Raw genomic sequence first — 56833 nt, 5'->3', positions numbered from 1 at the left:
AAGCTTGCCCGCGCGGGCCTGCGCGAGCCGAACAAGCCGATCGGCTGCTACCTCTTCTCCGGCCCCACCGGCGTCGGCAAGACGGAAGTCGCCAAGCAGCTCGCATCGTCGCTCGGCGTGGAACTCCTGCGCTTCGACATGTCGGAATACATGGAGCGGCACACGGTCTCGCGTCTGCTCGGTGCACCTCCCGGCTATGTCGGCTTCGACCAGGGCGGTCTCCTGACCGATGGCGTCGATCAGCATCCGCATTGCGTGCTGCTGCTCGACGAGATCGAGAAGGCGCATCCGGACCTCTACAACATCCTGTTGCAGGTCATGGATCACGGCTCGCTGACCGACCATAACGGCAAGAAGATCGACTTCCGCAACGTTATCCTGATCATGACGACCAATGCGGGCGCGTCCGACATGGCCAAGGCCGCCATTGGCTTCGGCTCGTCGAAGCGCGAGGGCGAGGACATGGAGGCGATCAACCGCCTGTTCACGCCGGAATTCCGCAACCGTCTCGATGCGATCATCCCGTTCGGCTCGCTGCCGACGCCGGTCATCCATCAGGTCGTGCAGAAGTTCGTCATGCAGCTGGAAACCCAGCTTGCCGAGCGCAACGTCACCTTCGATCTCCAGCAGGAGGCAATCGCCTGGCTGGCCGAGAAGGGCTACGACGAGAAGATGGGTGCCCGTCCGTTGGCGCGTGTCATCCAGGAGAACATCAAGAAGAAGCTGGCCGACGAAATCCTCTTCGGCAAGCTCAAGAAGGGCGGCGTCGTGCGCGTCTCCGTCGGTGTGAAGGAAGACGGCTCGAAGGGCCTGATTCTCGACGCCGTGCCGGAGACGGCGCGGATCAAGCCAAAGGCCGAGGTCGAGGAGGCTGCCGCCAAGAAGGCCAAGCCCCGCAAGCCCAAGGAAACCGTCGCCGCGGAGGCCGCGCCCGCCAAGGCTCGCTCTTCGAAGAAGGTGGTGGAGGCCAAGGCAGAGGAACCGAAGGACGAGCCGCCGCGCAAGTCGTCCGGCGCCGTTCCGAAGGTGCCGCGCAAGAAATAACGGTTTGATGAAACGAATGGGCCGGGCAGGCGACTGCCCGGCCTATATTGTTGAGGACGTGGCGCAAACCGTCGCTCCGCCGCAAACCCTTCCTCCGCCATGGTCGGGCTTGCCCCGATCATCCAGCGCTACGGGGCGGGTGTGGATCCTCGGGTCGGAGGCCAGAGATGACAGCAGTGGGCGAAGTGAGCTTGCCAACTCATGGGGCCGGGACAAAAATCCGTACGGCCTTGCTTTGCTACAAGAGAATTGAATGACCGCCCCGCCCGAACCCCAATCCCAAATCCACTGGTTCCTCCTCGGCATGCGCGGCATCTTCAGCCTGCCGGCAATCATCCTGATGCTGTCCTTCGTCGGTTTCGCGGCTTTTACCGCGGAAGCGAAGATCCCGGTCGACCAGGTGATGTTCATGACCGGCATGGTCTGGGCGCTGCCGGCAAAAGTGATTCTCGTCGGCTCCATGCTGTCGGGTGCGCATATCGCCACGGCCTTTCTCGCGGTGACGCTTTCGTCGGTGCGGATGATGCCGATGGTGGCGGCGCTCATTCCGGAAATCCGCACCAGCCGCACGCCGACCTGGCTGTTGCTGATCATCTCGCATTTCGTCGCCATCACCGCCTGGGTCTTTGCGATGGAGAAGGTAAGGGACGTGCCGCGTGGGGGCCGCGTCGCCTTCTTCGCCGGCTTTGGCGTAACATTGACGCTCACCAATATCGTGCTCGTCGGTCTCGTCTATGGTGCGGTCTCGGAATTTCCGCCGATCGTTTCCGGCTGTCTCTTCTTCCTGACGCCGGTCTACTTTCTGACCTCGATCTGGATTTCAGCGCGTCACCGGGTGATCTACTGGGCACTCGGCATCGGCCTGGCGCTCGGTTACGTCTTCGCGGTCGTCGCGCCGGAATATGATATCCTCCTGACCGGCGTCATCGGGGGGACCGCGGCCTGGTGGGGCGAAAGGGCGCTGCGCCGCCGGGAGGCCGCGCGATGAGTTTCGATGGTCTTTGGCCTTATATCTACATCGCCGTTGCCGGCTGGCTGGCGACGGACCTCTGGCGCTGGGCGGGTGTCATCGCCGGCAATCGCATCGATGAGCGGTCCGAGGTCCTGAACTGGGTGAGGGCGGTGGCGACGGCGCTGGTGGCGGCGGTCATCGCCAAGCTGATCTTCTTCCCGACCGGCACGCTGGAGGCTTCGCCTCTCTGGCTGCGCCTCGGGGCTGTCGTGTTCGGCGGTCTCTGCTTCTTCTTCGGCGGCCGATTCAGGCAGATCGCCGGCATCGCCGCGGCCATCGCTTTCCTTGCCGCAGGGCTGGCGCTGCTCGGCGTTTGAAACGGAGCGCGCCGTCCGCGCGCTCCGTCTCCAGCTTTCGTGGTGTTTCTTACCGCGCCAATGCCCTGCGCAGCTTTTCCGCATTGGCGGCAAGCACGCTCTGGTCTTCCATCGTGCCGGAATGCGGCTTCAGCGGCAGGCCCTCGACGCGCGGGATGACATGGAAATGCAGGTGGTAGACGGTCTGGCCGGCGGCCGGTTCGTTGAACTGCATGACGGTGACGCCATCAGCCTCGAAAGCCTCCTTGGCGGCGGCCGCCACCTTCTGCACCACCGGCAGCAGGCGCGACAGCGTCTGGGGGGCCGCGTCGAGGATGTTACGCGACGGCGTCTTGGGAATGACGAGCGTATGCCCGTTTGCCTGCGGCATCACATCCATGAAGGCGACGGCGTCGTCATCCTCGTAGACGCGATGCGAGGGGATCTCGCCGCGCAGGATCTTTGCGAAGATGTTGTTCGTGTCGTAGGCGGTCATGCTCGTCTCCGATGTGCTCAGTCGTTGTCGTCTTGGCCGCCGCTGCGGCGGAAGGGGCCGTGTTCGGCAAGATAGTCGCCCGTCGCCTCGACGTCGCGGCGCTCGCGCTCGAGATAATCGGCGACGGCGCGCCGAAGGCCGGGATGGGTGATGTAGTGAGCCGAATGGGTGGTGACGGGCAGATAGCCGCGCGCCAGCTTGTGCTCGCCCTGCGCGCCGGCCTCGACCCGCGCCAGACCCTTCTCGATCGCGAAATCGATGGCCTGATGATAGCAGACCTCGAAATGCAGGAAAGGGTGGTCCTCGACGCAGCCCCAGTGCCGGCCGAAGAGCGTGTCGCCACCGATGAAATTGATCGCGCCGGCGATGTAGCGGCCGTCGCGCCTGGCCATGACGAGCAGGATATCGTCTGCCATGCGTTCGCCGATCAGGCTATAGAACTGGCGGTTGAGATAGGGCCGGCCCCATTTGCGGCTGCCGGTGTCCATATAGAAGGCGAAGAACTGGTCCCAGATTTTTTCGGTCAGGTCCCTTCCGGTCAGCCAGTCGATCTCGATGCCGTTTTCCACCGCCGCCCGTCGCTCCTTCTTCAGCGCCTTGCGCTTGCGGGAGGCGAGCGTTTCCAGGAAGTCGGCATGCGAGCCGTAGCCCTCATTGAGAAAATGGAACTGCTGGTCGGTACGGTGGAGGTAGCCCGCGGCCTCGAAAACCGGCATTTCCCCTTCCGAGACAAAGGTGACATGGGCGGAGGAGACGCCGTGGCGTTTCGACAGTTCCTTCAACCCTTCGGCAAGGGCGGACTGGCTGGCGATGACCGGCCGGTCGGTCCGGTGCAGCAGCCGCGGGCCGGTCGCGGGCGTGAAGGGAATGGCGGCCTGCAGTTTCGGATAATAGCGCCCGCCGGCGCGCTCCAGCGCATCGGCCCAGCCATGGTCGAAGACATATTCTCCCTGGCTGTGGTTCTTCAGATAGACGGGCAGGGCGCCGAGAAGGCCGCCGTCGTCGTTCTCCAGCAGGAGATGCTGGCCGAGCCAGCCGGTCTCTGCCGTCGCGCAGCCCGACTGTTCCAGCGCGGAGAGGAATGCGTGGCTGACAAAGGGGTTGTACGGCACCGAAGCGTCGCCCCTGGAGGCGCCGGAAAGGCGCCCCCAGTCGTCCGCCGCAATGTCGGCGAAGCTCGTTTCGACGCGGATTCGCACCGTCCCGCTCATCCTATGCCGTCAAGGCCTCGCGCGGATCGAAACCCTCGAAGGTCATCTGGTCCGCGTTGAGTGCCGTAATCGTGCGCGCTTCGTCGTCGCGCACCGTCCAGGTGATGACCTGCCGGCCGAGGTCGCGCTGCCGGCTGATGAAGGCGTTCGGCAGGTGGCCGTAGTGGTAGGAGATGAAATCGAGCCCGAGCTGCATGGCTTCCTCATGCACGGCGAAATTCTCCGGCCGGGCGCCTTCCGCCGTCAGGCCGACGGGGCGGCTGGTGCCGATCGCCGTCAAATCCTTCAAAAGCCAGTGATCGAAGCTCATCAGCGCGACGGGCCCGTCATAGTCTTCGATCGTGTCGAGCACGGCCATTGCGAAACCGTCATCGTCACCTTCGCGTCCCTTCAGCTCCAGGACGAGCGGCACACGGCCCTCCACGAGGTCGAGCAGCCGGCGCAGCGTCGGCACGCCGTCTTCCGTGCCGCCGACCTTCAGCAGGCCGAGTTCGGCGGCGGTGCGCTGGCGCACGTCCCCCTCGATGCCGCACAGCCGCTTCAGGTCGTCGTCATGGAAGACGACGGGTACGGCATCGGCGGCATATTGCAGGTCGCATTCGATGGCGAAGCCGGCATCGGCCGCGCGCGCGAAGGCAGAAAGCGTGTTTTCCCAGACCTTGCGGTTGAGATCGTGATAGCCGCGATGGGCAATCGGCCGCTCGGTCAGCCAGGGGAATTTCTGCATCAGGCGATTTCCATGATGGCGTCGATCTCGACGGCCGCATTGAGGGGAAGTGCCGCCATGCCGACGGCGGCGCGGGCATGTTTGCCGGCATCGCCAAGAGCTGCGACGAGGAAGTTCGATGCGCCGTTGATGACGAGGTGCTGCTCGACGAAATCCGGCGCGGAGGCGACGAAGCCGTTGATCTTGATGATGCGCTTGATGCGCGAGAGGTCCCCGAGGGCGGCCTTGGCCTGGGCGAGAAGGCCGAGTGCGCACAGTTCCGCTGCCTTCTGGCCGCCGGCGACATCAACGTTCCGGCCGAGATGTCCGGTGACGGCGAGCTTGCCGTCCAGCATCGGCAGCTGGCCGGAAATGTGGAGCACGTTGCCGCTGATGACGAAGGGCACGTAGTTGGCGGCCGGTGCTGCCGCCACGGGAATGTCGTAGCCCAGTTCCTTGACGCGGTTTTCGATTTCAGCGGACATTCCGGTCTCCGTTTCTTGTCGCCGGTCCATAGATAGGATCGGCTGGTGGCGGCTGTGAGGGGCATTGCGGCGCAGATCGTCGCAATGGAGGAAATGAAGTTGGCAAGAGGTGGATATTGCCTCGCTTTTGCCGGAAGAGTTCATATAACATCGCGACCGACTTCAACAGGAGGAAACGGATGTTTCGTTCAGCCTTTGTCGCGGCCCTGACGGCCGGGGCATGCTTCGCCGGCAGCGGCGTCTCGAGCGCCTTTGCCACGCCGGCGACCGGGCTTGCGCCGCACCGCGCCGTCTATGACCTCAAACTGAAGGATGCGACCGAGCGCTCCGGCATCGCCGGCATGTATGGCCGCATGGTCTATGAGTTCAACGGCAGTCCGTGCGACGGCTATACGGTCAGCTTCCGCTTCGTCACGCAGGTCAATACCGGCGAGGAGACGCGCCTCACGGACCAGCAGACGACGACCTACGAGGACCTGAAGACCGGCAGCTTCCGCTTCCTCACCCGCTCCTTCACCGACGAGAAGCTGGACAAGGAGGTGCGCGGCACGGCGCGCGAGGACAAGAAGGGCGTCAGCGTCGATCTGACTGCGCCGGACACGAGACAGGTGGAGCTTGCCGCAAGCCGCTTCCCGACCGAGCACATGCTCGACGTCATCGATCGGGCCAAGAAGGGCGAGCGTTTCTTCGAAGCGCGCCTCTTCGATGGCTCGGATGCGGGCGACAAGACGCTGATGACGACCGCCGTCGTCGGCAAGAAGGAAAAGCCCAAGGCGGGTGATCCGGACGCCGACAAGGCCGGTTCCTTCTCCAAGGAGGCCTTCTGGCCGGTCTCCATCGCCTACTACAACGACACGAGCGAAGGCGATGCGTTGCCGGTCTACCGCATGTCCTTCAAGCTCTACGAGAATGGAATCACCCGCGATCTCACCATGGACTACGGCGAGTTCGTGTTGAGCGGGAAGCTTGCCAAGCTGGAGATGTTCAAGCAGCAGGAATGCAAGTAGGCGGTTTTGGCTTGCCGGTCACCCTTACCCTCTCCCCGCAGGCAGGGAGAGGGAATGTGCCAAACGAGCGATATTGATTGGGAAAACCGGCGCAGCCTATCCCTTCGCCCTGCTTGCGGGGAGAAGGTGGCTGGCAGGCCGATGAGGGGCGAAACTGCACAGGAGATGCTTTTTTACCCTGCGGCCCTTGATTTGCCGGCAAACTGCGGTTAAAGGGCCGCTCATTCCACACGTAAGGCATGGGATCGTCCGGGAGAAATCCGGACCGTTCCGCCCGGTGGCGCTTCCCAAGGAAGTGCTGTTCGCCTTGCGGAGGTTCAACCGGAAAAGGATAACTAGGCATGGCATTGCCCGATTTTTCTATGCGCCAGCTTCTGGAAGCTGGTATTCACTTCGGCCACCAGACGCACCGCTGGAACCCGAAGATGAAGCCGTACATCTTCGGCGACCGTAACAACGTTCACATCATCGACCTGGCACAGACCGTTCCGCTGCTGTCGCGCGCCCTTCAGGTCGTGTCCGACACCGTTGCCGGTGGTGGCCGCGTTCTGTTCGTCGGCACCAAGCGCCAGGCTTCGGACATCATCGCCGATGCAGCCAAGCGTTCGGCCCAGTACTACGTCAACGCCCGCTGGCTCGGCGGCATGCTGACGAACTGGAAGACGATCTCCAACTCGATCCAGCGCCTGCGCAAGCTCGACGAGATCCTGTCCTCGGAAGGCTCCGGCTATTCCAAGAAGGAGCGCCTGACCCTCGAGCGCGAACGCGAGAAGCTTGAAAAGGCCCTCGGCGGTATCCGCGACATGGGCGGCACGCCGGACCTGATGTTCATCATCGACACCAACAAGGAGTCGATCGCGATCCAGGAAGCCAAGCGTCTCGGCATCCCGGTCGTCGCCATCATCGACTCGAACTGCGATCCGGACCCGATCGATTTCCCGATCCCCGGCAACGACGACGCCTCGCGCGCCATCGCCCTCTACTGCGACCTGATCGCGCGCGCCGCCATCGACGGCATCGCACGCCAGCAGGGCGCTTCGGGCCGCGACCTCGGTGCTTCCGCTGAAGTTCCGGTCGAGCCGGCTCTCGAAGCCGAAGCATAAGGCAAAGGTCGGAGCGGTGTCTTTCGCTCCCGCTTTTCTAGATGACCGAGGCCAGAGAGACGATCCCTGGCCTCGGCTTGTTTGAAGACCCTGTCTGCCACGATCCCCAAGGATCGTTTTGCGGCGACAGGCCAGAGGTGATCTTCATCACCCTGTCACACTTCCGGGTACATTCGTTCCCAAAACCTTGAGTTCGCCGAGGTTTTCCGGCGACACGCAACAAGAACCGACAAGAGGCTCACAATGGCTGAAATCACCGCTGCACTGGTGAAGGAACTGCGCGAAAAGTCCGGCGCAGGCATGATGGACTGCAAGAAGGCGCTGGCTGAAAACAACGGCGACATCGAAGCAGCAATCGACTGGCTGCGCGCCAAGGGCATCGCCAAGGCCGACAAGAAGTCCGGCCGCACCGCGGCTGAAGGCCTGATCGGTATCGCCAGCGCCGGCACGAAGGCTGTTGTCGTCGAAATCAACTCCGAAACCGACTTCGTTGCCCGCAACGATGCCTTCCAGTCCATGGTTCGCGGCGTTGCCGACGTAGCCCTGACGACCGACGGCACCGTTGAAGCCGTTGGTGCCGCCACCTATCCGGCAACCGGCAAGTCGGTCACCGACACGATCAAGGACGCTGTCGCCACCATCGGCGAAAACATGAACCTGCGCCGCTCGGTCCTGTTGTCGGTCGAAGACGGCGTCGTCGCGACCTACATCCACAACGCTGCTGCCGACCGTCTCGGCAAGCTCGGCGTTCTCGTGGCGCTGAAGTCGACCGGCGACAAGGAAGCCCTGAACGCCATCGGCCGCCAGGTCGCCATGCACGTCGCTGCAACGGCTCCGCTCGCCATCCGTGCCGAGGAAGTCGACGCCGCTGTCGCCGAGCGCGAACGCAACGTCTTCATCGAGCAGTCGCGCGCTTCCGGCAAGCCGGACGCGATCATCGAGAAGATGGTCGAAGGCCGCATGCGCAAGTTCTTCGAAGAAGTCGCCCTCTTGTCGCAGGCCTTCGTCATGAACCCCGACCTCACGGTCGGCGCTGCCGTCAAGGAAGCTGAAAAGACCGTCGGCGCGCCGATCGAAGTCGTCGGCATGGCCCGCCTGCTGCTCGGCGAAGGCGTCGAAAAGGAAGAAACCGACTTCGCCGCAGAAGTCGCAGCCGTCGCCAAGGGCTGATTTTCTTAATCCCGTTAGGGAAAAGAACAGGGCGCCGCGTGACAACGCGGCGCCCTTCGTGTATCCGGCTTGCCGAAATGCCTGCCCCGAAATTCTCAAGCGGCGATGGCTGCCCTCAAGCGGGACCGCCCTCGGTTCTGCCCGGCTGCCGGTTCGGGAGAGCAGGCGCACGAGTTCAGGAGCGACCATGACGGCCAAGCCAATCTACAAACGTGTTCTGTTGAAAGCCTCCGGCGAGGCGCTGATGGGCTCGCAGGGCTTCGGCATCGATGTCGCGGTGGCCGATCGCATCGCCTCGGATATTGCCGAGGCGCGGGCGCTCGGCGTCGAGGTCGGCGTCGTGGTCGGCGGCGGCAACATCTTCCGCGGCGTTGCCGTTGCCTCCAAGGGGGGCGACCGCGTTACCGGCGACCACATGGGCATGCTGGCGACCGTGATCAACGCGCTGGCGCTGGCCACTTCGCTGCGCAAGCTCGACATCGACACCGTCGTTCTCTCGGCCATCGCGATGCCAGAGATCTGTGAAAGCTTCTCCCAGCGCGCGACGCTCCATCATCTCTCGCTCGGCCGGGTGGTGATTTTTGCCGGCGGCACGGGCAACCCGTTCTTCACGACTGATTCGGCCGCGGCACTGCGTGCTGCCGAAATGGGTGCCGAAGCGATCTTCAAGGGCACGCAGGTCGACGGCATCTATTCTGCAGACCCGAAGAAGGACCCGACCGCCACGCGCTTCGACCGCCTGACCCACAGCGAAGTGCTCGAAAAGGGCCTTGCCGTCATGGACGTCGCCGCGGTTGCCCTGGCGCGTGAAAACTCCATCCCGATCATCGTCTTCTCCATCCATGAGAAGGGCGGTTTTGCCGAAATATTGACCGGCGGCGGACGCGGGACCATCGTAACCGACAACTGATTCTTGAGGCGCGCACGCGGACCGCGTGCAGCCGCTCTATGAAAACGGGAGTATCCGATGAGTGAAGGTATTGACCTGAAGGAACTGAAGCGCCGCATGGATGGCGCGATTTCGGCCTTCAAGAACGACATCGCGTCGCTGCGCACCGGCCGCGCCTCGGCCAACGTGCTCGATCCGGTGCAGGTCGAGGCCTATGGTTCGCGCGTGCCGCTGAACCAGGTCGCCAACATCTCCGTTCCGGAGCCGCGCATGCTGTCGGTTTCCGTCTGGGACAAGGGCATGGTCGGCGCCGTCGAGCGCGGCATCCGCGAATCGAATCTCGGCCTTAACCCGATTATCGACGGCCAGAACTTGCGTATTCCGCTGCCGGAGCTCAACGAGGAGCGCCGCAAGTCGCTCGTCAAGGTTGCGCATGACTATGCCGAAAAGGCCAAGGTAGCGGTCCGCCATGTGCGCCGCGACGGCATGGACGATCTCAAGAAAGCCGAAAAGGATGGCGATATCGGGCAGGACCTGTCCCGCAGCCAGTCCGAAAAGGTGCAGAAGATGACGGACGACACGATTTTGGACGTCGATCGCTTGCTTGCCGAGAAGGAAAAGGAAATCATGCAGGTTTAAGGCGTTCGCCACCTGCATTTGTTTTCCTTTTCCGGATTGCCCATGAACCAACTTTCGCCCAGCACCGCGCCGGCACACGTCGCCATCATCATGGATGGCAACGGACGCTGGGCGAGTGCACGCGGCCTGCCGCGCGCCATGGGGCACCGCAAGGGTGTCGAAGCGGTGCGCGAGGCCGTGCGCACGGCCGCCGAATGCGGCGTGCGCTATCTCACGCTCTTTGCCTTCTCCTCGGAAAACTGGAGCCGGCCGGAGAGCGAGATCACCGATCTGATGGGGTTGCTGAAGACCTTCATCCGGCGTGACCTTGCGATTCTCCACCGCGAGAACGTGCGCATCCGCGTCATCGGCGACAAGTCGAACCTGTCGAGCGATATTCTGCCGCTGCTGCTGGAGGCAGAAGAGACGACTCGGGAAAATTCTGGCATCACGCTGGTCATCGCCTTCAACTACGGTTCGCGTGACGAGATCGCGCGCGCCGTCAGAAAACTTTCCGAAGAGGTTGCCGCGGGCCGGCTCGATCCGGCTGCGATCACGCAGGAGCGCATCGGCGCATCGCTTGATACTGCCGGCATTCCCGACCCCGACCTCATCATCCGCACCAGCGGCGAGGAGCGGCTTTCCAATTTCCTGCTTTGGCAGGCGGCTTATGCGGAACTGATGTTCATTCCCGAATTCTGGCCCGATTTTTCGCGCGACACCTTCGTCGCCGCGCTGTCGCGCTATGCCATGCGCGAGCGCCGCTTCGGCGGTCTGCAGGCGGCAAAGACGCTTGCGGTGGGTTCGTGATGCACAGTGAACTGCGCCTGCGCATTCTCTCCGGCGTTGTTCTGGCAGTCGTCGTGCTGGCTGCGACCTGGCTTGGCGGCCTTGCCTTCCGTCTGCTCGCTTCGGCCATCGCGCTGCTCGTCTACTATGAATGGTCGACGATCACCCGCATGTCGGAAACGGATTTCCGCGCCAATGCCTTCGGCTGGCTGTCGACGGTTCTCGTCGCGGCGCTGGTGCTCTTCGGCTTTGACGAGCTTGCGCTGCCCGTGCTGATTGCCGCCACACTGGTCGGCATCGTCTATGCGGTTGCGCTGAAGGGCAGCGGCTGGCTTGCCGGCGGCATTGTCTATTCCGGCCTGACGGTGATCTCGCTCGCTGCCATTCGCGGCGACACCGCCCATGGCTTTGCCGCCATGCTGTTCATTTTCGCCGTCGTCTGGGCGACGGACATCCTCGCCTACTTCGTCGGCCGGGCGATCGGCGGGCCAAAGCTCGCTCCGCCCATCTCGCCCGGGAAGACCTGGTCGGGGGCGATCGGCGGGGCGATTTCGGCGGTTGTTGCCGGCACGCTCGTGCATATGGTCTTTTTCCCGCTGAATGGCCTGTGGGTACCGGCCATTGCGCTCGTGCTCTCGGTGTTCAGCCAGATCGGCGACCTTTTCGAATCCTTCATCAAGCGCCGCTTCGGCGTGAAGGATTCCAGCCGCCTCATTCCGGGACATGGCGGCGTCATGGACCGGGTGGACGGCCTTGTTTTTGCCTGCTTCGCCGCGTTCCTCATTGCGCTTGGCGATGCGATCGTTTCGGGCACCGTCAACACGCCGGCCGGCGTGTTCCTTTTCGGCCCGTAGCGGCGACACAGACTGGGGATTGGGACCATGGACATGCTGGCTGGCTCCGTTGGATTCGTGACGGGCTATATCCTTCCCTTTCTGATCGTACTGACCCTCATCGTTTTTGTGCACGAGATGGGTCATTATCTCGCCGGCCGCTGGTCCGGTATCGGCATTACCGCCTTTTCCGTCGGGTTCGGCCCGGAACTTCTCGGTTTCACCGATCGCCACGGCACACGCTGGAAGCTCTCCGCCATTCCGCTCGGCGGCTATGTAAAATTCCTCGGCGATGACGACCCGGCGTCCATTCCGGATTACAATGCCGTCGCCGCACTGCCGGATGATGTGCGCAAGCGCACCTTCCTCGGCGCTGCGCTCTGGAAGAGGGCCGTCACGGTCGCCGCCGGCCCCATCGCCAATTTCATTCTCGCCATCGCCATTTTCGCCGTGATGTTCTCCATCTATGGCCGGCAGATCGCCGATCCGATCGTGGCCGAAGTCCGGCCGGACAGCGCCGCCCAGGAGGCCGGCGTGCGCCCGGGCGACCTGCTTGTCGCGCTCGACGGCAATCCGGTGGCGACCTTCGACGACGTGCGCCGCTATGTCAGCGTGCGTCCGGAACTGACGATCAAGGTGACGGTACGCCGCGATGGCCAGGATCTCGACCTGCCCATGGTGCCCAAGCGTACCGAGATCACCGACCAGTTCGGCAACAAGATCGAGCTTGGCCTGATCGGCATCGTGACCAACCAGGAAAGCGGCAATTTCCGTGTCGTCGAATACGGCCCGGTCGAGGCCGTGGGGCAGGGCGTGCTGCAAAGCTGGCACATCGTGACGGGCACGTTCGACTATCTCTCCAATCTCGTCATGGGGCGCATGAAGGCCGATCAGCTCGGTGGACCTATCCGCGTGGCGCAGGCTTCAGGCCAGATGGCGACGCTCGGTGTTGCCGCCCTGCTTCAGCTTGCCGCGGTTCTGTCTGTTTCCATTGGACTTTTGAACCTGATGCCGGTTCCGGTACTTGATGGCGGCCATCTGATGTTCTATGCGGTGGAGGCTATCCGGGGCAGGCCAGTCGGGCCCGGGGCGCAGGAGATCGCATTTCGCATCGGCATGGCGCTGGTGTTGATGCTGATGGTCTTTGCGACCTGGAACGATATTTCCATGCTTCTCGGCTAAGGTTTGCCGGTCTTCCGGCAGGAATCAAAAGGGGAGCCGCTTTCGCTGAGGCAGTCGTGCTAACGCTCTGTTTACCGTAATGAAACGGATGTAGTGACCTTCGGGCCACGGTTGGAATTGAAGTAAACAGAAATTAACGCGTGCGCTTGCTTGTATGGCAAAAGCGGTTAAAACGGCAAACGTGACCGGAATCGGGCGTACGCGCCTGCCGGGACGTTGAAACGAAGGTAAGTAGTGAAGATGAAAGCTGGTTCAAACTTTTTGAACGCCGTGTCGGCCGTTGCATTGTCGGCCAGTATGGTTGTCACGGGCGGCTCTTTTGCCACGCTTGTCTCCGCCTCCGTCGCGGAAGCGGCCGTTATCCGCAGCATCCAGGTGCGTGGCGCCAGCCGCGTGAGCGCCGATACGGTCAAGGCGAACATCACCATCACGCCCGGCAAGAATTTCTCCAATGCCGATATCGACGCCTCCGTGCGCCGCCTTTTTGCGACCGGCTATTTCTCGGATGTGAAGGTTTCGGTTTCCGGCAGCACGCTCGTCGTCACCGTCGATGAAAACCAGCTGATCAACCAGGTCGTCATCAACGGCAACCGCAAGATCAAGGACGAGAAGCTCGCGCCGGTTCTGCGTTCGCAGTCGCTCGGCCCGTACAGCGAAACCGCCATCGAGGCCGACAAGCAGGCCATCCGTGATGCCTATGCTTCGATCGGTCGTTCCGACGCTACCGTCACGACGCAGGTCTATCCGCTCGGCAATGGCCGCGTGAACGTTGCTTTCGTCGTCGATGAAGGTGACCGCACGAAGATCTCGCAGATCAATTTCGTCGGCAACCAGGCCTACAGCAACAGCCGCCTGCAGGCCGTCGTCGTCACCAAGAAGTCGAACTTCCTGTCGTTCCTGACCCGCAAGGACGTTTACAGCGAAGACAAGCTGCGCGCCGACGAAGAGGCGCTGCGCCAGTTCTACTTCAACAACGGTTATGCCGACTTCCGCGTCGTCTCGTCGGAAGCCGTTCTCGATGAAGCCTCCAACGAATATGTCGTGACCTTCACGGTCGAGGAAGGCCAGCGCTACGACTTCGGTGAAATCAACGTTGAATCGACCGTTGACGGCATCGATGGCGAAGAGCTGAAGGGCCTCGTCGAATCGCGCCCGGGCAAGACCTATCGCGCTCGCGACGTACAGGACTCGATGTCCGAGATTTCCAAGCGCGTCGCGGCCAACGGTTATCCGTTTGCCCGCGTGACCCCGCGCGGCAACCGCGACCTCGGCAACGGCACGATCGCCGTCGATTACCTCGTCGATCAGGGCGAGCGCGCCTATGTCGAGCGTATCGAGATCCGTGGCAACACCCGTACGCGTGACTACGTCATCCGCCGCGAGTTCGATATCGGTGAAGGCGATGCCTTCAACCAGGAAGTCATCACGCGCGCCAAGCGCCGTCTTGAGGCGCTCGGCTACTTCTCGACCGTCAACATCACCACGGCGCCGGGCAGCTCGGCCGACCGCGTTGTGCTCGTCGTCGACGTTCAGGACCAGTCGACCGGCTCGTTCGGTATTGGCGCCGGTTACGAGACGGGCAACAAGGGTGGCTTCAAGCTGGAAGCTTCGATCGAGGAAAAGAACTTCCTCGGCCGCGGCCAGTATATCCGCGTGGCTGCCGGTGGCGGCGAGAATTCGCGCGACTACAACTTGTCGTTCACCGAACCCTACTTCCTCGGTTATCGCCTTGCTGCCGGCTTCGATGTCTTCAAGAACGAGGACGACAGTGAAGATTACTACAGTGTCGATACGCAGGGCTTTACCCTGCGTGTGACAGCTCCGATCACGGAAGACCTGTCGACGTCGCTGCGCTACAACTACACCAAGCTCGACTACAAGTCGGGCGACCTCGACGAGCTGTCGTCGCCGTATCAGCATGTTGTGGTCAACGGTCCGTGGGTTCGTTCTTCGGTCTCGCACAGCCTGACCTACGACACGATCGACGATCGCACACTGCCGCGCGACGGTATCTTCGCCCAGATCACGCAGGAATTTGCCGGTCTCGGTGGCGATTCGGATTTCTACAAGATCTCGGGTAAGGCTCGTTACTTCCACACGCTGCTCGAAGACGCCGATGTCATCGGCTCCATCGCGGTCAGCGGTGGCCATATGTGGGGCCGCAACGACGTGAAGGTCTTCGACCAGTTCACGCTGTCGGCGAACGACCTGCGCGGCTTCGAATCGAGCGGCATTGGCCCGCGTGCGACCTCGACGGGCGATGCGCTCGGCGGAACGACCTACTTCACGGCGTCCGCAGAAGCCTCCTTCCCGCTGCCGTTCATCTCCCGTGACTCGGGCTTCCGCGGCGCTGTCTTCGTTGATGCCGGCACGCTTTACGGCAATGACGTCAAGACCGTTGCGGCCGACAGGGTCCGTGGTGACGACATGAGCCTGCGCGCTTCCGTCGGTGCCTCGATCATCTGGGCTTCGCCGTTCGGCCCGCTGCGTGTCGACTACGCGGTTCCGGTCAAGAAGGAATCCTTCGACGAGGTGCAGCGCTTCAAGTTCGGCATCGCGACCCAGTTCTGAGGTAAGCAGTCCAGAACTGCGAGAAGACGGACGTTCTGGAGTCATGCCTATGGAGCATAACTGGTTCTTTCCGCCCCATGACGGCATTCGTCTGGGTGACCTTGCCACAAGGCTTGGGGCGGAACTCGCCGATCCTGCGCAGGCCGACCGCGTCGTGCGCAACGTTTCGCCCGTCAATCGGGCGAAAGAAGGCGATCTCTGTTACATTCTTTCCCGCAAGTTCCGCGCCGAGCTCGAGACCTGCGAGGCGAGCGCGATCCTGTGCGACCGCGCTCTCGTGTCGCTCGTTCCCCCAAAGACCGCGGTGCTGATTTCAGCCCGTCCGCACACCGCCTTTGCCCGCGCCGGCGAAATCCTGCACCCTTCGGCCATGCGCCCGGAAGCGATGACCTCGGCGCCCGTCGGCGTCGCCCAGGGCGCCTATGTCGATCCGCAAGCGCGGCTTGAGGACAATGTGTCGGTGGAACCGATGGCCGTGGTCGGCAGGGACGCGGAGATCGGCGAAGGCAGCCGCATCGGACCGGGGGCGATCATCGGTGCAGGCGTGCGCATCGGCCGCGACTGCACGATCGCCGCGGGCGTTACGATCCAGTGTGCGCTGATCGGCAACAATGTCATCATTCATCCCGGCGCGCGTATTGGCCAGGACGGTTTCGGTTATGCTCCCGGTCTCAAGCCCGGCATGATCAAGATCGTTCAGATCGGCCGCGTGATCATCCAGGACCATGTGGAGATCGGCGCGAACACGACGATCGACCGCGGCACGATGGACGATACCGTCATCGGCGAGGGGACCAAGATCGACAACCAGGTCCAGGTTGGCCACAACGTGCGCATCGGCCGGCATTGCGGCATCGTCAGTGGCGTGGGCATCGCCGGCAGCACGCGCATCGGTGACGGCGTGATGATCGGCGGCGCAGCCGGCATCAACGGTCATATTACCATTGGCGACGGCGTGCAGATTGCTGCCATGAGCGGTGTCGTCGCCGATATTCCAGCCGGCGAGAAATACGGCGGCATTCCCGCGCGCCCGATGCGCGATTTCCTGCGCGACATGGCGGAGATCGCCATGCGTTCCAGCACTCGAGTCCAGAAAAAGGGGGGCAACGATGAGTGAAGAAACCAAGGCAACGCTCGGCGTGGCTGATCTGCGTGAGATCCTGACGCTGCTTCCTCATCGTTATCCGTTCCTGCTCGTCGACAAGATCGTCGACATCGATGGCGACGATTCTGCTGTCGGCATCAAGAATGTTACGGTCAACGAGCCGCAGTTCATGGGCCATTTTCCCGACCACCCGATCATGCCGGGCGTTCTGCTCATCGAGGGCATGGCACAGACCGCCGGTGCGATCTGCGCCCGCAAGACGCGCTCTGGCTCCAACCTCGTCTATTTCATGACGATCGACAATGCCCGCTTCCGCAAGCCGGTCGTGCCCGGCGATCGCGTCGAGTTCCATGTCGTCAAGCAGAAGCAGCGCGGCAATATCTGGAAGTTTCACTGCGATGCAAAAGTTGATGGGCAACTCGTCGCGGAAGCTGATATCGGCGCGATGATCGTCAAGAAGGAAGACGCCTGATCATGATTGCCGCCAGCGCGAAGATCCACCCGCTCTCCGTCATCGAGGACGGAGCGGTCATCGGTGAGAACGTCGTCGTGGGACCCTTTTGCCATGTGGGGCCCAAGGTCGTTCTCGGCGATGGTGTCGAACTTCTGACGCATGCGGTGGTGACGGGGCGCACGCATATCGGCCGCGGCACGCGCATCTTCGCCAATGCCGTCATAGGTGGCGATCCGCAGAGCGTGAATCACGACGGCGCCGAGACAACCCTCTCGGTCGGCGAGATGTGCGTCATCCGTGAAGGTGTGACGATGAACACCGGCACGACGGAAGGCGGCGGCAAGACCGTCGTCGGCAACCACAACCTGTTTCTTGCCAATTCGCATGTCGCGCATGATTGTCAGCTCGGCGATCACATCATCCTGTCGAACAATGTCATGCTCGCCGGCCACGTGACCGTCGAGGACCGGGTGATCCTGGGTGGCGGTTCGGCGGTGCACCAGTTCACCCGTATCGGCCGGCAGGCCTTCATCGGGGGGCTTTCGGCGGTTGCCTATGACGTGATCCCCTATGGCATGCTGAACGGCAACCCGGGCATCCTCGGCGGCCTCAACGTCGTCGGCATGAGCCGCTCCGGTATGGAGAAAGCGACGATCCATGAGGTTCGCCGCGCCTTCAAGCAGATTTTCGAGGGCGAGGGGTCGATCCGCGCCAATGCGGCGGCGATCCGTGCGGACTATGCCGATAGCGTGCCTGTCATGCACATTCTCGATTTCATCGCTGTCGAAAGCGACCGCGCGCTGTCTTCCCCGAACCGCGGCAAGGGCTGAGCGGCGTGGCGGACAGCCGGCCCCTCGTGCGCGACCGGCTGGCCATCATCGCCGGCGGCGGCCTGCTGCCGCGCTATGTCGCGGATGCGGCCCGCGCCCGTGGCGAGGATCCCTTTGTCCTGGCGCTTCGCGACGAATCCAGCCCGGACTGGACCGGCTTCGACCATCAGGTCATTTCCATTGGCAACTATGCCGGTATTGGCGCCGCCTTTCGGGCGAAGGGCATCGGCCGCGCCGTGCTGTCGGGTTCCGTCCGCCGTCGACCGGAATGGCGTGACATCCATGCGCCGTTGAAAGCGCTCGCCGCCGTCCCGTCCATCATCCGAACCCTGCTGAAGGGGGGGGATGATGCGGTGCTGAAGATGGTCATCCGGTTGATCGAAGCGGAGGGGGTGCGGGTCGTCGGCGCGCACGAAATCGTGCCTGATCTGCTCGGCAGCGAAGGCCCGCTCGGCACCGTCACGCCGGATGCGGCCGCCGAAGCCGACATTGCCGCCGCGGCCGCCGCGGCGCTGGCGCTCGGTCGCCTCGATGTGGGGCAGGGCGCCGTCGCGCTTGGCGGGCGCGTGGTGGCGCTCGAGGGCGCGGAGGGTACGGATGCGATGCTGGAGCGCGTGGCAAGCCTGCGTGCCGCCGGACGCATCTCCACGCGCCGCAAGGGCGTTCTCGTCAAACTGTGCAAGCCCGAGCAGGACCTGCGCGCCGACCTGCCGTCCATAGGCATGGAAACGTTGCACCGCGCCCGCGCCGCCGGCCTTGCCGGGATCGCCGTGGAGGCTGGGCGCTCGCTTGTGCTGGAACGTGCGGCGCTTGTTGCCGAAGCAGATGCGCACGGTCTGTTCGTGACGGGCATCATACCCGAGAGGGCGGAGGCACGGCGATGACGGAAAGCCCTCTGAAAATCGGCGTCATTGCCGGCGAGGTTTCCGGTGATCTTCTCGGTGGCGATCTGATCGCGGCGCTACGGGCCATGTATGCCGGTCCGGTGACGCTGGTCGGGGTCGGTGGCGAAGCGCTGGAGCGACAAGGTCTCAAATCCCTGTTCGATTTCTCCGAACTCTCCATCATGGGCATTTCGCAGGTGTTGAAGCGGCTGCCGTCGCTTATCCGCCGCATTCGCCAGACGGCCGATGCGTTGGTCGCCGCACGGCCGGATGTGCTTCTCATCATCGACAGCCCGGACTTCACCCATCGCGTGGCGCGCCGCGTGCGCAAGGCGCTGCCGGACCTGCCGGTCGTGAATTATGTCTGCCCGAGTGTCTGGGCCTGGAAGCAAGAGCGCGCACCGCGCATGCGCGCCTATGTCGACCATGTCCTCGCGCTTCTGCCGTTCGAGCCTTCCGTGATGGAGCGGCTCGGCGGCCCTGCGACCACCTATGTCGGCCACCGGTTGGTCAGCGATCCCGACATCCAGCAGGTTCGTGCCGCACGGCTTGCCCGTGGCGAACGCGCGCCGGGCGAGTGCGCGTGCCTGCTGCTTCCCGGTTCACGCGGCACGGAAATCACCCGTCTGCTGCCGGTCTTTGGCGAAGCGGTGCAGGAAATTATCGGGCGCAACCCCGGCACGCGCTTCCTTCTGCCGACCGTGCCGCGGCAGGAGGCGCTGGTGCGGAAACTGACGGCGGACTGGCCGGTGCAGCCGCAGATCACCGTTTCGACCGCGGAGAAGTGGCAGGCCTTCATCGAAGCCGATGCGGCGATCGCGGCCTCCGGCACCGTCATCCTCGAACTGGCGCTCGCGCGCGTGCCTGTCGTCTCGACCTATCGTTTCGACTGGCTCGCCAACCTCTTCCTCGGCAAGGTGAAGATCTGGACGGCGGCGATCCCCAACATCATTGCCGACTACACCGTCGTGCCGGAATATCTGAACGACATGGTGCGCCCCGGCAGTCTGACCCGCTGGGTCGAGCGGCTTTCGACCGATACGGCCCAGCGCAGCGCCATGCTGGAAGGCTATGACCTCGTACACACGCGCATGCGGACACAGCGCCCGCCCGGCGAAACTGGCGCGGCGGTCATCCTGGACCTTCTTGCAACAAAAAAGCCCGGTCGAAACTGACCGGGCTTTTTCATGGATGGCTCCGCTGAAATCAGCGCTTGGAGACCGGTACGTAGTCCCGCTTCGGGGCACCGATATAGAGCTGGCGCGGGCGGCCGATACGCTGCTCCGGATCCTCGATCATCTCGTTCCACTGGGCGATCCAGCCGACCGTGCGGGCGAGCGCGAACAGCACCGTAAACATGGTGGTGGGGAAGCCGAGCGCCTTCAGCGTGATGCCGGAGTAGAAGTCGATGTTCGGGTAGAGCTTCTTCTCGATGAAGTAGTCGTCCGTCAGCGCGATGCGCTCCAGCTCCATGGCGACTTCCAGCATCGGATCGTCCTTGATGCCGAGTTCGCCGAGAACCTCGTGCGTCGTCTTCTGCATGATGCGGGCGCGCGGGTCGTAGTTCTTGTAGACGCGGTGGCCAAAGCCCATCAGGCGGAACGGGTCGTTCTTGTCCTTGGCCTTGGCGACATATTCCGGGATACGCTCGACCGAGCCGATTTCCGCGAGCATGTTGAGCGCGGCTTCGTTGGCGCCGCCATGGGCCGGGCCCCAGAGGCAGGCGATGCCGGCCGCGATGCAGGCGAACGGGTTGGCGCCGGAGGAACCGGCGAGACGAACCGTCGAGGTGGAGGCGTTCTGCTCGTGGTCGGCATGCAGGATGAAAATGCGGTCCATGGCGCGCGAGAGTACTGGGTTGACCACATAGTCTTCGCAGGGCACGGCAAAACACATGCGCAGGAAGTTCGAGGCGTAGTCGAGGTCGTTCTTCGGGTAAACGAAGGGCTGGCCGATGTGGTACTTGTAGGCCATCGCGGCGATCGTCGGCATCTTGGCGATCATGCGCAGCGAGGCGACCATGCGCTGGTGCGGATCGGTGATGTCGGTCGAGTCGTGGTAGAAGGCCGAGAGCGCGCCGACACAGCCGCACATGACGGCCATCGGGTGGGCGTCGCGACGGAAGCCGGTGAAGAAGCGGCTCATCTGCTCGTGCACCATGGTGTGGTGCGTGACGCGGTAATCGAAATCGTCCTTCTGGGACTTGGTCGGCAGTTCGCCGTACAGCAGAAGGTAGCAGACTTCGAGGAAATCGCCGTGTTCGGCCAACTGTTCGATCGGATAGCCGCGATGCAGCAGAACGCCTTCGTCGCCGTCGATATAGGTGATCTTCGATTCGCAGGACGCGGTGGAGGTGAAGCCCGGATCGTAGGTGAAGGTGCCGGTGTTCTTGTACAGCGTGCCGATGTCGATCACATCGGGGCCGATCGTACCGGATCGCGTCGGCAGCTCAACCGCTTTGCCACCGACCGATACACCCGCGCTTGTTCCTGTCATAACGATCCTCCGTTGTTTCCAATGGCGGCACGAAGTTGTGCCGGAACCATGAACATGCTCGTTTTGCTAGCCCATTTGCACCTGCCTGCCAAGCGAGACGAAAGGCAAATTGTGCATTGCGGAAATAGGCTTTCCGGCAACGCAATATCTACCCTTTCCAGCAAGTTTCAAGCAACTTTTACGCGTGTTTCGCGAAATGCGGAGGTGGCATCCTTTCTGTCTGGCTTAGCACTTGCGGCAACCACTGTTGATTGAAGTTTCCATCATTCGGTTGCATAGTGGCGGTGTGAACGGGTGGGGCCGGGATCATGGAGAAGGGCAAGGGCGCAGAACGGCGGGAGGTGCCCGAGGCGCATGCCTGGCGGGCGGCGCCTGACGATGCTCCTCTGCCGGTCCCGGCACGCGATCCGCTGGCCCGCAGGGGCAGGGTCGTGATGCTTCTGACAGCGGCGGGGCGCCTGAGGAGTGCTTCCGAGACGCCGCAGACGTGGTCCGCCGCCTTCGCGCAGGAACGGGCACATGGCCATTTCTTCCTGTTCGTGCCGGTCTTCCTTGGTGCTGGAGCGGCCCTGTGGTTTTCCGCCGTTACTGATCCATCGCTTCCAGCACTGCTGCTTTTCGCTGCCTTCGCGTTCTGGCCCGCCTGGCGCTTCCGACATCGGGAGGACTGGACTGCGCTCGCCGCCGGGGCAATACTCTTCGTTCCGGTCGGCATGCTGCTGGCGGCGCTCGAAAGCGCGCGGCTCGATACGGTCGTGCTTGATGCGCCCGTTACCACCGATGTCAGCGGGCGGGTGCTGGCGCGCGAGAGTGACGAACGGGGTGCGATCCGCTACCGCATCGCGCTCGATACGACACGCGACCCGGTGCTCAAACGCCCGCCCGGCGTGGTGACGCTCCTCGCCCGCAGTCGGCATGCGCCGATCCCGATCGGCGGTGGGATATCCGGACGGGCACGGCTCGGGCCGCCCTCCGGCCCGGCGCTTTCCGGCCTCAACGACTTCGCCTTCGACGCCTATTTCGCCGGCACCGGCGCGGTCGGCTACTTCTATCAGGCCCCGCGTGCGGTTGCAGTGGCCGAGCCGGGCGCCGAGGGTCGGATTCGACAGACGGTCGCGGCCTGGCGCAACAACCTCACCGAGCATATCCGCGGGCGGATTGGCGGCGATGCCGGCGCGATCGCCGCGGCCCTGGTGACGGCGGAGCAGCGGGCGATCAGCACGGAAACGGTGGAGGCATTGCGAGAGGCGGGGCTTGCCCATGTGCTGGCCATTTCCGGGCTCAACATGGTGCTCGCCGCCGGCACCTTCCTCGTCGGCGCCCGCGTTCTGATGGCACTGATCCCGGGCTTTTCCGAACGCTATCCCGCCAAGAAGATCGCCGCCGCCGGCGCGCTCGTCATGGTGACGCTCTATATCCTCGTTTCGGGCGGTGCGATCTCCGCCGTGCGCTCGTGGATCATGATCTGCATCATGCTGGTGGCGGTGCTGTTCGGCCGTGCGGCGATCAGCCTGCGCAATGTGGCGCTCTCGGCCATCGTTATCCTTGCCGTGACGCCGTCGGCCGTCACCAATCCGGGTTTCCAGATGTCCTATGCCGCAACGCTCGGGCTCGTCGCCGGCTATGCGGCCTGGCGGGAACGTCCCGTCCGCCGCGAGGACGAGGGAGGGCGCCTGAAACTGTTCGGTGGCGCGCTGGGGCGCTTCTTTGGCGGGTTGCTCCTGTCCTCGCTGATCGGCGGCTTCTCGACCCTGATCTATTCCATCGGTCATTTCCATCGCATCCCGGCCTATGGACTTGCCGGCAACCTGCTCGCCATGCCTGTCATCAGCGCGATCGTCATGCCCTTCGGCCTCATCGCCGTACTGCTCATGCCTTTCGGCCTCGATGGCGTGCCCTTCGCGATCATGGGCAAGGGCATCGAGTGGATGATCGCGCTGTCGACATGGGTTGCGAGCTGGAAGGGCGAGATCGTCACCGGCCGCATTCCCTCGATTGCGTTCCTGCTGATCGGTTTTGGTGGCGGGCTTGTCTGCATCCTGCGCACGCGGCTGCGCCATGCGGGAACGCTGCTTGTCGGGATCGGCCTCGCCATCGCCTGCTTTCCGGCTGGAGGGGCCACGCCGGAAGCGCTGGTGTCCGAGGATGGCCGCCTCGTTGCCATCCTTCGCGGCGAAACCGTCGCCACAAACCGGGCAAGACCGCCAGACTTCATCTATGCGCAGTGGCGGCGCGCCCTTCGGCTCGGCGAACTTGTAAAACCCGAGATCCGCAGAAGCGCCGGCTTGACCCTTGAAGAAGCCGTCAGCACCGCGGGTGCCGCAGAAAGCCGGAACAAGCCCCGGCGCAGGGCCGACCGGCAGAAGGCGAGGGCCGCCATGGCGTCCGCGCTCGCGGCGGCCCGGGTCGGCAATGGCTTCGTCTGCGAGGCAAAGGCCTTCTGTGCCGCCGTCTCGCCAAGCGGCTGGCGGATCGTGACCCTCGACGACGTCGCCTTCCTGGGCACGGCCTGCGACGCTGCCGACCTTGTCGTCGTGTCCCTGGCCCTGCGGCTAAATGCCTGCCGCTCGGGTGCGCGCCTGGTGACGGCGCGTCATTTGAGGCGAACCGGGGCCCTCGAAATCCACCCGGATGCCGAAGGCCTATCCAACATCTTTTCAGCTGCGCAGATCACACCGGCCGTGGAAAGTCTCGATCGGCCCTGGGCCCGCCACCGCAGCTACGACTGGCGCACGGGCAGTTTCGATCAGCCGGCCGATCAGTGATAGCGGCGGATGAGGCCGACCAGCTTGCCCTGGATTTTTACCCGGTCCGGCCCGAAGATGCGGGTCTCGTAGGCGGGGTTTGCCGCTTCGAGCGCGATCGACGCGCCCTTGCGGCGAAAGCGCTTCAGCGTGGCTTCCTCGTCGTCGACAAGCGCGACGATGATTTCGCCGGGATTGGCGCTGCTCGCCGTGCGGATGATCACCGTGTCGCCATCGAGAATGCCGGCCTCGATCATCGAATCGCCCTTGACCTCCAGCGCATAGTGATCGCCGTTGCCGATCATCTCGGCCGGAACGGTGATGTCATGGGTGTTGTTCTGGATGGCGGAGATCGGCACGCCGGCAGCGATGCGGCCCATGACAGGCACGGAGACGGATGAGGAAACCTCGGCCACGGGCGTGCGCTGCGGCGGGGCGGCGACGGGAGCGGGGGGCTGCTTGCCGCGACTGCCCTCGATGACGGCAGGTGAAAAGCCGCGGCGCGGCTGCAGGCTCTGGGTATAGGCTTCGGGAAGCTTTATCACCTCGAGCGCGCGGGCCCGGTTCGGCAGGCGCCTAATGAAGCCGCGTTCCTCCAGCGCCGTGATGAGGCGGTGGATGCCCGATTTCGACGCGAGATCCAGCGCGTCCTTCATCTCGTCGAAGGAGGGAGGAATACCGGACTCCTTCATCCGTTCATGAATGAACAGGAGAAGTTCCTGTTGTTTCCGCGTGAGCATGGCCCCTCCACCGAGAATCGAGTGAAACAAATCCAGAACAGACACTATCTGTTCCATATGTGTTCTGCAAGGGCCTGCTGAAACAATAATAGTACTGTTCAGGCGGATGGTTCGCGCAGGAGAAGCACTGTACAGGGCGCGCCTGCAGGGGCCGCCGGCGCGTGGGGTGCGCGGACGAGAAGGGCCTCGGATGCGGCGAAGGCCTTCATCATGGAGGAATCCTGCTTGTCGAGGGGCGTGACGAGCAGGTCTCCGGCGGGGTCGCGGGCAATGCGTGCGCGAACATAGTCCTGCCGGTGGTCGTTCTCCTTGAGCGGCACGGCGGCAATGGCCGGACGTTCGCGGTTTTCCGCTGGAAGGCGCGCGAGGCGGCGCACGACGGGAACGAGGAAGAGGTGCGAGCAGACGAGACTTGAAACAGGGTTGCCGGGCAGGCCCACGACGTGCACGTCGCCGAGGCGGCCGACCATCAGGGGTTTGCCGGGGCGCATGGCGATGCGCCAGAAATCGAGGTCCATGCCGGCTTCGCCGAGCACGGGCTGCACAAGGTCGAAATCCCCGACGGATGCGCCGCCGAGTGTGACGAGCGCATCGATACCGAGCGACAGTGCGTGGCGCACGGCGTTCAGAATTGCGTCCTTGTCGTCGCCGACGATACCGAGGTCGATCACCTCGGCGCCTGCCGCGCGGGCGAGCGCAGCGACGCCGTAGGTGTTGGATGCAATGATCTGGCTGGCGCCTGGGGGTGTGCCCGGCGACACAAGCTCGTCGCCGGTGGCGAGCACGGCGATGCGCGGGCGTGCATAGACGGTCACCGCCGCATGGTTCATGGCTGCCGCGACCGTCAGGCGGCCGGCATCGAGCACGTCGCCGGTCCTCAGGACGATTTCGCCTTCGGAAAAATCCTGGCCGCGCGGGCGGATGTGGCGGCCCTTCGGTGTGAGGAAGGTGGTGCGGATGCGACCGTCTTCCAGGACCTCGGCATCTTCCTGCAGGAGCACGGTATCGGCGAAGGCCGGCAGCGGGGCGCCGGTGAAGATACGCACGGCCTCGCCGGGGCCTGCGGTGCCCTGGAAGGCGTGGCCAGCGGACGACATGCCCGCAACGCTCAGGATCGAGCCGAGCGTGGCTATATCCGCGTGGCGCACGGCATAACCGTCCATCGCGGAATTGTCGAAGGGCGGCTGCGTCAACTTGGCAGCGACATCCTCGGCAAGCACGCGGCCATCCGCCTCGTGCAGCCGGACCAGCTCTGTCCGCTGTGTCGGCCGGGCGGCCGAAAGCAGGCGATGGAGGGCGTCTTCGACAGGCAGCAGCGACATCAGCCTGCGTCTCCGCGCCGGTAGTCGCCGGAGCGTCCGCCGGATTTTTCGACGAGGCGGATGCCGCCGATCTCCATCTCGCGGTCTGCGGCTTTCGCCATGTCGTAGATGGTGAGGCAGGCGACGCTGACGGCGGTGAGCGCCTCCATCTCCACGCCGGTGCGGCCGGTCAGCTTGGCCATTGCCTCGATCCGCAGTCCCGGAAGGCTGCGGTCCTCGCGGATGTCGACCGCGACCTTGCTCAGCATCAGGGGATGGCAGAGCGGGATGAGGCTGGCGGTCTGCTTGGCGGCCATGATGCCGGCAAGCCGCGCCGTACCGATCACGTCGCCCTTCTTGGCGTCGCCCTTGAGGATGAGGTCCAGCGTTGCCGGCGCCATGCGGATGAACCCTTCGGCAACCGCGATGCGCACCGTCTCGGCCTTGCCGCCGACATCCACCATGTTGGCTTCGCCGGACGCGCCGATATGCGTGAGCGTGCGGGCCTCGCCCGTCATTTCGAGACCGCCATCATTCCGCTGCCAGCATGCCGGCCGAGCCGGTAAGGAGCTCGCGAGTGGCGGCCGCCACGTCATCCTTGCGCATCAGGCTTTCGCCGACGAGGAAAGTGGAGATGCCGACCTTGCCGAGGCGTTCGCAATCCGCATGGGTGAAGATGCCGCTCTCGCCAACGAGCAGGCGGTCATCCGGCACCATGCTTGCGAGCTTTTCGGAAACGGCAAGATCCACGTCGAACGTGCGCAGATTGCGGTTGTTGATGCCGACGAGCTTGGACTTGAGCTTCAGCGCGCGTTCCATTTCAGGCGCATCATGCACCTCGATGAGCACATCCATGCCGAGCGCGAAGGCGGCGTCTTCCAGCATCTTCGCATCGTCGTCGCTGAGCGAGGCCATGATGAGAAGGATGCAGTCCGCACCCCAGGCACGGGCTTCCAGCACCTGGTAGCCGTCGAACATGAAGTCCTTGCGCAGCGCCGGCAGGGTGCAGGCCGCCCGCGCCGCTGTCAGGAATTCCGGCGCACCCTGGAAGCTCGGTGTGTCCGTGAGAACGGAAAGGCAGGCGGCTCCGCCGGCCTCATAGGCCTTCGCCAGCGCCGGCGGATCGAAATCCGGCCGGATGAGGCCCTTGGAGGGGCTTGCCTTCTTGATCTCGGCGATGAGGCCGAAGCGGCCTTCCGCCTTTTTCGCCTTGAGGCTCGCAAAGAAGCCCCGCGGCGGCTCCTGGTCGCGGATGCGCGCGCGAAGCTCGGCGGGGGAAACACGCGCCTTGGCGGCGGCGATTTCCTCCAGCTTGTAGGCTTCGATCTTCTTCAGGATATCGGTCATGGACAATCCTACTCCGCCTGGCCTTCGTTGGAAACTGCGACAAGGCGTTCCAGAACGGTGCGCGCACGCCCGCTTTCCAGCGCTTCGGTGGCGAGGCGCATGCCGTCCCTGAGCGTTTCCGCCTTGCCGGCGACGACCAGCGAGGCCGCGGCATTGGCGAGCGAAATGTCCCGGTAAGGCATGTGCGCGCCGCCGAGCACGGACAGGAGGGCGGCGGCATTGTGCGCGCCGTCTCCACCGCGCAAGTCGTCCAGTGCGACCTGGGGAAGGCCGAAATCGGCGGGCGTCAGTTCGAAGGTGCGGATCTTGCCATCTTCGAGCGCGGCGACCTTCGTCGTGCCCGTCGTGGTGATCTCGTCGAGGCCTTCGCCATGCACAACCCAGATGCTCTCCGAGCCGAGATCGCGCATCACTTCGGCGATCGGCAGCAACCAGTGCGGCGAGAAGACGCCGAGCAGCTGGCGTTTGACGCTGCCGGGGTTCGAAAGCGGGCCGAGCAGGTTGAAGATCGTGCGCGTGCCGAGTTCGACGCGCGACGGGCCGACATGCTTCATGGCAGGATGGTGCAGCTGCGCGAACATGAAGCCGAGGCCGGCATCGTGCACGCAGCGTGCGATCTCCGCGGGGCCGATGTCCAGCTTTACGCCGAGGCAGGAGAGGGCGTCCGCCGTGCCCGACTTCGAGCTGAGCGCCCGGTTGCCGTGCTTTGCGACCGGAACGCCGGCGCCCGCGACGATGATCGCCGCGAGCGTCGAGATGTTGTAGGTGCCGGCGCCGTCGCCGCCCGTGCCGACGATGTCCACCGCATCGGCGGGAACATTGACCGGCAGCATGCGGGCGCGCATCGAGCCGACGGCGCCGTAGATCTCGTCGACGGTCTCACCGCGCACGCGCAGCGCCATCAGGAAGCCGCCGATCTGCGAGGGCGTGGCGGCACCGGACATGATGATCTCGAAGGCGCCGCGGGCGTCCTCGCGGTCCAGCGTCGCGCCCCCGGCAACCTTGGCGATATAGGGTTTCAGGTCGGACATGCGGTTGCCGTCTCCCTATCGCGCGATGCTCTGTTCGGCGAGCGTGCGGTTGATCGAAACGCCGTAGGACGTCTGCAGGGCGCTCACCATCTGGTCGAGGATGTCGTCGCCGCTGGCACGGGCGACGGCGGCGATCTGCTGCTCGTCGCTGGAGAGCGCGTCGGTGGCGGTCTCGGCGTTCACTTCCGTCACCTTCAGGAGGATCTGGCCTTCACCGTCGACACTGGGCGTATTGGCGACGTGGCCGAGCGGACCTGCGAAGGCGGCAGCGACGGCCACCGGGCTCAGCACCGGATCCTGGGCGCCGCGATTGAGGCCCGCCTTGTTCTCGACGGCCATGCCGAGTTCGCCGGCAATGGCGGCGATGTCGCCACCCTTGCGCACGCGCTCGGCCAGCTCCTCGGCCTTCTTGGCGAGTGTCTGGCGCTGCTGCTCGGCGGTCCAGTCGGCGACCACGCGCTCGCGCACCTCGTCCAGCGTGCGGTCGCGGTCCGGGATCACGTCGAGCACCTCGAACCAGGCATAACCCTCGCGGCCGACATTGATCGGCTGCGTTTCCGTGCCGACATCCGTCTTGAAGACCTCGCCGAGAAGGGCGGCCTTTTCGGGCAGGCCGGTGATCTCCTCACCCTTCTGGTCGTTGCCCTGCGCATCGACGGCGTCGATCGTCACGGCCTTCAGGTTGTTCTTGGCCGCGGCTTCGGCAAGGCTGAGGCCTTCGGCGCGCGCATCTTCCAGCCGGTCGTGTACGGCGAGAATGCCATCGGCGGCCTCGCTCAGCGCCAGCTCGTTGCGCAGATCCTCCTTCACCTCGTCGAAGGTCTTGGTGTTTTCCGGGCGGATGTTCGTCACGCGCAGGATGATCGGGCCGAATGTGCCGTCGATGACCGGGGTCGTGCCGCCGTTTTCAGCGACAGCGAAGGCGGGTGCGGCGAACTTCTGGTCCGGCACGTTCGCTTCGGTGAAATCACCGAGCAGCACGTCGGCGGCCGTCTTGCCCTGCTCGGCGACGATGGCGTCGAAGGTCGTGCCGGATGCAAGCTTGGCGACAGCCGCGTCTGCGCTCGCGCGGTCGGCAAACGTCAGCTGCTCGATCGTGCGGGTGGCCGGCGTGCGGTACTTGTCCTTGTTCTTCTCATAGTCGGCCTGGAGTGCCTCGTCGGTAATCGCAGCCGTATCGACGATGTCCTTCGGCTCGAGCGAGACATAGACGACCTTGCGATATTCCGGCGCACGGTACTTGGCCTTGTTCTCTTCGAACCAGGGGGCGAGCACGTCGTCGCCCGGTGCCTTGACCGGGTCGATATTGGCGTTGCTCAGGATGAGATAGTCGATGGTGCGGGCTTCGCTGCGGTACTGGCGCAGGGCTGCGGTCAGCACGTCGGGCGCCTTGTAGCCGTCGGAAACGGCCTCGACGACCTGGGCGCGGATCGCCACCTGGCTGCGGTTGTTGATGTAGTCGTTCTCCCGGAGGCCGGCATTGCGCAGGACGGAGGAGAAGGCCATGCGGTCGAACTGGCCGTTGACGCCGCGGAAGGCCGGGTCGTCGGCGATCAGCTGGGCGAGGCGACCTTCGGAAAGGCCGAGATTCATGTCGCGCGAAAGCTGGTCGAGCGCAGCGCCGGCGACGAGCTCGGCGAAAACCTGATTCTCGATGCCGAAGGCACGGGCCTGCTCGGCATTCAGCCGCATGCCGAAGCGCTGCGACATGGTCGCGACCTGGCGCTCATAGGCAAGACGGAAGTCTGTCGGCGAAACGCTGACATCGCCGACCGTGACCACGGAATTGGCCGTGCCGGTCACGAGAGAGCTCGAAACGCCCCAGACAGCGAAGGAACCGACCAGAACGATCAGCAGGGCTTTTGCCACCCAGGTCTGGGAGGCGCGTCTCAGGGCTTCGAGCATCGTCTAAATTTCCTCAATCTCAGCGGCCGTGCGGCCGGAAATCGTCTCTTAACGGAAAGTTCGCGGGAATTGAAGTCCGCCCGGGTTACGCAATGCTCGGGAAAACAGGGCCTGACGCAAATGTGTCAGGCGGTGTCGATTTATTTTGCCGGCAAACAAAAGTTTTTTGAAATTATTGACGGAATACCGCCAAAATGGCCTATCACGATGCGAAACTTCGTGTTCGGATGCGCGATCAGGCCGGTGAGTCCTGTTTTCACCGGGAGGAAGGGGGCAAAACCGTGGAATCCACGATTGTCATGATCAATCTTTTTGGCGCGGTCGCGCTGCTGCTGTTCGGCCTCGCACAGGTGAAGGACGGCATGACCCGCGCTTTCGGCGTCCGCCTGCGTTCCGGCCTGGCGCTCGGCACGCGCGGGCCGTTCCGCTCCTTCTTCGCTGGTTTCGTCGCCACCGTCGCGCTGCAGAGTTCGACGGCGACGGCGCTGATGATCGCCTCTTTCGTCGAGCGCAACCTCGTCAGGGCGCGCATGGCGCAGATCGTGCTGCTCGGCGCCAATGTCGGCACGGCCGTCACGGCCTGGCTGGTGGCGACGGGCATCGAATCGGTTTCCCCGCTGGTCATCCTCATCGGCATCGTCTTCTACAAGTCGAGCAGCTCCACCGCCCGGCAGGGTCTCGGCTCTGCTCTGGTCGGCATTGGCCTCATGCTCCTGTCGCTGCACCTGCTCAGCCTTGCGACCGAGCCGATGCGCCAGTCGCCCGCGCTCGGCGCCTTCCTGACGCTGCTCGACGGGGCTTGGCCCGTCGCACTTGCCTTCTCGACGGTTCTCGCCATCATTTCGTCCTCCAGCCTCGCGGTCGTCGTGCTCATCATCTCGCTGACGGCGATGGGCATCCTGTCGCCGGCGCTGACGGTCATCCTCGTGCTTGGCGCAAATCTCGGCGGCGCCGTGCCGCCGGTCATCGCCACCATGAAGGCGGCGGCTTCGGCCCGGCGCGTCACGCTCGGCAATCTCATCGTACGCGGGGTCGGCTGCCTTGCGGTGCTACCCTTTGCCGGGCAGGTCGCCGAGCTTCTGGCGCTTCTGCCGATCCCCGCCGCAAAACTTCCCGTCGATGTGCATCTGGCGTTCAACCTCGTGGTCGCGCTGATCCTCTGGCCGCTGTCGGGGCCGCTCTCGAAGCTGATGGAAAAGCTCGTTCCGGAAGAAAAGCAGCCGGAGACGGGACCGAAATATCTCGACGATTCCGCGCTCTCGAACCCGGTCGTCGCGCTGTCTGGCGCGACACGCGAGGTGCTGCGCGTCGGGGACATCATCGAATCGATGCTGATCCGCACCATGCGGGCCTTCAACGACAACAATCTGGCGCCGCTGAAGGATGTCGGCGAACTGGAACGGCAGGTCGACGCTTTGCAGCAGGAGGTGAAGATCTACCTGTCGCGCCTTGGCCGTCAGGGCATCACCGGCGAGAGCGCCGCGCGTTCCATCGTCATCATCGACTATGCGATCAATCTCGAACATGTCGGCGACATCATCGAGAAGGGCCTGCAGGAGCAGGTGCGCAAGAAGATCGCCAATGGCCTGAAATTCTCCGACGACGGCTACAAGGAACTGGCCAACCTCTTCAACCTGACGATCGAGAATCTGCGCATCGCCCAGACGATCTTCGTCACGCGGGACGCCGGGCTTGCCCGTCAGCTGGTCGAGGTGAAGGTGGATGTGCGACGGATGGAGAAGCAGTCCTCGGAACGTCATCTGGCACGCCTTCGCGACGGCCGGCTCGACAGCCTGCAGACGAGCTCGCTGCATCTCGACATGCTGCGCGACTTGAAGCGCGTCAACGCTCATCTCGTCTCGGTCGCCTATCCTATCCTCGACGAGAGCGGGCTTCTGACGGAGAGCCGCCTGCGCAGCAGCAGCGCGAGCTGAGGCACCTTGCGGTCCAGGGCTGAGCCAATAGAAGGATCGGGCGGCTTGCAAGAACCGCCTGAGAAATATCCCTTTGTCTCCTCCGTTCCGTTTTTGCTAAGGAACGGCGTCGATTTCGGGTGAACGAGGATTCCCATGACTGCAACGAAGCGCACCTGCCTGGCCGTCATTCTGGCTGCCGGCGAAAGCACGCGGATGAAATCCTCCCGTTCGAAGGTGCTGCATCCCGTCGCCGGCCGGCCGATGATCGCCCATGTGGTCGATGCACTGGTCGGCGCCGGCATTTCCGATGTCGCACTGGTGCTTGGCCGCGATGCGGACAAGGTCGAGGCGGCGGCGGCGAACCCGGCGGTCACCAGCTCTGTGCACATCCAGACCGAGCGGCTGGGCACCGCCCATGCCGTGCTGGCCGCGCGCGACGCCATCGCCCGGGGCTATGACGACGTGCTCGTTATCTTCGGCGACACGCCGCTCGTCACCGATGCGCCGCTGACGGCCGCCCGCGCGGGCCTTGCCGGAGGTGCGGATGTCGTCGTCATCGGTTTCGAGACGGCGGACCCGACCGGTTACGGCCGGCTGATCGTGGAGAACGGCGAATTGCTGGCGATCCGTGAACAGAAAGATGCAAGCGAGGCCGAACGCGCGATCACCTATTGCAATGGCGGCCTGATGGCGATCGACGGGCGCAAGGCGCTCGACCTCATCGGCCGGATCGGCAACGCCAATGCCAAGGGTGAGTATTATCTCACCGACATCGTCGAGGTGGTGCGCGGAGCCGGCGGCCGGGCCATTGCCGTCGAGGCTCCGGAGGAGGAGCTGACCGGCTGCAACACACGTGCCGAACTTGCGGTCATCGAGCGGCTCTGGCAGCAGCGCCGCCGCCACCGGATGATGCTGGACGGCGTCTCGATGATTGCACCGGAGACCGTGTTCCTTGCCTATGATACGAAGATCGCGCCTGACGTGACCATCGAGCCGAACGTCTTCTTCGGCCCCGGTGTCACCGTGGAAAGCGGCGCGCTTATCCATTCCTTTTCGCATATCGAGGGGGCGCATATCGCCGAGGATGCGGAGATCGGCCCCTATGCCCGCCTGCGGCCGGGCGCCAATCTCGGCCCGCATTCCAAGGTCGGCAATTTCTGCGAGGTAAAGAAGGCGGAGATCGGTGCGGGCGCCAAGGTCAACCATCTTACCTATATCGGCGACGCCATCATCGGCGAAAAGACGAATATCGGCGCGGGCACCATCACGTGTAACTATGATGGCATCAACAAGCACCTGACCCGCATCGGCGGTCACGCCTTCATCGGCTCCAACACGTCGCTCGTCGCCCCCGTTTCGATCGGCGATGGCGCCTATATCGCATCCGGTAGCGTCATCACCGAGGATGTGCCCGACGATGCGGTCGCCTTCGGCCGGGCCCGGCAGGAGAACAAGGAGGGCAGGGCCGTTCTGATCCGCGAGCGCAACCAGGCGATCAAGGATGCCAGGAAAAAGGCTGCCGGATAGCCGCTGCCCGCGTTAACGCTTGCAATCGAAAGTGAGTGTCGTCGTGTTGCGCCGCGGCGAAAAACCTCTACGAAACGAATGCAGTAGAACGAAATGAACCTGCGGAGCGGTCCATGTGCGGAATTGTCGGTATCGTCGGAAACCAGCCTGTTGCCGGCCGCCTCGTCGATGCCCTGAAGCGCCTTGAATACCGCGGCTATGATTCCGCCGGCGTTGCCACCATCGTCGACGGCAAGCTGGTGCGCCGCCGCGCCGAAGGCAAGCTGTTCAACCTCGAAAAGCGCCTCGCCGAAGAACCGCTCGCCGGCACGATCGGCATCGCCCACACACGCTGGGCGACGCATGGCGCGCCGACCGAGGCCAATGCCCATCCGCATTTCGTCGATGGCGTTGCCGTCGTGCACAACGGCATCATCGAGAACTTTTCCGAGCTGAAGGACGAGCTGATCGCCGGTGGCGCCACCTTCACGACGCAGACCGACACCGAGGTCGTCGCCCAGCTCGTCGCAAAGCACCGTCGCGACGGCCTTGGCCGGCGCGAGGCGATGCATGCCATGCTGCGCCGCGTCACCGGCGCCTATGCGCTCGCGGTGGTCTTCGAGGACGATCCGTCGACCATCATGGCTGCGCGCAGCGGCCCGCCGCTTGCGATCGGCCACGGTCGCGGCGAAATGTTCCTCGGCTCCGATGCCATTGCGCTCGCCCCCTTCACCAACGAGATCACCTATCTCGTCGATGGCGACTGGGCGGTGATCGGCCGAGACGGCGCCTTCGTCTTCGACATCGACGGCAACCGTGTGGAGCGGCCGCGCCAGTTCTCGTCCGCTGCCGCCTATCTCGTCGACAAAGGCAATCACCGGCATTTCATGGAAAAGGAAATCCATGAGCAGCCCGAGGCGATTTCCCATGCGCTCAGCCACTATGTCGATTTTCTCGCCCATACGGTGCGCCCGATCGCGTCCGAGATCGATTTTTCCAAGGTGCCGAGCCTGGCCATTTCCGCCTGCGGCACGGCTTATCTCGCGGGCCTCGTCGGAAAGTACTGGTTCGAGCGGTATGCCCGCCTTCCGGTCGAGATCGATGTCGCCTCGGAATTCCGCTACCGCGAAATCCCGCTGAATCCGGCCTCCGCCGCGCTCTTCATTTCGCAGTCCGGCGAGACGGCAGACACGCTCGCCTCGCTGCGGTATTGCAAGGAGAACGGCCTGAAGATCGGTGCGGTCGTCAACACGCGCGAATCGACCATCGCCCGCGAATCGGACGCCGTCTTCCCGATCCTTGCCGGCCCGGAAATCGGTGTCGCCTCCACCAAAGCCTTTACCTGCCAGCTCGCGGTCCTGGCGGCACTCGCCGTCGGAGCGGGCCGGGCGCGCGGCACGATCAACGAGGCGGAAGAAAAGGCGCTGGTGCGCAACCTCGCCGAAATGCCGCGCATCATGGCCGGCGTGCTCAACACCATCCAGCCGTCGATCGAGCAGCTCTCGCGCGACCTCTCCAAGTGCAAGGACGTGCTCTATCTCGGCCGTGGCACCAGCTATCCGCTGGCCATGGAAGGAGCGCTCAAGCTCAAGGAAATCTCCTACATCCACGCCGAAGGCTACGCTGCCGGTGAACTCAAGCACGGCCCGATCGCGCTGATCGACGAGAACATGCCCGTCATCGTCATCGCCCCGCATGACCGGTTCTTCGAAAAGACCGTCTCCAACATGCAGGAAGTCGCAGCCCGTGGCGGCCGGATCATCTTCATCACCGACGAGAAGGGCGCTGCGGCCTCGAAGCTTGAGACCATGGCGACGATCGTGCTGCCGAATGTCGACGAGATCATCGCGCCCATGATCTATTCGCTGCCCATCCAGCTTCTCGCCTACCACACGGCGGTCTTCATGGGCACGGACGTCGATCAGCCGCGCAACCTCGCCAAGTCCGTGACCGTCGAATGATCTTCTTGCGCCCGGAACGACCCGAGGACGTGGATGCCATCCGCACGCTGACGGAAACGGCCTTCAAGACCGCGCCCCATGCCGATGGTACGGAGCATATCATCATCGACCGTCTTCGCGCCGCGGGTGCCCTGACGCTTTCGCTGGTGATGGAGGCGGACGGCGCCATTGTCGGCCACGTCGCCTTTTCACCGGTCACGGTGTCCGATGGAAGTACGGACTGGTATGGCCTTGGCCCGATCTCCGTCGACCCGGCCCGCCAGGGCGAGGGCATCGGCGGCCGGCTGATCGGGGAGGGGCTGCAGCGCCTCAAGGCCCTTGGCGCGGCCGGCTGCGTTCTGCTCGGCGATCCCGCCTATTACAGCCGGTTCGGCTTTGTGGCCGATCCGAAGCTGACACTCGACGGCGTGCCGCCGGAGTATTTCATGCGCGTGGCGTTTTCTCCGGTTTACGGCGGGGGAACGGTTTCCTATCATCCGGGTTTCTATGGCTGAGTGACCTCCCACGCTCGCCAGATGCTGGATATCCGATGACCGACCTCGTTCCGAGACAGTCGCTCGCCATGCGGCTGCGCAACAATTTTCTGACCGGCCTCGTCATCTGTGCGCCGATCGCCATCACCATATGGCTGACCTGGACCTTCATCCGCTGGGCCGACAGCTGGGTGAAACCCTATATTCCGGCACAGTACAATCCGGAAAACTATCTGCAGTTCGCCATTCCCGGCTTCGGGCTCCTGACGGCGCTGGTGCTGATCACGCTTGTCGGGTTTCTGGGCAAGAACCTCATCGGCCGCACCATCGTCGAGTTTGGCGACGGGCTGTTCAACCGTACGCCGCTGGTGCGCACGGTACACAAGAGCCTGAAGCAGATCTTCGAGACGGTGCTGAAGGACAAGGGGACCTCATTCAACAAGGCGGCGATGATCGAATATCCGAGCCCCGGCCTGTGGGCGATCGTCTTCGTGGCCACGGATGCGCGCGGCGAGATCGCGACGAAGTTCCGTGCGATGGGCAAGGACATGGTTGCCTGCTTCCTGCCGCCGACGCCCTTTCCGACCGCCGGTTTCCTTGTCTATGTGCCGCGCGAAAAGCTGGTGCCGCTCGACATGAGCGCGGAGGACGCCGCCAAGCTCATCATCTCCGTCGGCCTCGTCACGCCGCCGGACAAGCCGCTCCAGCTCGTCGAGAGCGAGGCTCAGCGCAAGGCGAAGGGCAAGAAGAAGAGCTGAGGGAACCGAACCCTCGACGTCGTCCCCGGGCTTGACCCGAGGATCCATGCGTCACGGCACGGCCCTGCTTGGGGCATGGATCCTCGGGTCAAGCCCGAGGATGACGGAGGGAAGGTTTACGGGTGATGTCGGCGTTCAGCCTTCGAGCCGCCCCGTGAAGGGGCGGCCGGAAAAGGCTATTCGGTAACCGCTGCGTCCGTCTGCTCTTCCAGGATGACCTTGCCCTCCTCGGCGGGCAGGCGGGACTGCTTTCTGGTTGTGGTGACGCTTGCGGTGGTGATGGTCTTGTCGACCTTGGCTTCCGCATTGACCTTGTTATGCCAGGCGCATTCCGCAAAGGCGGCGGATGCCGAAAGGCCGAGCGTTGCTGCGACTACGAGAACTGTCTTCATGGCATTTCTCCTTCTTCGCTGGGGCGATGGAAAGTATGCCTTCACGCCGGACATCGGCGAAATCACGTTTTTGTGGCGGAAGCGCTCCTGTGCGAAATCCTCCTGCGCTTCATCCGGCACGCAGGAAGCGGATCGCCTCGTCGCGGCGGTAGAGATAGAGCAGCGTGCGGATCGCTTCGCCGCGTTCGCTCGTCAGGTCCGCATCGCGCTCCAGCACATAGGCGGCGTCCTTGCGGGCGATTTCGAGAAGGTCGCCATGGGCTTCGAGGCTTGCCACCAGAAAGCCGGGCGTGCCGGACTGGCGGGTGCCCAGAAGCTCACCTTCGCCGCGCAGCTTCAAATCCTCCTCGGCGATGCGGAAACCGTCCTCCGTCTCGCGCAGGATCGAAAGCCGTGCCCGGCCGTTCTCGCTGAGCGGCCCCTTGTAGAGGAGGATGCAGCTCGACGCCTCCTCGCCCCGCCCGACGCGGCCGCGCAGCTGGTGGAGCTGGGCAAGGCCGAAGCGCTCGGCATGCTCGATCACCATGATGGAGGCATCCGGTACATCGACGCCAACCTCCACCACGGTCGTCGCGACGAGCAACCGCGTCTCGCCGTTCTTGAAGGCGAGCATGGCGGCGTCTTTCTCCGGTCCGCTCATCCGTCCGTGCACGAGCCCCGCCGCATCGCCGAAGATGCTGGCGAGTGTCGCATGCCGCTCCTCGACGGACATGAGTTCGCTCTCCTCCGTCTCCTCCACCAGCGGGCAGATCCAGTAGGCCTTCTTGCCCTCGGAAAGCGCGGTGCGCAGGCGGTCGACGATATCGCCGATGCGCTCCAGCGGCATGACGACCGTCTGGATTGGCTTGCGGCCGGCGGGTTTTTCCGTGAGCTTGGACACGTCCATGTCGCCGAAGGCGGCCAGCACGAGCGTGCGCGGGATGGGCGTCGCGGTCATGACGAGCATGTGGGGCGAGATGCCCTTGGCGGTCAGCCGCAGGCGCTGGTGCACGCCGAAGCGGTGCTGTTCGTCCACCACGGCGAGCACGAGGTCCCTGTAGGCGACATTGTCCTGGAAGAGTGCATGGGTGCCGATGACGACCTGCGTCTCGCCGGAGGCGATGCGTTCGAGAATGGCGTCGCGCTCGCGGCCCTTGGTGCGGCCCGTCAGGACGTCGATGGTGACACCGGCAGGCGCCGCCATGCGCGAGAGCGTGGCGAAATGCTGGCGTGCCAGGATTTCTGTCGGAGCCATCAGCACCGCCTGGCCGCCCGATTCGACCGCGGCCAGCATCGCCATCAGCGCCACCGCGGTTTTTCCTGCGCCGACATCGCCCTGCAACAGCCGCAGCATGCGCTGCTCGCCTGCCATGTCCTTCAGCACCTCCGCAATGGCCGTCTGCTGGCTGTTCGTCAGCGAGAAGGGCAGGGCATCGATCACCGGACGGCTCAGCACGCCCGTCGCGATCACCGGGCGGCCCGCGACCTTGCGCAGGCGCTGGCGCACCAAAGCGAGCGAGATCTGGCCTGCCAGGAATTCGTCATAGGCGAGCCGGCGGCGGGCGGGTGCCTGCGGGTCGAGATCCGTCTCGTCGCGCGGGTCGTGCAGGCGGTGGATGGCGTCGAAGGCGGAGGAAAAGCCTTGCCGCTGCAACAATGTCGGCTCGATCCATTCTGGCAGCTGCGGTACGCGGGCGACGGCCGCCTCCACCGACTTGCGCAGCACGCGTGACGTGAGTCCTGCGGTAAGGCCGTGTACCGGCTCGACCAGCGGCACATTGTCGGCCTCGCCGAGCCGCGCCATGTAATCGGGGTGCACCATCGACGGGCGGCCGTTGAACCAGTCGACCTTGCCGCTCACCACCACCGTCTCGTCGATCGGCAGCGCTTTTTCCAGCCAGTTGCCCTTGACGCGGAAGAAGGTGAGCGCCAGCTCCCCGGTCTCGTCATGCAGGAAGACGCGGTAGGGCTGGCTCGATTTGCCCGGTGGCGGTGGCTGGTGGCGGTCGATGCGGCCGGTAATGGTAACGATGACGCCCTGGGGCGCATGGGCAACACCCGGCTGGTTGCGCCGGTCGACGATCGAATGCGGGAAATGGAAGACGAGGTCGATGACCCGGCAGTCCTCGATGCTCTCCTGACCGAGCAGGCGCGCGAAGAGATCGCCGAGCTTTGGGCCGATGCCCGGAAGCGAGGAGAGGGGAGCGAAGAGCGGATCGAGCAATGCAGGTCTCATGGCGGCCAAAATCGCCGGACGAGGACGCTTTGGCAAGGCTGACAAGCGGCTTTTGCCGGTCTATAGAAACGCGGAATTGCATGAACTGGCAGAAAGCGAGCACGATCATGACGGGTACGACACGCTCCAGCGCCGACATCGACCCGCGCCGCAAGCGCATCCTCTTCCGTTGCTGGCACCGCGGCATCCGCGAGATGGATCTGGTGCTCGGCGCCTTCGCCGATGCGGAGATCGAAACGCTTTCCGACATCGAGCTCGACGAACTCGAGCGCATCATGGCGGAAGAGGACAACGACCTCATCAAGTGGGTGACGGGGGAAAAGCCGGTGCCGGATACATTCCGCGACGGCCTCTTCCCGCGCATCGCCGCCTATCGGCCCGATTTCTCGCCGCTCTTCAAAGATGACCGCGCATGATCCCCGGATTTTCTCCTGAACATATCGCGGCCGCCGGCCGGCCGATGACCATCGGCGCCGTACCATCCGGCGTCGAGCCATTGATTCTCGCCGAGCTTGCCCGCTCTTCCGGCCCGCTCGCCTACGTGCTGTCGGACGGCCAGCGCATCCCCGATCTTGAGCAGATGCTCGGCTTCGTCGCGCCGGATATTCCGGTGCTGACGCTGCCGGGCTGGGACTGTTTGCCCTATGACCGCGTCTCGCCGAGCGCGGAAGTGTCGGCACGCCGCCTTTCCGCCCTTTCCGCGCTGATCGCCCACCAGAAGAAGCCGCATGCGGCCATTGTGCTCGTCACTGTCAACGCCATGCTGCAGAAGACGGCACCGCGCGACATCATCGAGGGGCTTGCCTTCTCCGCCAAACCCGGCAACCAGGTGCGCATGGACGACATTGCCGCCCGGCTGGAGCGCAACGGCTTCGAGCGCGTGGCGACGGTGCGCGAGGTTGGCGAATACGCGGTACGCGGGGGCATCCTTGACGTTTTCGTGCCCGGCAGCGGCGAGCCGGTGCGCCTCGATTTCTTCGGCGACACGCTGGAGAGCATCCGTTCCTTCGATCCCGCCAGCCAGCGCACGACCGGTCAGGCGCGCTCCCTCGACCTCAATCCGATGAGCGAGGTGACGCTGACACCGGAGACGATCTCGCATTTCCGCAAGCACTACCTTTCTTCCTTCGGCGCTGCGACGCGCGACGACGTGCTCTACCAGGCCGTTTCCGAAGGTCGGCGCTATGCCGGCATGGAGCACTGGCTGCCGCTTTTCTACGACGGCCTGGAAACCGCCTTCGACTATCTCGCCGGCTTCCGTATCGTTACGGACCATACGGTGCGTGAGGCGGCCGTCGAGCGCTCCCGTCTCGTACGCGACTACTACGACGCCCGCGTGGCCTCGGCGACGCCCGGCAAGGGCCAGGTGGCACAGGCGACGCCCTACAAGCCGGTGCCGCCGGGCCTCATCTATCTCGATGCCGAGCGCTTCGGCCGCGAGCTCGACGAACGCGCTGCCATCCGCCTCTCCCCCTTCAACGAGCATGAGGGCGAGACGCGGCATGTCGAAACCATCGCGGCGCGGCCCGGCATGCGCTGGGCCCGGCCTGCCGGCAGCGAGGATGCGGAGAGTGCCCGCGTCAACGTCTTCGACCAGGCGGTGAAACACATTGCCGACAAGCGGGCGTCCGGTGCCAAGGTGCTGGTGACGGGCTGGTCGGAAGGATCGCTCGACCGTCTGCTGCAGGTGCTGGCCGAACACGGTCTCGGCAATGTCGTTTCCGTCGAGAAATTCTCCGATATCAGCAAGCTGAAGCCGGGTGAGGCGGGGTCGGCCGTGCTCAGCCTCGAAAGCGGTTTCGAGGCTGGCGACATCGTCGTCGTCGGTGAGCAGGACATTCTGGGCGACCGCATGGTGCGGCGCTCGAAGCGGCGCAAGCGTGGCGCGGATTTCCTTACCGAGGTCGCCGGGCTCGATGAGGGCTCGATCGTCGTGCATGCCGAGCACGGCATCGGCCGCTTCGTCGGCCTGCGCACCATCGAGGCGGCCGGCGCGCCGCATGCCTGCCTCGAACTCGTCTATGCGGACGAGGCAAAACTCTTCCTGCCTGTCGAAAACATCGACCTGCTCACGCGCTATGGCGGCGAGGGCACGGATGCGCTGCTCGACAAGCTCGGCGGCGTCGCCTGGCAGGCGCGCAAGGCCAAGCTGAAGAAACGCCTGCTCGACATGGCCGGCGGCCTCATCCAGATCGCCGCCGCGCGGCTGGTGCGCCACGCGCCGGTGCTCGCCTCGCCGGAGGGCATCTACGACGAGTTCGCGGCCCGATTCCCGTATGACGAGACCGACGACCAGGCGAATGCCATCGATGCCGTGCGCGAAGACCTTGGTGCCGGCCGGCCGATGGACCGCCTTGTTTGCGGCGACGTCGGCTTCGGCAAGACCGAGGTGGCGCTGCGCGCGGCCTTCATCGCCGCGATGAACGGTGTGCAGGTCGCCGTCGTCGTGCCGACGACACTGCTCGCCCGCCAGCATTTCAAGACCTTTTCCGACCGGTTCCGGGGCCTGCCGATCCGCGTGCAACAGGCCTCCCGCCTCGTCGGCGCGAAAGAACTGGCGCTCACCAAGAAGGAGTTGTCCGAAGGCAAGACGGATATCGTCGTCGGCACCCACGCGCTGCTCGGTTCGTCGATCAAGTTCGCCAATCTCGGCCTGCTGGTCATCGACGAGGAGCAGCATTTCGGCGTCAAGCATAAGGAGCGGCTGAAGGAGCTGAAGAGCGACGTGCATGTGCTCACGCTCTCGGCGACACCGATCCCGCGTACCCTGCAGCTTGCCATGACGGGCGTGCGCGAACTCTCGCTGATCACCACGCCGCCGGTCGACCGCATGGCCGTGCGCACCTTCATCTCGCCTTTCGATCCGCTCGTCATTCGCGAGACCTTGATGCGCGAGCACTATCGCGGCGGCCAGAGTTTCTACGTCTGCCCGCGGCTCAGCGACCTCTCGGAAATCCATGATTTCCTGCGCCAGGACGTGCCGGAGCTGAAGGTCGCCGTCGCGCATGGCCAGATGCCGGCCACCGAACTCGAAGACATCATGAATGCCTTCTACGAAGGCCGCTACGACGTGCTGCTTTCGACGACCATCGTCGAATCCGGCCTTGATGTGCCGACGGCGAACACGATGATCATCCACCGGGCCGACATGTTCGGCCTTGCCCAGCTCTACCAGCTGCGCGGCCGCGTCGGCCGGTCGAAGGTGCGCGCCTTCGCGCTCCTGACGCTGCCGGTCAACCGCACGTTGACGGGCACGGCCGAGCGCCGCCTGAAGGTGCTGCAATCGCTCGATACGCTCGGCGCGGGCTTCCAGCTTGCCAGCCACGACCTCGACATCCGCGGCGCCGGCAACCTGCTTGGCGAAGAGCAGTCCGGCCATATCAAGGAGGTCGGTTTCGAACTCTACCAGCAGATGCTCGAGGAGGCGGTTGCTGAAATCAAGGGTGACGAGGAGGTCGCTGATAGCGGGTGGTCGCCGCAGATTTCCGTCGGCACGCCGGTGATGATCCCCGACGACTACGTGCCGGACCTGCATCTGCGCCTCGGCCTCTACCGCCGCCTCGGCGAAATCACCGAACTGCGCGATATCGACGCCTTCGGCGCCGAACTCATCGACCGCTTCGGGCCGCTGCCGGTCGAGGTGCAGCACCTCCTCAAGATCGTCTACATCAAGTCGCTCTGCCGCGTGGCGAATGTCGAGAAGCTCGATGCCGGGCCGAAGGGCGTCGTCGTGCAGTTCCGCCACAAGGAGTTTCCGAACCCGGCGGCGCTGGTCGGCTATATTGCCAAGCAGGGCACGATGGCCAAGATCCGGCCCGACCAGAGCCTGTTCCTCGCCCGCGACTACCCGACGCCGGAAAAGCGGCTGACGGGTGCGGCGCAGGTGATGACGCAGCTTGCAGGGCTTGCGAAACAGTAGGTGCGTTGCGCCTGGATGGAGGATGAAGATGACGACCGCCAATACGTCCGCCACTGTCTACGGCGCCACCTACAGCGTCTATGTCCGCATCGTTCGGATCGCCCTTCACGAAAAGGGTGTGCCCTATGATCTCGTGCCGATCGACGTGTTCGCCGAGCAGGGATTGCCGGCGGACTATCAGGCGCGTCATCCCTTCGGCCGCATTCCCGCTTTCGAGCATGACGGTTTCCGCCTCTACGAGACGAGCGCCATCGCCCGCTATGTGGATGAGGCCTTCTTCGGCCCGTCGCTCCAGCCCCGCGATGTCCGTGAACGGGCGCGGATGAACCAGATCATCGCCATGCTGGACAACTATGCCTATCGGCCGATGGTCTGGGACGTCTATGTCCAGCGCATGGAGACCGAGCCGGCGGATGAGGCGCTCATCGCTGCCGGACTGGAAAAGGCTCGCACCTTCCTTGCGGCGCTTTCGGGCCTGCTCGGCGAGGGGCCCTGGCTGGCCGGATCACAACCCTCGCTCGCCGATTTTCATGCGGTGCCGATGTTTGCCCTGTTCGAGGAGGCACCGGAAGGCGCTACGCTTCTCGCTGAGTTTGCGCAAATCCGGGCCTGGTGGGAGGGGATCAGGGCGCGCTCCTCCGTGGCAGCGACGGGGGCGTGAATCCAAAGCTCGGGAAGCTTTTCAAACCTGCAGCTTTGCCGGTTCCTGAATCTCGCGGGACTGGTAATTTGAGCATGCGAGATTTTTCTCGTGGAGAATATAGATATGAATAATAGATACAGTTCTTTAGCGTCACTTGTTTACAATCTGGACAAACCCGTCGGCCGCTCGTTCGGTGATGTCGAATATTACCGTGCACGACTCCAGGAATGCGGTGGGCCCGTCCTCGAACCGGCAGTGGGCAATGGGCGCGTCTATGTACCGCTTCGCGAGGCGGGCATAGACGTAGACGGGTTCGATGCTTCCGAGGAGATGCTGGCCTATGGCCGGGAGGCGTGTCAGGCCCGCGGCATCGTCGCCAGACTTTCGCAGCAGACCTTCGAGACATTTCATTACGACAGGCGGTTCGCGGCGGCCATCATTCCCGCCGGTTCCTTTCAGCTCATCACCGATGGGAACGATGCGCTTGCCTTCCTCCGGCGCCTTCATGCTCACCTTCTGCCCGGCGGCAGGCTTATCATCGACATAGGCGGGATCGATGGCCTTTTCGGCTCGGCGGCGCCGACGCGCAGCTGGAAAACAGCAGAAGGCGATCTCCTAACCCTGCTCGACCATCGCGCCGAGCCGGACTATGTGTCCCAGACGACATCGGCGTACCTGCGTTATGAACGGTGGTCGGGAGGAGCACTGCTCGAAAGCGAGCTCGACCTCTTCACGCTGCGCTGGTGGGGCATGCAGGAACTCAGGCTTGCCCTGGAGGCGACCGGGTTTTCCGATGTCATCGTGTCCAGCGACTATGTCTTCGGCCAGGCACCTGGAAAGAACACCGGAACCATGACGTTCGAGGCACGGCGCAGCGGATAGAGGTGCCGCGCCCCTCCTGCTCAGTTCTTCCCGATGCGCTCCTGCGCCTTCAGGGCCGCGATCTCACGGAAGGCATTGGTCAGCACGTCCACCGACTGCGCACCCATCACGGCATACTTGTTGTCGATGATGAAGCAGGGAACGCCGGTCACGCCCATGTCGCGGGCCATGCCGATCTCCTCCTTGACCGAATCGACATCCGCGCCGGCCGAAAAGAGCGCAGTGACGACGGCGCGGTCCATGCCGCAGGCCTCGGCTATGTCGAGCAAGACGGCACGATCGCCGACATTGCGGCCCTCCTCGAAATAGGCCTTGAAGAGCGCAACCGCGACGCGACTCTGCACCTCGGGGCCTTCGATCATCGCCCAGCGCAGCAGGCGGTGGGCGTCGAGCGTGTTCGGGCTGATCTTCACGGCAGGAAAGTCGAAGTCGATGCCGGCTTCCTGGCCGAGCCCCGCCAGCATTTCATGCGCGCGCGTTACCGCCTCCTCGCCACCCAGTTTTTCAGCCAGGTGCTTCTTGTGGTCGACCCCTTCGGCCGGCATGTCGGGATTGAGCTGGTAAGGGCGGAACGTCACGGCGACCGCGAGATCGTCCTTGACCGCCTCGATCGCCTGTTCGAGACGCTTCTTGCCGAGATAGCACCATGGGCAGACGACGTCGGAGACGACATCGATCGTAATGGCTTCCATCTGCATTTCCTTTCAAGGCGCCGGACAATCCCGGCCACCGCGCAGCCGCATGCGCGGTCTGCGTGGCAGTGTCAAACATCTGCGACGGCGGCGGCCCGATAGGGCGCGCCGTGCTCTTACTGCCGAGATAGGCCGGCTTGCCGCCGCTTTCAACAGGTTACCTGGAGGTAACCCCAATTCTGGGGATAGCCTCTTTTTATTGCACCCGTTCATCCCACCAGACGGGAAGCTGAAAGCCCCAGAGCGGCGTCATGTCCGGGCGGCCGATGTTCTTGTTGCGCGCGATCCATTGCTCGCCGAGATGATAGAGCGGCACGACATAGTTGCCGGACAGCAGCATCCTGTCCTGGGCCCGTACGGCCGAGCCAAAATCCTCTGCCGTGCGGGCGGAAAGGATGGCAGCCATGACGCGGTCGAGGTCGGGATCGGCAACGCCCGCAAAGCTTTCGCTGCCTTCCGTGTCGCGTGCCTGCGATCCCCAGCGCCGCACCTGTTCGAGGCCCGGCGACAGGGAGGAGAGGAAGGCCTTCATGATGACGTCGTAGTCGAAGGTCTGGCTCCGGCTCTGGTACTGCGAATCATCGACGGTCCTGAGCGTGATGCGAATGCCGAGCGCGCCCAGGAAGCGCTGGTAGGCGAGGGCGAGTTTTTCCTGATCGGCATTCTGCGTCATGATCTCGAAGGCGAGCGGCTTGCCCGAGGCATCGACCATGCGGCCGTCCTTGATGGAATAGCCGGCAGCCTTGAAATGGTTCATCGCCTCGCGCAGCACCTTGCGGTCGCGGCCCGAACCATCGGTCACCGGTAGACGATAGGTGCCGTCGAGGAGGGCCGGATCGATCCGGCTCGCCGCATCGCCGAGGATCTCGCGCTCCCGTGCGTCGATCGGTGCGCTGAGCGCGGACAGCGCGGTGTTCTGCCAAAAGCTTTCCGTGCGGGTATAGGCGTTTTCAAACAGGCTGCGGTTGACCCATTCGAAGTCGAAGGCATAGAGCAGCGCCTTGCGCAGTTCCGCGTTCTGGAACATCGGACGCCTTGTGTTGAAGACGAAACCGAACATGACGGGCGGCAGCTTCGATTTCACGGCATCCTTGATGACCGTACCGGACTGGACAGCGGGGAAATCGTAGCCGCGCGCCCATTTGGTCGGATTGCCTTCCTGGTAGATGTCGACCGCGCCCTTCTTGAAGGCCTCGAACAGCGAGTTGTCCTGCAGGAAGTACTCCACCGAGATTTCGTCGTAATTGTCGAAACCGACCTTGGAGGGGATGTCCTTGCCCCAATAGTTCTGATCGCGCTCGTAGACGATGCGCTCGCCGGGTTTCACCAGCTTGACCTTGTAGGGGCCGGAGCCGAGCGGCAGGGCGAGCGACGACCGGTCGAACGTCTCCACATCGGTGGCGTGCTTCGGCAGGATCGGCGAGAGTGCGATCAGGAGCGGTGCCTCGCGGTCACCCTTGTCGTTGAAGGTGAAGCGGACGCTGTTGTTGCTGGTCTTTTCGAGTTTTTCCACGCTGTTCAGGCGGATGCTGAAGGGCGCGCGGCCCTTGTCCCGCATCAGCTCGAAGGTGAAGATGACGTCCTCGGGCGTCACCGGCTTGCCGTCCGCCCAGCGTGCCTTTGGGTTGAGGTGGAACTCGACGAAGCTGCGATCGTCGTCCCACTCCACGCTTTCGGCCAGAAGGCCGTACATGGTGAAGGCCTCGTCGCGCGAGCGCACCATCAGCGATTCGTAGACGAGATTGCCGAATTCGGGGTCCCACATGCCGCGCGCCGTGGTGCGCATGCTCTTGAGAATGAAGGGATTGAGGCTATCGAAAGTGCCGACGACGCCGTAGGAGATGCGCCCGCCCTTCTTCACGTCCGGATCGACGTAGCTGAAATGCTTGTAGTCCGCCGGCAGGGCCGGCGCGCCGTGCATGGCGATGCCGTGAACCGGGGCGGCATGGGCGAAGGTCGCGGGCAGGCCGAGAAGGCAGGCGGCAAGGGCCGTCAGGAAGGGGCGCAATTGTGTCTCCTCGTGGGGTCCGGATGATTCTTTCCCATTATACGCGCTTGAAACAGGACGGCAGCGTGGCAGGTGAGGGAAATCGAATACACGCGGGAATTTCATCAAGAAAGGCTGGATATCCGGCGCGGCCCATTGTAACAGGGTTCCCCGAAGCGGGTCATGCAAATGCCTCATTTCGCCGACAGGAGAGCGCACGGCTGACCAAATCGCCCGAAAGGGACCCAAAGGGGGCGCTGTCGCTCCGGCACCGGATTTTCAGGAGACCGAAATCGTTATGATCTTCACATCGCACCTCATCAAGCGGACCGTGCTTTCCGCCTTTGCTGCTTCCGTTGCCCTGGCGGCTGCTCCTTCCGCTTCGCTGGCACAGCAGCAGGCAGCTGTTCCGCCGAAGGGCTGGTTCAAGGTCTGCACCAAGCAGGAAGACAACGACGTCTGCATCGTGCAGAACCTGCTGACGGCCAATAGCGGCCAGCTCATCACCGCTGTCGGCCTCATCACCGTTGCCGGCAAGACCAACCGCAAGATCATGCAGGTCTCGGTGCCGAGCGCCCGTCTGATCCCGCCGGGCGTTCAGATGCAGATCGACGGTGGCAAGGCCCAGAAGCTCGACTACGCCATCTGCATGCCCGACAAGTGCGTCGCCGAAGTGCCGCTGACCGACCAGATGCTCGCCAGCCTCAAGAAGGGCGGCGAACTCGTCCTGACCTCGGTCAACTTCCAGCGCGCGCCGAACCCGATCAAGATTTCGCTTGAAGGCTTCACCGGCGTGTTCGACGGCGAACCGATCGAGCAGTCGCAGCTCGAAGAGCGCCAGCGTCTGCTGCAGGAAGAAATGCAGAAGAAGGCGGAAGAAGCCCGCAAGAAGCTCGAGGAAGCCCAGAAGGCTGCCAAGAGCCAGTAAGCGAGACGCTTCGCAAGACTTATGAAAAACCCGGCCATCGGCCGGGTTTTTTGTTGGGCGAAGCAGGGGCGGTTGGCCGAAGCGCGGCTTCAGTGAAAGATGCCGCTCTGCTCCTTCCAGCGATAATGCCCCTTGTCCACATCCATAAGGGCGCGGACCTGCGGATGGCGGATCGGCTTGCCGCTCTCGTCGGGCACGAGATTCTGTTCGGAGACATAGGCGACATATTCCGTGTCCTCGTTCTCCGCGAAGAGATGATAGAACGGTTGATCCTTCGATGGCCGGATTTCGGCGGGAATGGCATTCCACCACTCCTCCGTGTTGGCGAATTCCGGATCGACGTCAAAGATCACGCCACGGAAGGGGAAAACCCGATGGCGGACGATGTCGCCAATGGCAAATTTTGCGTTACGCATCTTCATGGCGTACCTACCTTTCCACTTATATTTGGGTAAATACGCCGAAACATCAATAGTTCAGCCGTCTGACACGTCTTTATCCAAGGGGGTGGGGCGCTTGCGCCACCGGTGGTTTCGGCGTACCTCGAAAGGGGGCGTCTCGCGTGGATCGGGTGGCATGAACAATCAATGGGGCAGGAGCGGTAACGTACAGGCGGCAAGCAGCGGCATCGGGGGCATCCTCTTCGCCTCCGTGGTGTGTCTGGCGCTTGGGGCTGCCGGCGGCTACGGCGCCTTACGGCTGATGGACGACGCCATTCCGCGCAGCGAGATCGACGCGCGCGACACGCGCATTGCGGACCTTGCGCGCGAACTCGACGCCCGCGCCGCCCAGGTCGAGGAAAGTACCCAGAAGGCACAGGCGCTGACCGAGGAGAGCGGCAAGCTCAAACGCCAGGTCGAGGCCCTGCGCAAGGATGCGAATGCATCGGATTCGGATGTGGCGACGATCGCCGCCGAACGCACCAAGCTTGCGCAGGAGGTCGTGCCCGCGCTCGAGAACGAGATCGAACTGCTCGGCCAGCGCGTCGCGGATGCCGAGGCGCAGCGGAAGAAGGCCGAGGAGGCCGTTAAGGACCGCGAGCGGCGCCTTTCGCTCCAGACCGACAAGATCGCCGGTCTTGAAAAGACCTGCACCCAGCAGGCTGCCGCGCGCGGCGCTGAGGCCGAGACGCTGAAGGCCGAGACCGCCAGCCTGCGTGAGGAGCTGGACAAGGTTCGCAAGGCCGAAGAGGCGCTGCGCACGAAGAACCTCCCGGCGCTGGAAGACGAGATCAAGCGCAAGGACGCGGAAATCGCGGCCCTCGGCGAGCGCACCAGGGCGCTGACGGGGCAGGTCGAAGCGCTCGAGGCAGCGAGCTGCATGGCGCTGCCGAAGGAACCGAACGACAATGGCCGCAAGGCGGTGCCGGAGAAGGAGGCGACCGGCGAGGCTGCCCGGGATGCCGTCATCCCGACCCTCAACCCGCGCAACGGCGCACGCGTGGCCGAAGCGATGCGCGAAACGCCCGGTCTCGATGCCCTGACCAGCGTACAGCGCGACCAGCTCGAACGCTCGCTTGCGGCCGGCGAATGCGTGACGAGCGCGCTTGGTGGCGTCTTCCGCCGCATCCCGGTTCTTGCGCTGCGAAACCTGATGCGCGACCTCGACAGTGACTGCTGAGCCGTAACCTTGAACGTATCCTCTAAGGGAGACCAGGAATGAAGCGATCTGTTCTTTTGGCCGTGCTCGGACTGGCGCTTTCCACCGCGGGCGCTTTCGCCGCGGATTTCGAGCGCAACATCATGACCGGCGGCCCGCAGGGCACCTATATCAAGATCGGCCGCGATATCGCCGCGCTCGGGGCCGAATGCGGCCAGATGCTCAATGTGCTGGAAAGCGCGGGATCGCTGGAGAATTTCGTCGGCGTGCGCAATCGCCGCAACACCCAGTTCGGCATCGTCCAGAGCGACGTGCTCGAATATCTGAAGACCTTCGAGAAGAACGATCCGGAGGTGCAGAAGGCCGTCAAGGGCGTGCGCATCATGTTCCCGCTCTACAACGAGGAGATCCACGTCCTCGCGCGCACCGACATTGGCAGCCTGAAGGATCTCGCCGGCAAGAAGGTGGCTGTCGGCAAGAAGGATTCGGGCACCTTCCTCACCGCCACGCTCATCATGGACATCCTTCAGGTCAAGGCCGGCGAGCGCATGGACATCAACCCGGACGAGGCGCTGCCGAAGCTTGTCTCCGGCGAGATCGACGCCTTCTTCTACGTTGCCGGTGCGCCCGCCTCGCTCTTTACCGGCAACGCCATCGACAAGACGAAATTCCACCTCGTGCCGATCACCGAGGCGCCCCTGCTGGCCACCTATACGCCCTCGCGCATCGAGCCCGGCACCTATTCCTTCCAGGACAAGCCGGTGGATCTCATCGCCGTCAAGGCGGTGATGATGACCTACGACTACGACACGAAGCGCAACGCCTATCACCGCGACAGCTGCAAGACGGTGGCGGACTTCTCCAACCTCATCGTCACCGGCCTCGACAAGCTGAAGACGACGGGCCATCCGAAGTGGAAGACGGTGGATCTCACCGCGCTGCCGCCGGGCTGGCAGGTCGGCGTCTGCGTGAAGGCCGGCATGGCGCTCGACTACAAGCCCGCCTGCAAGCCCGCTGCGGCTGCCACCAGCGCGACGGACGACAGCAACGAGGAATATCTCAACCTGTTGAAGCAGCGGCTCCAGCCGTAGGCAGGACATTCCCGCGCCGCCACAACGCTCCGCGATAAACAAAAAACCCGGCCAGAGGCCGGGTTTTTCGTCGTGGGTCGCTGCCGATCAGGCGGAGTAGTACATGTCGAACTCGACCGGGTGCGGGGTCATTTCGAAGCGCATGACTTCCACCATCTTCAGCTCGATGTAGCTGTCGATCTGGTCGTCGTCGAAGACGCCGCCGGCGGTCAGGTACTTGCGGTCCTTGTCGAGGCTTTCCAGCGCTTCGCGCAGCGAGCCGCAGACGGTCGGGATCTTCTTCAGTTCCTTCGGCGGCAGGTCGTAGAGATCCTTGTCCATGGCCTTGCCGGGATGGATCTTGTTCTTGATGCCGTCGAGGCCGGCCATCAGCATGGCGGCGAAGCCGAGATAGGGGTTGCCGAGCGGGTCGGGGAAGCGGATTTCGACGCGCTTGGACTTCGGACCGGTACCGAACGGAATGCGGCACGAGGCCGAGCGGTTGCGGGCCGAATAGGCGAGCAGGACCGGCGCCTCATAGCCCGGGACGAGACGCTTGTAGGAGTTCGTCGTCGGGTTGGTGAAGGCGTTGATCGACTTGGCATGCTTGATGATGCCGCCGATGAAGTAGAGGCACGATTCCGACAGGCCGGCATATTCGTCACCGGCGAACTGCGGCTTCGAATCCTTCCAGATCGACAGGTGGACGTGCATGCCCGAACCGTTGTCGCCGAAAATCGGCTTCGGCATGAAGGTGGCCGTCTTGCCATAGGCATTGGCGACCTGGTGCACGACGTACTTGTAGATCTGCACCTTGTCGGCGCTGCGCACCAGCGTATCGAACTTGACGCCGAGCTCGTGCTGGGCGGCGGCCACTTCGTGGTGCTGCTTCTCGACGGTGACGCCCATCTCGGTGAGGACCGTCAGCATTTCGGAGCGCATGTCCTGGCAGCTGTCGACCGGCGGAACCGGGAAGTAGCCGCCCTTGACGCGCGGGCGATGGCCGAGGTTGCCGGTCTCGTAGTCGGTGTCGTCGTTGGACGGCAGCTCGGAACTGTCCAGCTTGAAGCCGGTGTTGTACGGGTCGGCCTTGTACTTCACGTCGTCGAAGACGAAGAATTCCGGTTCCGGGCCGGCATAGACGGTGTCGCCGATGCCCGAGGCCTTGAGATAGGCTTCCGCCTTCTTGGCCGTGCCGCGCGGATCGCGGTTGTAGCTCTCGCCGGAGACCGGATCGAGGATATCGCACATGATGACCATGGTGGACTGCGCGAAGAACGGATCCATGTGCACGGTCGCCGGGTCGGGCATCAGCACCATGTCGGACTCGTTGATCGCCTTCCAGCCGCCGATCGAGGAGCCGTCGAACATGACGCCGTCGGCGAACATGTCCTCGTCGACGCAGCCGACGTCCATCGTGACGTGATGCAGCTTGCCCTTCGGGTCGGTGAAGCGCAGATCGACGAACTTGACGTCGTTTTCCTTGATCTGCTTGAGGATTTCATTGGCAGTCGTCATTGTGTTGCGTTCCTGTGTGAGATGACGAGATGAAAGCCGCAGCCGGATGGCCGGGCGGGATTAGATGGCGTCGACGCCGGTTTCGCCGGTGCGGATGCGGATGACTTCTTCGACGTTGGAGACGAAGATCTTGCCATCGCCGATGCGGCCAGTCTGGGCCGCGTTGCGGATCGCCTCGATGACCGCCTCCGCATTTTCGTCCGCCAGAACGACCTCGACCTTAACCTTGGGCAGGAAGTCGACAACGTATTCGGCGCCACGGTAGAGTTCCGTGTGGCCCTTTTGGCGTCCAAAGCCCTTCGCCTCGGTGACGGTGATACCCTGCAGGCCAACTTCCTGAAGGGCTTCCTTCACCTCATCGAGCTTGAAGGGCTTGATGATCGCTTCGATCTTTTTCATGAGAAAATGTCTCTCCGCTTCTCCCGTTTGCGCGCGGTGTGCGCCCGCTGCACAATCAAATGCACGTATCATGCCAACTTGAGCAAAACCTATGCCGGATCGGATGAAATCCGTGTCCGGTGTGTTTCTGCCCGTCCTCACGCCGTGGATGATGCGGCTTTCCGGGCGAAAGGGCCAGCGGAATCTGCCTAAAAATTGTCACTTTCCGCCATCGTGGGCTGCTGCGAGGCGCGGAGTCGATGGACCTGCCGCGTAAAGCTGCAATTTTGAGCATATCGAATATGCAGATGCATAAAAAACAGGCTTGATGTCGGGCGGATCCCCGGGCTTGTTTCCACTATGGTTTTGCGCGCATGGTGGCGACATGCACAAGGACATGGACACACTCATCGTCACGCCCGAGGATATGGGCCGGATCGACCGGGCCGCGGCCCTCAGCCTCTCGAGCTACGGTCTTATGGAACGGGCAGGGCAGGCAGTTGCCGCCGCCGCCTTGCGCCGCTTTCCGGGCGCGCTGCGCTTTGTCGTGCTCTGCGGGCCGGGCAACAATGGCGGCGACGGATATGTCGCGGCCAGCGCCCTGCTGGAGGCGGGGGCCTGCGTCGCCGTGCATGCGCTCGGGGAGCCCTCGGCCCTGGCAGGGGATGCCGCAAGCGCCTTCGCCCGATTTTCCGGCTCCGTCCTGCCCCTGGCGGCCTACAGGCCCACCGCAGGCGACGTCGTTGTCGATGCGCTGTTCGGCGCGGGGCTTTCGCGGGATGTGCCCCAGGCGGTCGCAGAGACGATCGACGCCGTTTGTCGCAGCACCATTCCGGTTCTGGCGGTGGATCTTCCGTCAGGCGTCGACGGCCGGACCGGGCGGGTGCGGGGCACGGCCTTCGCGGCGACCGCGACAGTCACCTTCATGTGCCGCAAGCCGGGCCATCTGCTTTTGCCCGGCCGCAGCCTCGCGGGCGAACTCGAAGTCTTCGACATCGGCATCCCCGCGCGCTTTCTGGCCCGGCATGCGGAGCATATGCGCGTGAACACGCCGACAATCTGGCGTCTCGCGCTGCCCTTGCAGGGCAGCGGTATCCACAAATACGAACGTGGCCATCTTGCCGTCTTTTCCGGCCCGGCCTTGGCCACGGGCGCCGCGCGCCTCTCCGTTGCGGCAGGCCTTCGCGCCGGCGCCGGCCTTGTCACGCTGCTTTCCTCGCAGGAAGCGCTTTCCGTCAATGCCGCACAGCTGACCGCGGCGATGCTGAAGCCCGTCGATAGCGACGACGACCTCTTAGCCCTCATCGACGACGCACGGCTGCAGACCTTCGTGCTCGGTCCCGGCTTCGGCGACGGCGCGCGGGCGAGGGACTATGTGCGCCTCATTGCCGACAACGGCCGGCGCCTGGTGCTCGACGCCGACGGCATCAGCGCCTTCCGCGAGGATCCGGCGATGCTCTTTTCACGCTTCTCCACCGGCGCCCCGCGGCTGGTGTTGACGCCGCACGACGGCGAGTTCGCGCGCCTCTTTCCGGACCTTGCGATGGACGAGGCCCTTTCGAAAATCGACCGTGCGCGCAAAGCCGCCGCGCGCAGCAACGGCATCGTGATCCTCAAGGGGGCAGACACCGTGATCGCCGCGCCGGATGGCCGGGTCCTCGTCAACGAAAACGCGCCGCCCTGGCTGGCGACGGCCGGTTCCGGCGATGTGCTGGCCGGCATCGTCGGTGCGCATCTTGCCCAGGGCATGCCCGCTTTCGAAGCGGCCGCCAGCGCCGTCTGGCGCCATGGCGAAGCGGGTCGCGTGGTGGGTGAGGGGCTGACGGCGGAGGATCTGCCGGACGCCATTCCGCCCTGGCCAGCATAACGACCCTGCCGGCTGCCTATGTCTTGAACGGAACCGGGAATGAGGGAGACCGGCATGATCGTCCAGGCCTGCATCAACGGTGCCCGCCCCGCGGACTACCATCCGTGCCTGCCGCTGACGGCGGAGGCGATGGCGATCGATGCCGCGGCCTGCATTGCCGCCGGCGCGGCGGAGCTCCACATCCATCCGCGCGGCCCGGACGGGCGCGAGAGCCTGGCCGCGGTCGACGAGACGGTGCGCGCCGTGCGTGAACGATGCCCCGGCACATTCATCGGGGTGTCGACGGGCGCCTGGATCGAAGGTGACCCCGCGCGCACACGCAGCCTCATTGCGGCATGGCAGGAACGTCCCGACTACGCCTCGGTCAATCTCTCCGAACCGGACGCGCCCGCGGTCATCGACCTGCTGCACCGGACAGGCGTCGGCGTCGAGGCGGGGCTGGCGCGCGTCGCGGATGCGGAACGGTTCGTCGCCCTGCCGGCGTGCCGGCGCGCACTGCGCATCCTCATCGAGATTGATCAGGAGCAGGATTTTCGAAGCGCGGACGCCATCGTGGACGGGATCGCCCGGGTTCTCGCAACGGCCGGTGTCCGCCGGCCGATCCTCCTGCACGGAGCAGATTTGACTGTCTGGCATTTCGTCCGGCGCGCACACCGGGAACGCTGGTCCACGCGGGTCGGCCTGGAAGACGGCTGCCTGCGCCTCGACGGCGAGAGAGCCGCTGGAAACGCCGACATGGTTTCCGATGCCGTCCGGCTCCTCCGCTCGGCGGTTCCGGGCTGACGCCCGTGCCGAAGAGGGCACGGGCGGGCGGCGGTCCGTCTCAGCCGGTACGCCGCTGCAGTTCGCGTGCACCGTTCGGTGCGTTCACCTTGCCTGAGGTGATGAAGAAGGCGAAAACGTCGCGGGGTTTCTTCGCCAGCTTGGTCGCCGGGTCGATCTTCGGCAGATCGGTCGGTTCGCCGCCGCCGGACCAGGCCTTGAGCCGCTCCGCCCATTCGTCGAGCGCTTCCGGTGGATAGCAGGTCTCAACGTCGTCGGAGCCCTTCTGCAGGCGGGCATAGACGAAATCCGCCGTGACGTCGGCGATCTCGGGATAGTCCATATGCTGGGCGTAGACGATCGCCGCGTTGTATTTGCGGGCAAGCGCCGCGAATTCGGGCACGAGGAACGTTTCGTTGCGCACCTCCAGCGCGTGTTTCAGCGCGAGGCCGTCCAGCTTCTCCGGCAGGAGCTTCAGGAAGCCCTCGAAGTCCTCCGGCTCGAACTTTTTCGTCGGCGGGAACTGCCAGAGGATCGGGCCGAGATGGTCGCCGAGCTCGGTGAGCCCCTGCGTCAGGAACTTTTCGACGGATTCGCCGCCATCGGCGAGAACCTTGCGGTTCGTCGTGAAGCGGCTCGCCTTCAGCGAGAAGATGAAGCCGTCAGGCACTTCGGAGGCCCATTTGGCAAAAGTTTCCGGCTTCTGTGAGCCGTAATAGGTGCCGTTGACCTCGATCGAGGTCAATTCGCGGCTGGCGAATTCGAGCTGGCGCTTCTTCGGCAGTTTTTCGGGATAGAACGTGCCTTCCCAGGGATCGAAGGTCCAGCCACCGATGCCGGTTCTGATGGTGCCGGATGTGCTCATGTCAGTTCTCCTCGACAGACAGATGGCGGCGCCTTTCAAGCGGGCGCGATGAAGGGCTGGGAAATCTCCTGAAACACCGGCAAGGCTTCCATGCCGGCGCAATGGGCGGCCAGGGCGGGGTAGCGCGCCGGATTGACCAGGCCGGGATGGGCCTCGCTGACATGCCGCCAGGCGCAGGCGACGGCAACATCCGCATGGGTCAGGCGGCCGAACCAGTGCTCTCCCGGCCGCGCCGCGCGCTCGGCGTCCAGCG

The 56833-nt window shown here is 64.1% G+C and carries 52 protein-coding genes (2 of these 52 running past the window's edge); 32 read left to right on the top strand and 20 right to left on the bottom strand.

Features of this window, described 5'->3' with window-relative positions; all coding sequences use genetic code 11:
• The 3 genes from clpA to AKG11_RS11960 form a co-directional block, all read left to right on the top strand.
• Positions 1 to 1044, top strand: the end of a protein-coding gene (gene clpA / locus AKG11_RS11970; protein ID WP_050744022.1) for an ATP-dependent Clp protease ATP-binding subunit ClpA. 1467 nt of this gene lie to the left of the window's left edge; only the last 1044 of its 2511 coding nucleotides appear in the window; its start codon lies off the left edge, out of view; the stop codon is at positions 1042 to 1044.
• A gap of 253 nt (positions 1045 to 1297) precedes the next feature.
• Positions 1298 to 2032 carry an AzlC family ABC transporter permease gene (locus tag AKG11_RS11965; RefSeq protein WP_050744021.1) on the top strand — a complete coding sequence of 245 codons (735 nt, stop codon included), beginning with the start codon at positions 1298 to 1300 and terminating at the stop codon, positions 2030 to 2032.
• Positions 2029 to 2373, top strand: a complete 345-nt coding sequence (locus AKG11_RS11960; protein ID WP_050744020.1) for an AzlD domain-containing protein — start codon at positions 2029 to 2031, stop codon at positions 2371 to 2373. The genes AKG11_RS11965 and AKG11_RS11960 overlap by 4 nt, the downstream gene beginning before the upstream one ends.
• A gap of 49 nt (positions 2374 to 2422) precedes the next feature.
• Here the strand turns inward: AKG11_RS11960 and AKG11_RS11955 are convergent, their stop codons facing one another.
• Genes AKG11_RS11955 through AKG11_RS11940 form a run of 4 tightly spaced genes read right to left on the bottom strand, consistent with a single transcriptional unit; the run spans position 2423 to position 5250 of the window.
• The gene (locus AKG11_RS11955) at positions 2423 to 2848 is read right to left on the bottom strand and encodes an HIT family protein (RefSeq protein WP_050744019.1); all 426 of its coding nucleotides are present in this window, start codon (positions 2846 to 2848) and stop codon (positions 2423 to 2425) included.
• Positions 2849 to 2865: 17 nt separating this feature from the next.
• Positions 2866 to 4059, bottom strand: a complete 1194-nt coding sequence (locus AKG11_RS11950) for a GNAT family N-acetyltransferase (protein ID WP_050744018.1) — start codon at positions 4057 to 4059, stop codon at positions 2866 to 2868.
• A 1-nt stretch (position 4060) separates the two neighbouring features.
• Positions 4061 to 4786 (bottom strand): glycerophosphodiester phosphodiesterase, encoded by a 726-nt coding sequence (locus tag AKG11_RS11945; protein WP_050744017.1) that lies wholly within the window; start codon positions 4784 to 4786, stop codon positions 4061 to 4063.
• Positions 4786 to 5250: a RidA family protein gene (locus AKG11_RS11940; protein WP_023515324.1), complete on the bottom strand. Its 465-nt coding sequence runs from the start codon at positions 5248 to 5250 to the stop codon at positions 4786 to 4788. The genes AKG11_RS11945 and AKG11_RS11940 overlap by 1 nt, the downstream gene beginning before the upstream one ends.
• 179 nt (positions 5251 to 5429) lie before the next feature.
• Here AKG11_RS11940 and AKG11_RS11935 point away from each other — a divergent pair, with 179 nt between their 5' ends.
• The 14 genes from AKG11_RS11935 to lpxB all read left to right on the top strand — a co-directional run bounded on the left by AKG11_RS11935 (position 5430) and on the right by lpxB (position 19860).
• Positions 5430 to 6257, top strand: coding sequence for a cell envelope integrity EipB family protein (locus AKG11_RS11935; protein ID WP_024271062.1), 828 nt, complete (start codon positions 5430 to 5432; stop codon positions 6255 to 6257).
• A gap of 341 nt (positions 6258 to 6598) precedes the next feature.
• Positions 6599 to 7360 (top strand): 30S ribosomal protein S2, encoded by a 762-nt coding sequence (gene rpsB / locus AKG11_RS11930; protein ID WP_023515960.1) that lies wholly within the window; start codon positions 6599 to 6601, stop codon positions 7358 to 7360.
• A 243-nt stretch (positions 7361 to 7603) separates the two neighbouring features.
• Positions 7604 to 8530: a translation elongation factor Ts gene (tsf, locus tag AKG11_RS11925; RefSeq protein WP_050744016.1), complete on the top strand. Its 927-nt coding sequence runs from the start codon at positions 7604 to 7606 to the stop codon at positions 8528 to 8530.
• 187 nt (positions 8531 to 8717) lie between these two features.
• The gene (gene pyrH, locus AKG11_RS11920; protein WP_023515958.1) at positions 8718 to 9440 is read left to right on the top strand and encodes a UMP kinase; all 723 of its coding nucleotides are present in this window, start codon (positions 8718 to 8720) and stop codon (positions 9438 to 9440) included.
• A 57-nt stretch (positions 9441 to 9497) separates the two neighbouring features.
• Complete coding sequence (frr, locus tag AKG11_RS11915; protein WP_023515957.1) at positions 9498 to 10058, top strand: ribosome recycling factor; 561 nt, start codon at positions 9498 to 9500, stop codon at positions 10056 to 10058.
• A gap of 42 nt (positions 10059 to 10100) precedes the next feature.
• The gene (locus AKG11_RS11910) at positions 10101 to 10847 is read left to right on the top strand and encodes an isoprenyl transferase (protein WP_050744052.1); all 747 of its coding nucleotides are present in this window, start codon (positions 10101 to 10103) and stop codon (positions 10845 to 10847) included.
• On the top strand, positions 10847 to 11680 hold the full coding sequence (locus AKG11_RS11905; protein ID WP_050744015.1) for a phosphatidate cytidylyltransferase: 834 nt from the start codon (positions 10847 to 10849) through the stop codon (positions 11678 to 11680). The genes AKG11_RS11910 and AKG11_RS11905 overlap by 1 nt, the downstream gene beginning before the upstream one ends.
• 33 nt (positions 11681 to 11713) lie before the next feature.
• Positions 11714 to 12841: an RIP metalloprotease RseP gene (gene rseP, locus AKG11_RS11900; protein ID WP_371260060.1), complete on the top strand. Its 1128-nt coding sequence runs from the start codon at positions 11714 to 11716 to the stop codon at positions 12839 to 12841.
• Positions 12842 to 13081: 240 nt separating this feature from the next.
• Positions 13082 to 15412 (top strand): outer membrane protein assembly factor BamA, encoded by a 2331-nt coding sequence (bamA, locus tag AKG11_RS11895; protein ID WP_050744014.1) that lies wholly within the window; start codon positions 13082 to 13084, stop codon positions 15410 to 15412.
• 49 nt (positions 15413 to 15461) lie between these two features.
• Entirely contained in the window at positions 15462 to 16529 is a 1068-nt protein-coding gene (lpxD, locus tag AKG11_RS11890; protein WP_050744013.1) for a UDP-3-O-(3-hydroxymyristoyl)glucosamine N-acyltransferase, read from the top strand.
• Positions 16522 to 16989: a 3-hydroxyacyl-ACP dehydratase FabZ gene (gene fabZ, locus AKG11_RS11885; protein WP_023516366.1), complete on the top strand. Its 468-nt coding sequence runs from the start codon at positions 16522 to 16524 to the stop codon at positions 16987 to 16989. The genes lpxD and fabZ overlap by 8 nt, the downstream gene beginning before the upstream one ends.
• A gap of 2 nt (positions 16990 to 16991) precedes the next feature.
• Positions 16992 to 17801: an acyl-ACP--UDP-N-acetylglucosamine O-acyltransferase gene (lpxA, locus tag AKG11_RS11880; protein ID WP_050744012.1), complete on the top strand. Its 810-nt coding sequence runs from the start codon at positions 16992 to 16994 to the stop codon at positions 17799 to 17801.
• A 5-nt stretch (positions 17802 to 17806) separates the two neighbouring features.
• A complete protein-coding gene (locus tag AKG11_RS11875) occupies positions 17807 to 18685 on the top strand; it encodes an LpxI family protein (RefSeq protein WP_050744011.1) in 879 nt (292 codons plus the stop codon).
• Positions 18682 to 19860 carry a lipid-A-disaccharide synthase gene (gene lpxB / locus AKG11_RS11870; protein WP_050744010.1) on the top strand — a complete coding sequence of 393 codons (1179 nt, stop codon included), beginning with the start codon at positions 18682 to 18684 and terminating at the stop codon, positions 19858 to 19860. Before AKG11_RS11875 ends, lpxB begins: the two co-directional genes overlap by 4 nt.
• A gap of 31 nt (positions 19861 to 19891) precedes the next feature.
• Here lpxB and gltA read toward each other — a convergent pair whose 3' ends face one another.
• The gene (gltA, locus tag AKG11_RS11865) at positions 19892 to 21181 is read right to left on the bottom strand and encodes a citrate synthase (protein ID WP_023516370.1); all 1290 of its coding nucleotides are present in this window, start codon (positions 21179 to 21181) and stop codon (positions 19892 to 19894) included.
• Positions 21182 to 21489: 308 nt separating this feature from the next.
• Here gltA and AKG11_RS11860 point away from each other — a divergent pair, with 308 nt between their 5' ends.
• Positions 21490 to 23946, top strand: a complete 2457-nt coding sequence (locus AKG11_RS11860; protein ID WP_082342409.1) for a ComEC/Rec2 family competence protein — start codon at positions 21490 to 21492, stop codon at positions 23944 to 23946.
• Here the strand turns inward: AKG11_RS11860 and lexA are convergent.
• The 6 genes from lexA to AKG11_RS11830 all read right to left on the bottom strand — a co-directional run bounded on the left by lexA (position 23940) and on the right by AKG11_RS11830 (position 30249).
• Positions 23940 to 24665: a transcriptional repressor LexA gene (lexA, locus tag AKG11_RS11855; RefSeq protein ID WP_023512639.1), complete on the bottom strand. Its 726-nt coding sequence runs from the start codon at positions 24663 to 24665 to the stop codon at positions 23940 to 23942. The two genes, AKG11_RS11860 and lexA, sit on opposite strands and share 7 nt — an antisense overlap.
• 98 nt (positions 24666 to 24763) lie before the next feature.
• Complete coding sequence (glp, locus tag AKG11_RS11850; protein ID WP_050744009.1) at positions 24764 to 25987, bottom strand: molybdopterin molybdotransferase MoeA; 1224 nt, start codon at positions 25985 to 25987, stop codon at positions 24764 to 24766.
• Complete coding sequence (gene moaC, locus AKG11_RS11845; protein WP_023512641.1) at positions 25987 to 26484, bottom strand: cyclic pyranopterin monophosphate synthase MoaC; 498 nt, start codon at positions 26482 to 26484, stop codon at positions 25987 to 25989. The genes glp and moaC overlap by 1 nt, the downstream gene beginning before the upstream one ends.
• A gap of 13 nt (positions 26485 to 26497) precedes the next feature.
• Positions 26498 to 27313, bottom strand: coding sequence for an indole-3-glycerol phosphate synthase TrpC (gene trpC, locus AKG11_RS11840; protein WP_050744050.1), 816 nt, complete (start codon positions 27311 to 27313; stop codon positions 26498 to 26500).
• A gap of 8 nt (positions 27314 to 27321) precedes the next feature.
• Positions 27322 to 28344 carry an anthranilate phosphoribosyltransferase gene (gene trpD / locus AKG11_RS11835; protein WP_050744008.1) on the bottom strand — a complete coding sequence of 341 codons (1023 nt, stop codon included), beginning with the start codon at positions 28342 to 28344 and terminating at the stop codon, positions 27322 to 27324.
• A 15-nt stretch (positions 28345 to 28359) separates the two neighbouring features.
• Positions 28360 to 30249: a peptidylprolyl isomerase gene (locus AKG11_RS11830; protein ID WP_050744007.1), complete on the bottom strand. Its 1890-nt coding sequence runs from the start codon at positions 30247 to 30249 to the stop codon at positions 28360 to 28362.
• Positions 30250 to 30530: 281 nt separating this feature from the next.
• Between AKG11_RS11830 and AKG11_RS11825 the strand changes: the two genes are divergently transcribed.
• From AKG11_RS11825 to AKG11_RS11805, 5 genes are all read left to right on the top strand, one after another.
• Positions 30531 to 32183: a Na/Pi cotransporter family protein gene (locus AKG11_RS11825; protein ID WP_037408432.1), complete on the top strand. Its 1653-nt coding sequence runs from the start codon at positions 30531 to 30533 to the stop codon at positions 32181 to 32183.
• Positions 32184 to 32318: 135 nt separating this feature from the next.
• Entirely contained in the window at positions 32319 to 33692 is a 1374-nt protein-coding gene (glmU, locus tag AKG11_RS11820; RefSeq protein ID WP_050744006.1) for a bifunctional UDP-N-acetylglucosamine diphosphorylase/glucosamine-1-phosphate N-acetyltransferase GlmU, read from the top strand.
• Between the two features lie 113 nt (positions 33693 to 33805).
• Positions 33806 to 35632 carry a glutamine--fructose-6-phosphate transaminase (isomerizing) gene (glmS, locus tag AKG11_RS11815; protein WP_023512647.1) on the top strand — a complete coding sequence of 609 codons (1827 nt, stop codon included), beginning with the start codon at positions 33806 to 33808 and terminating at the stop codon, positions 35630 to 35632.
• On the top strand, positions 35632 to 36126 hold the full coding sequence (locus AKG11_RS11810) for a GNAT family N-acetyltransferase (RefSeq protein WP_197283974.1): 495 nt from the start codon (positions 35632 to 35634) through the stop codon (positions 36124 to 36126). The genes glmS and AKG11_RS11810 overlap by 1 nt, the downstream gene beginning before the upstream one ends.
• A 35-nt stretch (positions 36127 to 36161) precedes the next feature.
• Entirely contained in the window at positions 36162 to 36863 is a 702-nt protein-coding gene (locus AKG11_RS11805) for a DUF502 domain-containing protein (protein WP_023512649.1), read from the top strand.
• A 176-nt stretch (positions 36864 to 37039) separates the two neighbouring features.
• Here the strand turns inward: AKG11_RS11805 and AKG11_RS11800 are convergent, their stop codons facing one another.
• Positions 37040 to 37255 (bottom strand): hypothetical protein, encoded by a 216-nt coding sequence (locus AKG11_RS11800; protein ID WP_050744004.1) that lies wholly within the window; start codon positions 37253 to 37255, stop codon positions 37040 to 37042.
• A 109-nt stretch (positions 37256 to 37364) separates the two neighbouring features.
• Positions 37365 to 39470: an ATP-dependent DNA helicase RecG gene (gene recG, locus AKG11_RS11795; protein WP_050744003.1), complete on the bottom strand. Its 2106-nt coding sequence runs from the start codon at positions 39468 to 39470 to the stop codon at positions 37365 to 37367.
• A 107-nt stretch (positions 39471 to 39577) separates the two neighbouring features.
• Here recG and AKG11_RS11790 point away from each other — a divergent pair, with 107 nt between their 5' ends.
• The 4 genes from AKG11_RS11790 (at position 39578) to AKG11_RS11775 (ending at position 44914) form a co-directional block, all read left to right on the top strand.
• Positions 39578 to 39886 (top strand): FAD assembly factor SdhE, encoded by a 309-nt coding sequence (locus AKG11_RS11790; RefSeq protein WP_050744049.1) that lies wholly within the window; start codon positions 39578 to 39580, stop codon positions 39884 to 39886.
• Positions 39883 to 43389, top strand: coding sequence for a transcription-repair coupling factor (mfd, locus tag AKG11_RS11785; RefSeq protein WP_050744002.1), 3507 nt, complete (start codon positions 39883 to 39885; stop codon positions 43387 to 43389). Before AKG11_RS11790 ends, mfd begins: the two co-directional genes overlap by 4 nt.
• Before the next feature lie 22 nt (positions 43390 to 43411).
• The gene (locus tag AKG11_RS11780; protein ID WP_245290204.1) at positions 43412 to 44050 is read left to right on the top strand and encodes a glutathione S-transferase family protein; all 639 of its coding nucleotides are present in this window, start codon (positions 43412 to 43414) and stop codon (positions 44048 to 44050) included.
• A 105-nt stretch (positions 44051 to 44155) separates the two neighbouring features.
• Positions 44156 to 44914 (top strand): class I SAM-dependent methyltransferase, encoded by a 759-nt coding sequence (locus AKG11_RS11775; protein ID WP_050744000.1) that lies wholly within the window; start codon positions 44156 to 44158, stop codon positions 44912 to 44914.
• A gap of 20 nt (positions 44915 to 44934) precedes the next feature.
• On the opposite strand, the gene AKG11_RS11770 is transcribed toward AKG11_RS11775, so the two are convergent.
• Together AKG11_RS11770 and AKG11_RS11765 are read right to left on the bottom strand one after the other, a co-directional pair.
• Positions 44935 to 45606: a DsbA family oxidoreductase gene (locus tag AKG11_RS11770; RefSeq protein ID WP_050744048.1), complete on the bottom strand. Its 672-nt coding sequence runs from the start codon at positions 45604 to 45606 to the stop codon at positions 44935 to 44937.
• Between the two features lie 196 nt (positions 45607 to 45802).
• Positions 45803 to 47602: an extracellular solute-binding protein gene (locus AKG11_RS11765; RefSeq protein ID WP_245290205.1), complete on the bottom strand. Its 1800-nt coding sequence runs from the start codon at positions 47600 to 47602 to the stop codon at positions 45803 to 45805.
• A 289-nt stretch (positions 47603 to 47891) separates the two neighbouring features.
• Between AKG11_RS11765 and AKG11_RS11760 the strand changes: the two genes are divergently transcribed.
• Positions 47892 to 48521, top strand: a complete 630-nt coding sequence (locus AKG11_RS11760) for an invasion associated locus B family protein (RefSeq protein WP_023512418.1) — start codon at positions 47892 to 47894, stop codon at positions 48519 to 48521.
• 89 nt (positions 48522 to 48610) lie between these two features.
• On the opposite strand, the gene hspQ is transcribed toward AKG11_RS11760, so the two are convergent.
• Positions 48611 to 48943, bottom strand: a complete 333-nt coding sequence (hspQ, locus tag AKG11_RS11755) for a heat shock protein HspQ (RefSeq protein WP_050743998.1) — start codon at positions 48941 to 48943, stop codon at positions 48611 to 48613.
• A 154-nt stretch (positions 48944 to 49097) separates the two neighbouring features.
• On the opposite strand from hspQ, the gene AKG11_RS11750 reads away from it, so the two are divergent.
• The gene (locus tag AKG11_RS11750; protein ID WP_050743997.1) at positions 49098 to 50141 is read left to right on the top strand and encodes a hypothetical protein; all 1044 of its coding nucleotides are present in this window, start codon (positions 49098 to 49100) and stop codon (positions 50139 to 50141) included.
• A 38-nt stretch (positions 50142 to 50179) separates the two neighbouring features.
• Entirely contained in the window at positions 50180 to 51211 is a 1032-nt protein-coding gene (locus AKG11_RS11745) for a TAXI family TRAP transporter solute-binding subunit (protein ID WP_050743996.1), read from the top strand.
• Positions 51212 to 51298: 87 nt separating this feature from the next.
• Here the strand turns inward: AKG11_RS11745 and glnA are convergent, their stop codons facing one another.
• Both glnA and AKG11_RS11735 read right to left on the bottom strand, forming a co-directional pair.
• Positions 51299 to 52708 (bottom strand): type I glutamate--ammonia ligase, encoded by a 1410-nt coding sequence (gene glnA, locus AKG11_RS11740; protein WP_023512422.1) that lies wholly within the window; start codon positions 52706 to 52708, stop codon positions 51299 to 51301.
• Between the two features lie 60 nt (positions 52709 to 52768).
• Complete coding sequence (locus tag AKG11_RS11735; protein WP_003515720.1) at positions 52769 to 53107, bottom strand: P-II family nitrogen regulator; 339 nt, start codon at positions 53105 to 53107, stop codon at positions 52769 to 52771.
• 364 nt (positions 53108 to 53471) lie between these two features.
• Here AKG11_RS11735 and AKG11_RS11730 point away from each other — a divergent pair, with 364 nt between their 5' ends.
• Entirely contained in the window at positions 53472 to 54953 is a 1482-nt protein-coding gene (locus AKG11_RS11730; protein ID WP_050743995.1) for a bifunctional ADP-dependent NAD(P)H-hydrate dehydratase/NAD(P)H-hydrate epimerase, read from the top strand.
• A gap of 54 nt (positions 54954 to 55007) precedes the next feature.
• Positions 55008 to 55736, top strand: coding sequence for a 3-keto-5-aminohexanoate cleavage protein (locus AKG11_RS11725; protein ID WP_050744047.1), 729 nt, complete (start codon positions 55008 to 55010; stop codon positions 55734 to 55736).
• A 40-nt stretch (positions 55737 to 55776) separates the two neighbouring features.
• Here AKG11_RS11725 and AKG11_RS11720 read toward each other — a convergent pair whose 3' ends face one another.
• The gene (locus AKG11_RS11720) at positions 55777 to 56580 is read right to left on the bottom strand and encodes a DUF72 domain-containing protein (protein WP_050743994.1); all 804 of its coding nucleotides are present in this window, start codon (positions 56578 to 56580) and stop codon (positions 55777 to 55779) included.
• 35 nt (positions 56581 to 56615) lie between these two features.
• On the bottom strand, positions 56616 to 56833 hold the end of the coding sequence (locus AKG11_RS11715; protein ID WP_050743993.1) for a glutathione S-transferase family protein. It continues 406 nt past the right edge of the window; 218 of the gene's 624 nt are visible here — the last part of the coding sequence; its start codon lies beyond the right edge, outside the window — the gene reads right to left on this strand; the stop codon is at positions 56616 to 56618.

The sequence above is a fragment of the Shinella sp. SUS2 genome (genome assembly GCF_001262505.1).
Classification (GTDB): domain Bacteria; phylum Pseudomonadota; class Alphaproteobacteria; order Rhizobiales; family Rhizobiaceae; genus Shinella.
The sequence above is the reverse complement of the archived record's forward strand: the minus strand, read 5'-3'. Positions and strand labels throughout refer to the sequence as shown.

Bases quoted from the DNA above. Each gene is read 5' to 3' on its own strand.
- AKG11_RS11965 (WP_050744021.1), top strand. From the start codon at position 1,298: ATGACCGCCCCGCCCGAACCCCAATCCCAAATCCACTGGTTCCTCCTC.
- AKG11_RS11960 (WP_050744020.1), top strand. From the start codon at position 2,029: ATGAGTTTCGATGGTCTTTGGCCTTATATCTACATCGCCGTTGCCGGC.
- AKG11_RS11955 (WP_050744019.1), bottom strand. From the start codon at position 2,848: ATGACCGCCTACGACACGAACAACATCTTCGCAAAGATCCTGCGCGGC.
- AKG11_RS11950 (WP_050744018.1), bottom strand. From the start codon at position 4,059: ATGAGCGGGACGGTGCGAATCCGCGTCGAAACGAGCTTCGCCGACATT.
- AKG11_RS11945 (WP_050744017.1), bottom strand. From the start codon at position 4,786: ATGCAGAAATTCCCCTGGCTGACCGAGCGGCCGATTGCCCATCGCGGC.
- AKG11_RS11940 (WP_023515324.1), bottom strand. From the start codon at position 5,250: ATGTCCGCTGAAATCGAAAACCGCGTCAAGGAACTGGGCTACGACATT.
- AKG11_RS11935 (WP_024271062.1), top strand. From the start codon at position 5,430: ATGTTTCGTTCAGCCTTTGTCGCGGCCCTGACGGCCGGGGCATGCTTC.
- rpsB (WP_023515960.1), top strand. From the start codon at position 6,599: ATGGCATTGCCCGATTTTTCTATGCGCCAGCTTCTGGAAGCTGGTATT.
- tsf (WP_050744016.1), top strand. From the start codon at position 7,604: ATGGCTGAAATCACCGCTGCACTGGTGAAGGAACTGCGCGAAAAGTCC.
- pyrH (WP_023515958.1), top strand. From the start codon at position 8,718: ATGACGGCCAAGCCAATCTACAAACGTGTTCTGTTGAAAGCCTCCGGC.
- frr (WP_023515957.1), top strand. From the start codon at position 9,498: ATGAGTGAAGGTATTGACCTGAAGGAACTGAAGCGCCGCATGGATGGC.
- AKG11_RS11910 (WP_050744052.1), top strand. From the start codon at position 10,101: ATGAACCAACTTTCGCCCAGCACCGCGCCGGCACACGTCGCCATCATC.
- AKG11_RS11905 (WP_050744015.1), top strand. From the start codon at position 10,847: ATGCACAGTGAACTGCGCCTGCGCATTCTCTCCGGCGTTGTTCTGGCA.
- rseP (WP_371260060.1), top strand. From the start codon at position 11,714: ATGCTGGCTGGCTCCGTTGGATTCGTGACGGGCTATATCCTTCCCTTT.
- bamA (WP_050744014.1), top strand. From the start codon at position 13,082: ATGAAAGCTGGTTCAAACTTTTTGAACGCCGTGTCGGCCGTTGCATTG.
- lpxD (WP_050744013.1), top strand. From the start codon at position 15,462: ATGGAGCATAACTGGTTCTTTCCGCCCCATGACGGCATTCGTCTGGGT.
- fabZ (WP_023516366.1), top strand. From the start codon at position 16,522: ATGAGTGAAGAAACCAAGGCAACGCTCGGCGTGGCTGATCTGCGTGAG.
- lpxA (WP_050744012.1), top strand. From the start codon at position 16,992: ATGATTGCCGCCAGCGCGAAGATCCACCCGCTCTCCGTCATCGAGGAC.
- lpxB (WP_050744010.1), top strand. From the start codon at position 18,682: ATGACGGAAAGCCCTCTGAAAATCGGCGTCATTGCCGGCGAGGTTTCC.
- gltA (WP_023516370.1), bottom strand. From the start codon at position 21,181: ATGACAGGAACAAGCGCGGGTGTATCGGTCGGTGGCAAAGCGGTTGAG.
- AKG11_RS11860 (WP_082342409.1), top strand. From the start codon at position 21,490: ATGGAGAAGGGCAAGGGCGCAGAACGGCGGGAGGTGCCCGAGGCGCAT.
- lexA (WP_023512639.1), bottom strand. From the start codon at position 24,665: ATGCTCACGCGGAAACAACAGGAACTTCTCCTGTTCATTCATGAACGG.
- glp (WP_050744009.1), bottom strand. From the start codon at position 25,987: ATGTCGCTGCTGCCTGTCGAAGACGCCCTCCATCGCCTGCTTTCGGCC.
- moaC (WP_023512641.1), bottom strand. From the start codon at position 26,484: ATGACGGGCGAGGCCCGCACGCTCACGCATATCGGCGCGTCCGGCGAA.
- trpC (WP_050744050.1), bottom strand. From the start codon at position 27,313: ATGACCGATATCCTGAAGAAGATCGAAGCCTACAAGCTGGAGGAAATC.
- trpD (WP_050744008.1), bottom strand. From the start codon at position 28,344: ATGTCCGACCTGAAACCCTATATCGCCAAGGTTGCCGGGGGCGCGACG.
- AKG11_RS11830 (WP_050744007.1), bottom strand. From the start codon at position 30,249: ATGCTCGAAGCCCTGAGACGCGCCTCCCAGACCTGGGTGGCAAAAGCC.
- glmU (WP_050744006.1), top strand. From the start codon at position 32,319: ATGACTGCAACGAAGCGCACCTGCCTGGCCGTCATTCTGGCTGCCGGC.
- glmS (WP_023512647.1), top strand. From the start codon at position 33,806: ATGTGCGGAATTGTCGGTATCGTCGGAAACCAGCCTGTTGCCGGCCGC.
- AKG11_RS11805 (WP_023512649.1), top strand. From the start codon at position 36,162: ATGACCGACCTCGTTCCGAGACAGTCGCTCGCCATGCGGCTGCGCAAC.
- AKG11_RS11800 (WP_050744004.1), bottom strand. From the start codon at position 37,255: ATGAAGACAGTTCTCGTAGTCGCAGCAACGCTCGGCCTTTCGGCATCC.
- recG (WP_050744003.1), bottom strand. From the start codon at position 39,470: ATGAGACCTGCATTGCTCGATCCGCTCTTCGCTCCCCTCTCCTCGCTT.
- AKG11_RS11790 (WP_050744049.1), top strand. From the start codon at position 39,578: ATGACGGGTACGACACGCTCCAGCGCCGACATCGACCCGCGCCGCAAG.
- mfd (WP_050744002.1), top strand. From the start codon at position 39,883: ATGATCCCCGGATTTTCTCCTGAACATATCGCGGCCGCCGGCCGGCCG.
- AKG11_RS11780 (WP_245290204.1), top strand. From the start codon at position 43,412: ATGAAGATGACGACCGCCAATACGTCCGCCACTGTCTACGGCGCCACC.
- AKG11_RS11775 (WP_050744000.1), top strand. From the start codon at position 44,156: ATGAATAATAGATACAGTTCTTTAGCGTCACTTGTTTACAATCTGGAC.
- AKG11_RS11770 (WP_050744048.1), bottom strand. From the start codon at position 45,606: ATGGAAGCCATTACGATCGATGTCGTCTCCGACGTCGTCTGCCCATGG.
- AKG11_RS11760 (WP_023512418.1), top strand. From the start codon at position 47,892: ATGATCTTCACATCGCACCTCATCAAGCGGACCGTGCTTTCCGCCTTT.
- hspQ (WP_050743998.1), bottom strand. From the start codon at position 48,943: ATGAAGATGCGTAACGCAAAATTTGCCATTGGCGACATCGTCCGCCAT.
- AKG11_RS11750 (WP_050743997.1), top strand. From the start codon at position 49,098: ATGAACAATCAATGGGGCAGGAGCGGTAACGTACAGGCGGCAAGCAGC.
- AKG11_RS11745 (WP_050743996.1), top strand. From the start codon at position 50,180: ATGAAGCGATCTGTTCTTTTGGCCGTGCTCGGACTGGCGCTTTCCACC.
- glnA (WP_023512422.1), bottom strand. From the start codon at position 52,708: ATGACGACTGCCAATGAAATCCTCAAGCAGATCAAGGAAAACGACGTC.
- AKG11_RS11735 (WP_003515720.1), bottom strand. From the start codon at position 53,107: ATGAAAAAGATCGAAGCGATCATCAAGCCCTTCAAGCTCGATGAGGTG.
- AKG11_RS11730 (WP_050743995.1), top strand. From the start codon at position 53,472: ATGCACAAGGACATGGACACACTCATCGTCACGCCCGAGGATATGGGC.
- AKG11_RS11725 (WP_050744047.1), top strand. From the start codon at position 55,008: ATGATCGTCCAGGCCTGCATCAACGGTGCCCGCCCCGCGGACTACCAT.
- AKG11_RS11720 (WP_050743994.1), bottom strand. From the start codon at position 56,580: ATGAGCACATCCGGCACCATCAGAACCGGCATCGGTGGCTGGACCTTC.